A 57671-nucleotide genomic window follows, 5' to 3' on the forward strand; every position below is an offset into this window, starting at 1 on the left:
CCAGAGACTGGCCGAAAAGTTCTGGCCAGGCCCGCTAACGCTCGTCCTGCCAGCCGCCCCAACCGTTCCCCGGGAAGTTACCGCAGGCCTTAACACCGTAGCCGTCCGCATGCCCAACCATCCCATCGCCCTAGAACTGATCAAAACAGCAGGCCTGCCAGTAGCGGCCCCTTCCGCCAATCGTTCCGGAAAACCAAGCCCTACCCGAGCGCATCACGTCAGCAAAGACCTAGAAAACAAAATCGCAGCCATCATCGACGGCGGCCCTTGTAGCGTCGGCATCGAATCAACGGTCGTCGATGCCACAGGCCCAGAACCCATCATCCTACGCCCTGGCGGCATTACCTTCGAAATGCTCGAAGCCACCACCTCGGAAAGGCTCACAACAATAGCCCCAGGCCTTCACGGCACTAGAGCCAACCTAGAAACCGATGAAACACCTCGCTCCCCCGGCATGAAATATACCCACTACGCACCCCAGGCACCGCTCTACCTGCTCACAGGCACATGGGAAGAACAAGTGAAAAAGCTGGAAAAAATCCAAGAAAGAATCGAAAAAAGCAAAGAAAAAATTGGCCTCTTCATTTCCGAAGAAAGCTTTCGCATCATATCAAAAAAAAGCAACCATAGGATAGAAAAGGGAGCAATCCCTGTGATTCAACGGGCTGGTTCAAGGGAAAACTTAAAAGACATCGCAGCCGGCCTCTTCGATGCCTTACGCGCCTTTGACGAAACCGAAGCCAACCTGATCATCGCCGAAACCTACCCCACCCATGGCATCGGCCTAGCTCTCATGAATCGACTTACCAAAGCGGCAGGAGACCGCATTTGGAACGAAGACAACTAGCAGGGTGGCGTGCCATAGTTTTTTGAAAAAGGCGTACTATGTAAAGCAAAAGAGTGGCTCAATAAATTGAACCAAAGTCGTAACAAACCAGGAGGTTGCTCATGGACATAGGGACCCTCATGATCCTGGCAATCGGTCTCGGCGCCGATGCCTTCTCCGTCGCCATCGGCATAGGCATAGAAGGGATTCGGCGCCGTGACATCTACGTCCTAGGAGCTATCATTGGCCTCTTTCACATCATCATGCCTTGGATAGGACTGCTCGCCGGAGGTGCTTTAGGCGCCGTTCTAGGGCAACTGGCCGTCATCATTGGAGCCATTATTCTCTTTTTTCTAGGAGGAAAAATTCTTTACGAAGCCTGGTTCAAAGATCAAGGTCCCACCTATGGCATCGGAGGAAACCGACGAGTCACAGTGGGGGGCATACAACCAGAACCCATCACAACCCACTTTAGCGCCAACCTCTACACACTCGTCGTCCTCGCCGCAGGCGTCAGCATGGACGCCCTCACCGTCGGTTTCACCCTTGGAACCGTAGGAGCCGACCTCATCCAAACCATCGTAACCTTCGGCATCGTCGCCGCCGCCATGACCGTACTAGGCTGCTTCATCGGACGACGAGTCGGATCGACCCTCGGCGTCCATGCACAAGTCGTTGGAGGCTTGATTTTAATCGGTATAGGTATTAAGCTTTTATTATGGTAGAGTTATGGTTTGTCAAAAGTTACTGGAAAGCGACCACAGAACCGTATTACTAGGAGGGGATTTGCGTGGACCAAACAAAACGTCAACTCACCCTTTTATTCGTCTGCACCGGCAATACCTGCCGAAGTCCTATGGCGCAGACCATCGCCCGAACCCTATTAGAAGAACAGGGGAGAAAAGGCATACAAGTCCTCTCTGCGGGAACCTTTGCCTGGAAGGAAAGCCCCGCCTCTTTGCAAGCCCGTCAGGTCATGCTAGCCCAAGGACTGAACCTAGAAGACCACAGAGCAACGACCATCACAGAAGCACAACTCCAACAAGCAGACATTATCCTCACCATGACCCAGAACCAAAAAGAACTGCTCCTCGAAATGGCTACCGACGATACAACAAGAGCCAAAATCTTCACACTCCGAGAATTTACCGGAGACAGTGGCGACATTGCCGACCCCTTCGGTCAAGATGAAACTGTCTACTACCAGTGCTATAAAGAACTTCAAGCATCCATTGCCAACGCAATCAATCGAATCCAAATGTAAAAAAATTAAAAACATCGCTTTCGCGCAAGTGAAAGCGATGTTTTTTTCATATTTGTTAATGTGAAAAATAGAAAAGGGAAACGCTAAACTCTGTAGAATAAAATCATATTTAGGCATTCTTTGGACAGCACAAGCATTTATGGAGCGTGAAAAACAGTGAAAATTGCCATCGGAAGTGACCATGGTGGCTTCCAGCTCAAAAAAGAAATCCTCGCCTTCTTCGCAGCCGAACAAAAAGCCGGCACCGAACTCGGAAAAGCGCAGCTCACCGACCTAGGAACCTATAGCGAAGAATCGGTAGACTACCCTGACTTTGGCGAAGCCGTCGCCCGTAGCGTCGCCCAGGGACAATACCAATATGGCATCCTCGTCTGCGGCACCGGCATCGGCATCTCCATCGCAGCCAACAAAGTCCACGGCATCCGCGCCGCCCTCTGTACCGAACCCTTCTCTGCTCGCATGGCCCGTGAACACAACGACGCCAACATCCTAGCCCTTGGCGAAAGAGTCACCGGACCGGGCCTTGCCCGCGAAATCGTCGCCGCCTTTTTCCAAACCCCCTTTGCCGGCGACCGCCACGCCCGAAGAATCGAGAAAATCAGAGCCATAGAGAAAAACGGCTGCAGTTGCAAATAACCCCACCCAGACATAGACTACTCTACTAACAGCAAAGAAAAGGATGCGAAACCTTGTGGAACAGACCATAGCATCACAAGTAAGATGGGCCGCCGAAGAACTCCTTCACCTCTCCAACCTAAGACCAGGTCAAATCCTTGTCGTAGGTTGTAGCACCTCCGAAGTAGCCGGCGCCACCATCGGCACAGCAGGCTCCCAAGAAATCGCAAAAAACATCCTCCAACCCCTCCAAGAAACAGCCTTTAACAACCAGATCTACCTTGCCATCCAATGCTGTGAACACCTCAACCGGGCCCTCGTCGTAGAACGAGCCCTTCTCCACAGCTACCCTCAATTTGAAGAAGTAACCGTAAAGCCCATCGCCCACGCCGGAGGTGCCCTCGCCGCCCGAGCCATAGAACAATACAGCGACCCCACCGTCATCGAAACCATCCAAGCCCACGCCGCCCTCGACATCGGCGAAACCCTCATCGGCATGCACCTCAAAGCCGTCGCCGTCCCCGTCCGCCTCTCCATCCGCCACATCGGCAACGCCCGAGTCACAGCCGCCCGCACCCGCCCCAAACTCATCGGCGGCCCCCGCGCCTGCTATGACTAAAGCCTAAAATCAAAGGAACGCATTGAGCACGAAAGAACGAAAGGAACGGTGCAACCCCATGAACCAATGGCAACACCTACATCAAATCGACCCTCAACTGGCAGAAGCCATCGAACGAGAAGAAACTAGACAGAAAAAGAACATCGAACTCATCGCCTCAGAAAACTTCGTCAGCCCAGCCGTCATGGAAGCAACAGGCACCGTACTCACCAACAAATACGCCGAAGGCTACCCAGGCAAACGCTACTACGGCGGCTGTGAACACGTCGACGTCATCGAATCCATAGCCATCGAAAGAGCCAAAACCCTCTTTGGTGCCGACCATGCCAACGTCCAACCCCACTCCGGCGCCAACGCCAACCTAGGCGTCTACTTTGCCTGTCTTAACCCCGGCGACACTGTCCTCGGCATGAACCTCGCCCACGGCGGTCACCTCACCCATGGCTCCCCTGTTAACCTATCAGGAAAATATTACAACTTCGTCTCCTACGGCGTAGAAGAACATAACGGCATGATCAACTACGAAGAAGTAGCCCGCCTTGCCCGCGAAAGCCGCCCCAAACTCATCGTCGCCGGCGCCAGCGCCTACCCAAGAACCCTTGACTTTGAACGCTTCAAAGCCATCGCCGACGAAGTAGACGCCCTCTTCATGGTTGACATGGCCCACATCGCCGGCCTTGTCGCCACAGGACAGCACCCCAGTCCCATCCCCTACGCAGACTTCGTCACCACCACCACCCACAAAACCCTTCGCGGACCCAGAGGTGGCCTCATTCTCTGCAAAGAAGAATGGAAAGCCAAAATCGACAAAGCCATCTTCCCAGGCCTTCAAGGCGGTCCCCTCATGCACATCATCGCCGCCAAAGCCGTCGCCTTCCTCGAAGCCATGGATCCATCCTTCCGAGAATACCAACAACAAATCATCAAAAACGCCAGCACACTCGCCAACAGCCTTACCGAAAGAGGCTTCAACCTCGTCTCCGGCGGCACCGACAACCACCTCATGCTCCTTGACCTACGTAACAAAGACCTCACCGGCAAAGAAGCCGAACACCGCCTCGACAGCGTCGGCATCACCGTCAACAAAAACGCCATCCCCTTCGACCCCCAAAGCCCCTTTGTCACCAGCGGCATCCGCATCGGAACCCCCGCCGCCACCAGCCGCGGCATGAACGAAGAAGCCATGGTCAAAATCGCCGAAGCCATTGACCATTGCCTCAGCGACAGCAACGAAGCCTCCCAACAAAAAGCCCAAGACATCGTCAACGAACTATGCCAAAAATTCCCCCTCTACGAAACAATCTAAAGCATCCATAAAGCCCAAAGCAACGCCAAGAGGCCCCCGAAAAAACCCAAAAGGGCAGGTGCAAAAAAAGATGGCGAAGCTACAAATCCTAGACCACCCCCTAATCCAACACAAACTAAGTCTCATCCGACAAAAAGACAAAGGCGCCAAAGAATTTCGAGAACTCGTAGAAGAAATCGCCATGCTCATGGCTTATGAAGTAACGCGCCACCTCCCCCTCAAAGAAGTAGAAATCGAAACACCTGTCACCACAGCCACCACCAAAATGCTAGAAGGCAAAAAGCTAGCCGTCGTTGCCATCTTGCGCGCCGGCCTAGGCATGGTCAACGGCTTCGTAAAGCTTATCCCTGCCGCCAGAGTCGGCCACATCGGCCTATACAGAGACCCCGATACCTTAGAACCTGTTGAATACTTCAGCAAACTACCCCAAGACGTCCCAGAGCGAGAAATCATTCTCATCGACCCCATGCTAGCCACCGGTGGTTCCGCCTCCGCCGCCATCAGCCTGCTCAAAAACAAAGGCGCCCGCCTCATCAAGCTCGTCGTCCTCGTAGCCGCCCCCGAAGGCGTAGAACGCATTCAAAAAGACCACCCCGACATAGAAATCTACACCGCCGCCTTAGACCAGGGACTGAACGACCACGCCTACATCGTCCCAGGTCTCGGCGACGCCGGGGACCGCTTTTTCGGAACAAAATAAAGTACTGAATCGACAACAGCAATCCATATAGTAGGGAAAAGAGATATGGTGCCAGAAAAAAACAAAAAATCCCCCTTACCCAATCAAAAGGCAAAGCAAGATAGTCATCAAATCACACAAGAAGATCGCCCCAGTTGGGATCAATACTTCATGGAAATAGCCCACCTCGTAGCCCAGCGCTCTACCTGCGTCCGTCGCAAAGTAGGCGCCATCATCACCAAAGATCAACGCATCCTCGCCACCGGCTACAACGGCGCACCGAGAAAACTCCCTCACTGCCAGGACATCGGCTGCCTGCGCAACCAACAGAACATCCCCTCTGGAGAACGCCACGAACTCTGTCGAGCTGTCCACGCCGAACAGAACGCCCTTCTTCAAGCAGCAGCCTACGGTGTCCCCATCCAGGGCGGCACCCTCTACAGCACCACCCAACCCTGCGTCCTCTGCGCCCGCATGATCATCAACGCCCAGCTTACTCGCATCATCTACCAAGGTAGTTACCCCGACACCTTGGCCCTTACCATGTTAGAAGAAGCAGGCATAGAACTCATTCGCTGGGAAGAGAAGCAAGAGGAAAGCAAGACCAACCCCCAAGAGCCATAAAGAAGAACAAAGAAAAACCAACACCAGTCATAGAAAAAGAACAATGTATCTGGGCCTGGCAGGTCCCAGCATAAGGGAGGTTCCAAAAAGTGCCCCAAAAGATCAAAGTACTTTCGATCTTCGGCACCCGCCCCGAAGCCATCAAAATGGCCCCTGTCGTCAAAGAACTGGAAAAGTACCCAGAAAATTTTATCTCCAAAGTTGCCGTCACGGCCCAACACCGAGAAATGCTTGACCAAGTCCTCCAGCTTTTTCAGATTACACCAGATCATGACCTCAACATCATGGCCCCGGAACAAACCCTCTATGACATCACCGCCAAAGCCCTCCTCGGCCTCAAGCCCATTTTTGAACAAGAGCGGCCCGACCTCGTCTTAGTCCACGGTGACACCACAACCACCTTTATCGCCTCCTTAGGCGCCTACTATCAACAAATTCCCGTGGGCCACGTCGAAGCAGGATTGCGCACCCACAACAAATACTCACCCTACCCCGAAGAAATGAACCGCAAGCTTACGGGTTCCATCGCCGACATCCATTTCTCACCCACCGCCACATCAAGAGAAAACCTTATAGACGAAGGCATCGATCCAGAAAGCATTTACGTCACCGGCAACACCGTCATCGACGCCCTTTTAACAACAGTGCGCCATGACTACAGCTTCCATAATGACAGCCTCAACAAAGTCAATTTTGCAGAAAAAGAGATTCTCCTCGTAACAACCCATCGTCGGGAAAACCTCGGAGAGCCCATGCGTCAAGTTTACAAAGCCCTGCGCCAAGTCTTAGAACAAAGAAGCCAAGCCTCCATCATCTTTCCCGTCCACAAAAACCCCGCCGTCCGCCGCGTCGTCGAAGAAGAACTGGGCCAACACCCACGAGTTCAGCTGATCGAACCAATGGATTACGAGCCCTTCGTCAACCTCATGAACAAAGCCAATATCATCCTCACAGACTCCGGCGGCATGCAAGAAGAAGCCCCCTCTCTTGGTAAGCCCGTCCTCGTCTTGCGAGACACCACCGAAAGACCAGAAGCTGTACGAGCAGGCACCGTTAAGCTTGTCGGCACCTCAGCAGAAACCATTGCCAGAGAAACACTAGAACTGCTCACAAACCCGGAAGCGTACAAAAACATGGCCAACGCCGTAAACCCCTACGGAGACGGCAAAGCCTCCCAACGAATCGCCCAGGCCATCCTATACCACTTCCGTAAAAGCGACCAACTACCAGAAGAATACGCGTAAAAAAGCCCGAAAAAAAGAAATTTTCTTTATAAAAAGTCACAACAATGCCATAACGATCATTGACTTTTTGGCAAATAACGATTTTTTTGCAAATTCTAAAAGGATTTTTAAAGGTAACCTCGAATAGCTTATGTTGGCATTCTGAGTTCAAGAAAACAGCAAAAGCAAGATTTTTGACACATTTCTACCATAGCTGCATAGAAATTACACATAACTCTTGCATATTTTTCTTTGCGTACAAGGCGAAATAATGGTAGAATTGTTCAATGACGGGAATGTCCCTCATCAATATAGGGAATACTTCCAAAAAAGCCAACTACGCAGGCCATCCATTTTAGGGGGAATGGCTCTTGTGGGACAACGAAAGTCCCAAGCACAGACCGCGTCAGGTCCTAAAAGCCATAGGCATTGGCTCCAGCATTGGAGTAGAACTAGCCGTGGCCGTCTATCTAGGTTTTGCTGCAGGCCGTTACGGTGACAGCAGATTGGGTACGGACCCGTGGCTTATGCTCATAGGAGTACTCCTAGGCATAGTCATCGGGTTTTTCGGTGTCTATTACCTGATTAAGAACTTCTACAGAGAAGGAATAACAGATGAGGAAGACGCTGGAAAGGGATAGAAAATGGAACTTCGTCAAATGCTGGCACGGCTCGTTTACCTGAACCTCCTGGGGGTGGGGGTTTGCCTGGTATTCGTGCCCTTCATAGATAATCCTGCCATTCCAGCAGGATTTGCCTTAGGATGGTTTCTCAGTAGCATAGCCACCTGGTTCACCTATGTACGAGAACGAAGAGCCGATGGACAAGCGGCCGAAAAGACCGTCCAGAACATCCTGTCCGGCTTTATCGTGCGCTTTGTACTAGCCATTGTGGCCCTTCTGATTGCTGCCAGAGCCCCCGAAAAGTTCCACGTTTTGGCTACGGGTCTTGGCCTGCTCATGCCCACTGTAACAACCGTCATTGTGGGAGTCATACAGGCAAAAGATTCGACCATCGACAATAACGAAGCGAAAGGGGGGACAATGGAACAACAATGACATACGAAAGAGAAGTATGGCATTTCATGGGCTTGGAGTTCTGGGCCGATACTCTCGTTGCAACCTGGATCACCATGGCCATCCTCCTCGTCGTCGGCATTATGGTCGGCCGAGGAGCTACAGCAGGCGTACCTGGACGTCTAACCGTAGCCTTCGAGATGGTTCTCGAATTTATCAAGAACCTTATCGCAGAAAATGCCGACTACAAGAAGATGGGAGCGCTCCTAACCTACATCCTTACCTTGCTTCTGTTTATCTTGTTCAGCAACACGATAGGTCTGTTCCCCAACTTTACATTCGGCCTAGGTGGCATCATCACGAAGGAGAACATGGTATCACCAACTGGTGACCTGAACGCGACCTTAGCTCTGGCCTTGTTGACGATTATCCTCGTCCAGATCTGGGGCATACGGTACAACGGCATGCACTACTTCAGCCACTTCCTTACGCCACACTGGCTCTTCCTGCCCTTGCACCTCATCGAATTAATCACCAAGCCGGTGACACTTGCTTTCCGTCTATACGGGAACATTTACGCGAAATCGGTGCTCATGGGCGTACTCCTCAAGTTCATCCCATTTGGGTTGATCTTCATCTTGGGTGGATTTATCCCCCACGTAATCTGGCTAGGCTTCTCACTCTTTATTGGAGCCATCCAGGCCTTCGTATTTACCATCTTAACCATCGTGTATGTTTCCCAAGCCGTCAATGCTTCTGAACACTAAAACATCAGAAGTCTTGAACCATAAAAATCTAAAAAACTTACAGGGGAAAAGTGAAAGGAGAATCTATCAGTGGACGTTCAAGCTTATGCTCTTTTAGGTGCTGGCCTCGCCACAGGATTTGCTGCTCTAGGTGCGGCGCTCGGGGTTGGAATGGTCACATCCAAAACGGTTGAAGGAATTGCTCGCCAGCCACAAGCTCGCGGTCCTCTACAAACAACCATGTTCATCAGCGTTGGTCTGGTTGAAGCCCTTCCCATTATTGCCGTCGTTATCGCCTTCTTGCTCTATGGCGTAGGCTCTGCCTAATCGACAGCTCCAAGTACCGTCTAAGATTTATTTTATTTCACTAAAATCATGAGCGTAGCGAAGCAGGAGCGAACCCATAACGGCTCCATAAAGGAGGTTACGCGTTGCTAGAGGCATTAGGCATTAAATTAGGTTCCATCTTAGCCATGGTCATCAGCTTCTTGCTGCTCGTTGGCCTGCTTCACAAATTTGCTTTTGGTCCCCTGATCAAAGCTATCGACGACAGACGAGCTAAGATCCAGTCTGATTTTGACAAAGCCGAAAGAGAACTTGTTGAAGCAAGTAAACTGCGTGAAGACTACGTAAAAGAGCAGACCCGTGTTCGCAAAGAAGCCCATGACATCATGACCAATGCAACCAAAGTGGCTGAAGAAAAAGCCCAAGAAATCGTCGCCGCCGCCCGGCAAGAAGCGGACAACCTGCGTGACCGGGCTCGTGCCGAGATCGAACGGGAAAAGCAAAAGGCCCTTGACGAATTACGCACATACACCGTCAATATCTCCATCTTAGCAGCCCAGAAAGCGATTCAGCAAAACATCGATCCCGCCACCCAGAAAAAGCTGGTTGACGATGCGATCAAAGAGGTGGGGAGACTGCCATGTTAGTCGGAGCAGTGGCCCGTCGCTATGCCCAGGCTTTGTTGGAGATAGGAGAGCAGACGAACTCCCTCGATCAACTGGAAAAAGAACTCGGTACCTTTGTTGTCCTTCTCGATAACAATCGTGAATTACAGCAGCACCTCTACCACCCTTCCATCGTGGTAGAAGCCAAAAAAGAACTCGCAGACGCTATCTTAGAAAAAGGCGGCTATTCAGAAGCAGCCCGTGCTTTTATCTTGCTCGTCATCGAGCGGCGTCGCGAAAATTACTTCATTAGTATTTACAGAGAATTTGTGCGCCTGGCTAACCAGGCCCGCAACCTCTTAGAAGCTCACGTCACCAGTGCTATCAAACTGACAAAAGAGCAAGCCGACAAGATGACGCAAGAGATCGCCCGCCTAACGGGCAAGACAATCATCTTGAGACAAAAAGTCGACCCTGCTCTTATCGGTGGCGTCGTCATCACCATTGGCGATCGCGTCATTGACGCCTCTGTCGTGGGCAAACTACAAGGACTCCGAGAATCTCTGCTCAAGGCACCTTTGACTGTATAGAATAAGTAGCGGAGAGTAAAGCACAACGAATCAGAACCATCTCAAGATATTTCAATAAAAAACTAAACTCGTTTCGAGGATAGGGGTGAATCAACCGTCCATGAGTCTACGTCCAGAAGAGATCAGTGCCATTATCAAGCAGCAGATCGAGCGTTATGAAAAACCCCTGGAGGCTGCCGACACCGGTACGGTGATCCAGGTCGGTGACGGTATCGCCCGCATCTATGGCTTGGAAAAAGCCATGGCTGGTGAGCTTCTCGAGTTTCCCGGTCAGGTCTATGGTATGGTCCTGAACCTCGAAGAAGACAACATCGGATGCGTTATTCTCGGTCCCTACACCGAGATTAAAGAAGGCCAAACCGTAAAAAGAACAGGCCGCATCGTGGAAGTGCCTGTCGGTGATGAACTGATCGGCCGCGTCGTTAACCCACTAGGACACCCTCTCGATGGCAAAGGTCCGATCAATGCCAAGCAATTCCGCCCCATTGAATCACCTGCGCCGGGTGTTATCGCTAGGAAGTCCGTTCATGAACCACTGCAGACAGGCTTAAAAGCCATTGACTCCATGGTTCCCATTGGACGGGGCCAGCGGGAATTGATTATCGGTGACCGTCAGACTGGTAAAACAGCTGTAGCCATCGACACCATCTTGAACCAAAAAGGTCAAGACGTTATTTGTATCTACGTTGCCATTGGTCAGAAAGCATCTACCGTGGCCGGTGTCGTTAAGACATTAGAAGAAAACGGCGCCATGGACTATACCATCGTCGTTAGTGCAACGGCTTCTGAGCCAGCACCACTTCTCTATATTGCGCCTTACTCTGGATGCTCCATGGGTGAATACTTCCTCTACAACGGACGTCACGCCTTGGTCATCTATGACGACCTGTCTAAGCAGGCCGTTGCATACCGTGAATTGTCCCTCTTGCTTCGTCGTCCTCCTGGTCGTGAAGCCTATCCTGGTGACGTCTTCTACTTGCACTCCCGTCTCTTAGAGCGTGCTGCGAAGTTGAACGACGAACTAGGTGCTGGTTCCTTAACAGCCCTACCCATTATTGAGACCCAGGCAGGTGACGTCTCGGCCTATATTCCGACGAACGTTATCTCGATTACAGACGGACAGATCTTCTTGGAGTCAGATCTTTTCTACTCCGGTATTCGTCCTGCTGTTAACGTCGGTCTCTCCGTATCTCGGGTTGGTGGTTCCGCCCAGATTAAAGCAATGAAGCAAGTTGCAGGACAGTTGCGTCTTGACTTGGCCCAGTATCGCGAACTTGCGGCCTTTGCCCAGTTCGGATCCGATTTGGACAAGGCAACACAAGCTCGACTTAACCGTGGTCAGCGCATGGTCGAGATTCTCAAGCAAGCACAGTACCAGCCTTTCGTTGTTGAAGAACAAGTCGTTGTTATCTATGCTGCCGTTAATGGCTTCTTAGATGATATCGAAGTTGGCGATGTGCTCAAGTTTGAAGAAGGCTTCATCAACTTTATGAAAACAGCCAAAGCCTCCATTCTCGAAGAAATTCGCACGAAAAAGGCCTTGAACGACGAACTCATCGGCAAGATCAAACAAGCCATTGAAGAGTTTAAGAAAACTTTCGTAGCATAAGCCTACGCTTCATGGCCCCTGAACGGTCGAGGACCCGCCAAAGGCCCTTTTCTGAGAATTGCGAGAGCGAGGTGAAAGTATATGTCCGGTATGCGCGATATTAAGCGCCGCATTCGGTCTATCAAAAATACGCAACAAATTACCAAGGCCATGAAAATGGTTGCGGCCGCCAAGCTCCGTCGTGCCCAGGACAAGGTGAGCCAGGCGCGACCCTATGCGAACCGCATTCAGGGCGTGCTTTCTCGCCTCGTCGAAGCGGCACAAGACGTGAACCATCCGCTCCTGGAGACTCGTGAAGTCAAACATATTGGCTATGTTGTCATCACAGCAGACAGAGGACTCTGTGGCGGTTATAACGCCAACGTGATCAGGAAAGTGAACGGTCAAGTCAAAGGTCGCGACGATATCTCACTGGTCTGCATTGGACGGAAAGGTCGAGACTTTTTCCGTCGTACAGGTCAGAAGATTGAACAAGAATACATTGGTCTTGGTGAAGATATTCATTATGGGATAGCCAAAGAGATTGCTGGCGAAGTCATGAAGCTTTATGAAGAAGGCGTTTATGACGAAGTACACCTCGTCTTTAACGAATTCATCTCCGCTTTAACCCAGCGTCCTACGCAGATGCAACTTCTGCCCATTCCAGCAGAGAAAAACGAAGAAAGTGCTGCGAAAGTAGAACAGGATAAAGCTGAACCAGCACCGCTTTATGAGTTTGAGCCAGGAATGGAAGCTGTCCTGAACGAACTTCTTCCCAAATACGTAGAGAACCAGATCTACCGAGCCCTCTTAGAAGCGAAAGCTTCCGAACAAGGTGCACGGATGACAGCCATGGGCTCTGCGACTGACAATGCCAAAGAAATGATCGACAAGCTTACCTTGTCTTACAACCGCGCTCGTCAGGCAGCCATCACCAAGGAGATCTCCGAAGTTGTTGGCGGTGCCGCCGCACTCGGTTAAACACAATTATTAAATAGCTGCTCTAGCAAAAGCAAAAATTTTCGACTCCCTAGTTGGAGGAGGTATGTACCCTCGATGAACTTCGGTAAAGTGGTTCAGGTCATTGGACCGGTTGTGGACGTGCAGTTCCTCCCTGGTCAATTGCCTGAAATCTATAACGCCATCAAAATCTCCTCTGCCGATCAGGACAACTGGGAAGGCATTGAGATCAATTTGACTTTAGAAGCCGCACAACACTTAGGGAACAACACCGTTCGTTGTGTCGCCATGTCCTCCACTGACGGTCTAGTCAGAGGCATGAAAGCATTAGATACTGGCGCTGCCATCTCCGTTCCCGTTGGTCGCCCAACCTTGGGTCGTATGTTTAACGTATTGGGTAACCCCATTGACGAAAAGCCAGCGCCCAAGGCTGAAGAAAACTGGCCCATTCACCGTCCTGCTCCAAGCTTCGAAGACCTCGAGCCATCTACCACGGTTTTGGAAACAGGTATTAAAGTCGTTGACTTGCTCGCGCCTTACGCCAAAGGTGGTAAGATCGGTCTCTTCGGTGGTGCCGGTGTTGGTAAGACCGTTTTGATCATGGAATTGATCAACAACGTCGCCAAAGCCCACTCCGGATTCTCCGTCTTCGCCGGTGTTGGTGAGCGTACACGGGAAGGTAATGACCTCTATCATGAAATGAAAGACTCCGGCGTATTAGACAACGTCGCCATGGTCTTCGGTCAGATGAACGAACCACCCGGTGCTCGTCAGCGGGTTGCTCTAACGGGCCTTGTCATGGCTGAATACTTCCGTGATCGCGAAGGCCAAGACGTTCTTCTCTTCGTCGATAACATCTTCCGTTTCACCCAGGCCGGTTCTGAGGTTTCGGCTCTCTTAGGTCGTATGCCCTCTGCCGTTGGTTACCAGCCTACACTTGCTACAGAGATGGGTCAGCTCCAGGAACGGATTACAACCACGAAGAACGGATCGATTACCTCCGTTCAGGCTGTATACGTACCTGCCGATGACTTGACAGACCCCGCTCCAGCGAACACCTTTGCTCACTTGGATGCGACCACCGTTCTGTCTCGTTCCATCGCCGAGCTTGGTATCTACCCAGCGGTGGATCCACTCGACTCCACATCTCGTCTTCTAGACCCCAACATCATTGGGGAAGAGCACTATAACGTTGCTCGTGGCGTACAGAAGCTCTTGCAGCGCTACAAAGAACTGCAAGACATCATCGCCATCCTCGGTATGGACGAGCTCTCCGACGAAGATAAACTCGTTGTTGCTAGAGCCCGGAAAGTACAGCGCTTCTTATCTCAGCCATTCCACGTTGCAGAAGTATTTACCGGATCACCTGGTAAATTTGTACCTCTTAAAGACTCCATCAAAGGCTTCAAAGAAATCATCGAAGGTAAGCATGATGATTTACCAGAAGGTGCTTTCTACATGGTTGGTACCATTGAAGAAGCCTTCGAAAAAGCCAAGAAGATGGAAGCCTAAGAGGGGAGTGACAAGTTATGGCCAATAAGACCTACCAACTCGAGGTTGTCACACCCGAGCGGGTTGTTGTCACCGAGGAAGTGGAATTCACCTCTGCTCCCGGCATCGAGGGCAGCCTCGGCATACTGGCCGACCATGCCCCTATGCTTACGGCACTTACCATAGGCTTACTCGAATACGAAGCAGGCTCCAAAAAAGAAAAGCTCACCCTCACCGGTGGCTTCATGGAAGTATCCGGTGACAAAGTGACCATTCTAGCCAACGCCGCTGAAAGGTCCGTCGAGATCGACATCACACGTGCCGAAGCCGCTCGCCGCCGCGCCGAGCAACGCATGGAAAGCGCACCGATGAGCAACGAAGACCTCGACCTAGCCCGCGCCGAACTGGCCCTAAAAAGAGCCATCCTTCGACTCGAAGTAGCCAAAGACAAAAACTACGACGCCTAAAGCAAAACACAAAGCAAAAGCCCAAAAGGCCCGCTTCAAAAAGCGCCTTGCAATCCATACAATGGAAGCAAGGCGCTTTTTTCTATAAACCCAAGGGAGCATCCATAAACCACACAAAAGGAGACTCTAGACAAATCCCGAGAATCTTACATAACTGTGGTACTTTTCGCCATATTGTGCGATAATAAAAAAGAACAAAAAAGAACTTTACAAGTAACCTTACAATAAATGCAAGCAAATCAAGCAACACCAACGGAAGATGTAACTTCACAAGTCCCAACAAGAAGTACCAAAAAAACATTTCAAGGGTATGGTGCATAAACAGTGAAAAGCTACAAAATCCTCCTTATCGGTCTCTACAACAACAAAGCCCTCGGCGTTCGCTACCTCTCCTCGGTCCTTCAGCAAAAAGGCTACGAAGTCGACATCATCTACTTCAAAGACTTCAACAGTCTCAACGCCTCTAGCCCCACCGAACGAGAGTATCACCTGCTCCTCGAACAAATCAAAAAATCATCGCCAGACATGATTGGACTTAGCGTCATGTCTTCCTTTTATATAGAAGTAGCCAAAGAAATGTCCAAGCGCATGCGCCAGGCTTTCCCCGACACACCTTTTGTCTGGGGCGGCGTCTACGCCACCTTAATCCCGGACGAAAGCCTCAACCACTGCGATTATCTCATGCGCGGTGAATGCGAAGAAGCCATCATTGAACTCGTCGAAGCTTTTCAAGGGAAACGTCCCCTTACCAGCGTTGCCAACCTTACCTATCGAGACAAAAGTCAAAAAGACGAACCCATCATCATTAACGAACTACAACCTTTGCACGTCCATCTCGACACCATTCCTTTTCCCGACATGGGCGGCAACAACATGGCACACATCACCGGCGACAAAGTTCACTGCGGAGATCCCCTAATCAACAGCATCTCCTACGAACTCAGCGCCTCGCGAGGCTGCCCCTACGTCTGCTCCTACTGTAGCAGCCTGAACATGAAGCGCCTCTACAAAGGCAAAGGCCCCTTCGTTCGACAGCGTTCCGTAGAAAACACCATGGCAGAACTGCGCATGGCTCGCAGCAAAATGAAAAACCTGCGCATGGTCTGGTTCTGGGACGAAATCTTTGCCGACGACGAAGAATGGGTTCAAGAATTCGTCACAGCCTACAAAAAAGAAATTAATTTGCCCTTTAACATATGGGGTCACCCCTTAAAAATCAAGAAAAAAATCATGGACATGCTCGTAGATGCCGGACTACACCAGATCGTCGTCGGTTTACAGCATGGTTCGCCACGCATCCGCAAAGAAATCTACTTCCGACCCGAAACAGACGAACAAATCATCGAGATGAGTCGCGTCCTCTCAGAAGCCAAAGTGCCAGAAGTCATCTTCGACCTCATCCTCGACAGCCCTTTTGAATCCGTAGAAGACCTCGAAATGACCTACCACCTCTGCATGAAGCTACACAAACCTTTCAAACTACAAATGCACGGCCTCCACTTCCTACCCGGCACCGATATCGAAAAAGTAGCCGTAAAAAAAGGCGTCCTCACCTGGGAAGAACTCAAAGATCAACAAAACAGACCCATCGAAGAACAATACCGATCCTTCCTCTGGTGGACCCACACAGGCTCCCACGAAGACCGCGAAAGAGCCTACTGGAAAATCATGATCTACCTCACCCAATTTGGCTGGACATCTCGCATGATGCCCCTTTTCCAAAAAGACCTATTCAAAAGAAAGCCAGAACTCATGAACATCCTTCGCACCTCCGCCAACGGTTGGAATCTTATGCGCCGCGCCAGTCGCAAAGCACTGATGAAACTTGGCTTAACCTAAAAGAGGAGGAATTGAACCTTGCCCGTGATCGCAGAAGTCACCATCGTTCCCCTAGGCACAAAAAGCCCAAGCCTAAGCCCCTACGTAGCTGCCTGCCATCGTATACTGCAAGAAGCAACGGACATACGCTATCAACTCACACCCATGTCCACCATTATAGAAGGCGAACTTCCTCGAATCCTAGAAATCGTCCAGAAAATGCACCAAGTTCCCTTTGACGAAGGTGCCCAACGAGTCTCCACAACCATACGCATCGACGACCGCAGAGACAAATCCAACACCATGGAAGGAAAAGTAAACTCTGTAATCCTTGCCATCGGTACCAAATAGTGTATATCCCTCACCCTTAATGGCAATAATTGTGTAGAAGAGTGCCAAAGAGGGTGTTTTTATGCTTCGAATTATAACCATCATGACCCTGCAGACACTATTTCTACTGCTACTCGTCTTTTTTCTCCTTTTTAGAAATGATGGCGAAAGCGTACGCTGGTTACTGCACCAGGTCCCACAAGCCAAACAAACTATCGGTCTCTACGTAGACCACATGAAGGAAATTCCTGGAAACCTAACCGGAAAAATATACAGTCGCCATCTCGATCCTTTTGAAATCGTAGAAGGCGACGCACAACCCAGCCTCCTACAAGATCCCAGCGGTGCTCTCGACCAAGGCAGCGACTTTTTTTACAATGCCTTCGATATACCCAACCCCACCGCTGCAACCACAGAAAAGAGTCGCATCGACCCCATGATTGTCGAGAAAATGCATACTGCTATGGAAAAATCAGCCATCCTAGCCACCGAAGGCCAGCTCAGTCTCTGGCTGCCTCTTAACGGAGGACCCTTTGATCGACAACTTAACAGCGCCAGTGAACGCTCTATGGCCGCAGAAGCCTACCTGTATCAACTCTACCACGAGCTCACAGGCCGACTCAGTGCGCAAGCACCAGAAGTCAAAATCCAAGAAGAACATCTATATGGACAGATACGAGATCAGCAATTGGACGGATCCTACGTCGAACTAACCTTGCAAATGCAAGGCAACCAGGGCCACCTTTCCCTGTACATTCGACAGCCCATGCCAGAATTCGCCAACAACAACTGGTTTCAACAACTGAACAAACTGGTCGAACGGAGCGACCGCATCGAATACACCATTACCTTACAAGGTCAGCGGACAGGAAAACTCACAGCAGAAGAACAAGAAAAAACAATCCTACAACTTTTCGACCATCTTCACGCAACAAAAGTCGAAACGCCAGGCCAGAGAAATCTCCTCAGTGCCCAATCACCCATACTCCCCCCAGGCCTATTCATTGGTGGGCAAGAAATCAACCTCCAAGCCCTCGCTCGTTACCACGGCATCGACAATAAAACCCACTTCTTTCTATCCTACCCCTTAGTCATGCAAGAGACCTAAAGTTGTGGGGGGCGCCTCTACCCCCCACGTGCAGGTCTCGCAGAAAGCAATAGAAGAAAGCATTTGCCACTCTACAAAGCAAGGTAAAAAATCTCCACTAGCACTATTATTTCGCAAGACAAACCTTGACTAGCAGCATTACCACAAGGAAAAAGTAAGTACAAGCAGGAACAAAAAAAAGCAACGTCGAAACAATACCAGCATAAGAAAGATAAGTTATTTATAGGCGAAAAGAACCACATGCTACGTAGGGTTCGCATCCACATACAATACATACCTATCATGATAGGCATCACTTAACAAAGAAAAAAGGGGGGTCAGGCCGGCTTCTCCTGTTGATACCAACGAGATGAGAGCGGCAAAAGAGATATATATGGAAGAAAAAATTATCGTCACCGGAGGAAAGCCTCTACAAGGCCGGATCAAAGTCAGTAACGCCAAAAACGCGGTCCTTCCCATCCTCATCGCCTCTCTTCTCGGTGAAGGTGAATCAAAAATCCTAGAAGTCCCACACCTAACCGATGTTGACACCACCTGTGCAGTTTTACAACATCTAGGACAAGAAGTAGCCCGTGAAAACGGCAATATTATCATACGCAGCGCCAAACCAACCAGTTTTGAAGCACCTTACCAGTATGTCAGGCGCATGAGAGCCTCCTTCTTGCTCATCGGACCTTTGCTCACCCGTTATGGACAAGCCAAAATCCCCCTGCCTGGCGGCTGTGCCATCGGCTCAAGACCGATTAACCTACATCTCAAAGGACTCGAAGCCATGGGAGCGAAAGTCAATCTCGAACATGGCCACGTAGAAGCCCACTGTCAAAGACTGCAGGGCGCCCGCATCTACCTAGACTTTCCCTCCGTCGGCGCCACCGAAAACCTGATCATGGCCGCTGCCTTAGCCAAAGGCCAAACCATCATCGAAAATGCCGCCGAAGAACCGGAAATCGTTGACCTTGCCAACTACCTCAACGCCATGGGTGCCAAAGTCAAAGGCGCCGGCACAACAGTTATCAAAATCGAAGGCGTCAAAGAACTACAAGGCACGACCCACACCCCCATCCCTGACCGCATCGAAGCGGGCTCTTACATGGTAGCCGCTGCCGCCACACGCAGCGACCTGACCATCGACAACGTCATCGCCGAACACCTCAAGCCCGTCATCGCCAAGCTCAAAGAAATGGGCATCCCCATAGAAGAAGGAGAAAGCTCCATCCGCATCCGTCCCTACCAAGAAGAGATCAAAGCCGTCGATATTAAAACCCTCCCATACCCCGGTTTTCCCACAGACATGCAAGCCCAGATGATGGCCCTCAACTGCATCTGCAAAGGCACCGGCGTCATTACCGAAACAGTCTTTGAAAACCGCTTCATGCACGTCGACGAACTCAAGCGGATGGGAGCCAAAATCAAAGTCGAAAGCCGCAGCGCCATCATAGAAGGCGTCAAAAACCTCTCCGGCGCCCCCGTCAAAGCCACAGACCTCCGCGCCGGCGCCGCCCTCATCATCGCCGCCCTCAGCACCGAAGCCTCCACCGAAATCGGCGCCCTCGAACACATCGACCGCGGCTACGACAACATCGTCGGCAAACTCCAACAAGCCGGCGCCAGAATCGAGAGAACGAATGGGAACGGGGGATAACTAGGGTATAACCGCAGAGAACCAAAAAAAGCCAAGGATCAACAAAAAAGATCCTCGGCTTTTTTCATTTTAACCCCCCATGCCCAGTCGGGCGCAACCAACGATGAAAATCAATATTTCCTGATTACATTGGGGTTACTTCATAGAGCGGCCAGGTCATCACGCTTTCCTCCGCTCTGGACTGGTCCCACGCTGTTACCGCCAGCAAGCTGGCGACAGCTGAGGTCCCAAGTCCCGCTGCGGAAAGCGTGATGCCCAGGCCCAGAGAATTTTTGCTGATTGTTACTTTCCGTTGACATTGCTTTGCGCAATTTTCTGCGATGTATATGCAACTGCTTAGTAGCTATTTTCTTTCGTGTTAACTAAAGTAGAGACTTTTTCAGTGCTTTCAAACTGTACAAGAAAAATGATTTTTCCTAACAAATTCCGAATCACAGAAGAAGGAATAAATAGAGATATGTCGAAAGAATTGAAATTAAGGAAAACAATGGTCGCAGGAGGAATTTTTGGTGGAAAACAAAAAAAGGATCTATTACATTGCTGGTGCAATTGTAATCGCCCTTGTGGTCGGCATGCTTTTGCAAGGAAGTCGTTTTTATTCTAATGAAAGAGTCATTAACTTGCCCAATGAAGCCCATGCACAAAATCAAAGTGATAGAAGCAAAGATAATGCTTATGATGAGGTAGAAGAAGAAGGGCCTTCTATCTTTATTCAGTCTGATCACCTCTATTCCATTGGTGAACATGGTGCGGATCACGATGGAAAGGATCCAGTTATGTACGATGGCGAAGATACCTGGCAAGAGGTGGCTGCCTACGGTTCTTCAGACTCTCCCAGTGATATCGAATTTACACCGGAATACCCCAACATCTATCCAGATCATGGTGAAAGAATCGGTGGCTCTGAAGCCATCGAGATGATTCCTGTAGAAAAAGACAAAGATGGCACCTTCTATCAAGACATGGATGGTTTCGATGATGAAATCGGGCCAAGACCTCTATAAAAAAAGGCACCCTTTCTAGGGGCCTTTTTTTCGAGTTAAACCGCCCCCATGCTTGGTTGGCACAACCCTTTGATGAAAATAGCTACCAAAAGGAATGTCCCTGTGCCATCCCTGCTATGTCCGATTACGTTGGGGTTACTTCATAGAGGGGCCAGGTCATCACGCTTTCCTCCGCTCTGGACTGGTCCCACGCTGTTACCGCCAGCAAGCTGGCGACAGCTGAGGTCCCAAGTCCCGCTCCGGAAAGCGTGATGCCCAAGCCCAGAAGGTTTTTGCTGATTGTTACTCCCATTGGCATTGCTTTGCGTAACTTCCTAATGTTTCTGCTGCAAAGAGGGTTTTGCAGCGGAATCCCTATTGAATTTGCAATAGGCCAAAACCCAGTCACAACCAGCAAAATGTACCTGGGTCAGGCGTTATGACTTCCTGGAGAGAGGACTTCAGACCTCAGCCATCGGCAGCTTGCTGCCGCTCATGGCGTGGGATGAGTCCGTTCGGAAGGAATTCATAACGCCTGACCCCACCACAAAGTAACAATTGACTATTTTCGTACTATCTTGAGCCGAAAAGCAAAGACACAGTATAATCAGGAAATACAACAAATTTTGCATAAGTGAGCTGACAGTATTGAACACAAACAACTGGGTCCTACCATTGCTACATTGGTATGAACATACAAAGCGCGATTTGCCTTGGCGACAAACCAAAGATCCCTATCGAATTTGGGTCTCTGAAATCATGCTGCAACAAACTCGTGTTGAGACAGTCATCCCTTATTATGAACGCTTTTTGCATACTTTTCCCACCGTTCATGATCTGGCGCAGAGTCCCCTCGATCAGGTCTTAAAAGCGTGGGAAGGACTTGGTTATTACAGCAGAGCTAAAAATTTACACAAAGCAGCGCAGCAAATTGTTCAGGATTATAAAGGCGACTTTCCGCAGAGTTATGAGGCATTGCGTAGGCTCCCTGGTGTAGGAGATTATACCGTAGGCGCTCTGCTTAGCATTGCTTTTAACCAGCCCTATCCAGCCATTGACGGCAATGTACTACGAGTACTTTCTAGAGTTTATTGTATTAACGAAGAAATTAGCAGCCTAGCTGTAAAAAAGAAAATGTATCAGATCTTAAAAAGTCTTTATCCCGCCGGAGAATCATCTAATTTTACCCAAGCCTTGATGGAGCTTGGTGCTCTTGTCTGTATAGCAACATCGCCACGCTGTCATAGCTGCCCGATTACGCCATTTTGTATAGCTCAGAAAAAAAAGATGCAAAGTGATTTGCCCATAAAGAAAAAAGGAGCGAAGAAAAAAGCAATCGCTCGTTCTCTTGCTTTGATTCAAGAAGAGAATAAGGTATTGCTTCATCAGCGTCCTTTAGAAGGTTTACTCGGTGGTCTTTGGGAATTTCCTGGCATCGATGGCGATTCAGACAGCGATCGTTTCTTTCAGGAACATGGCTTTAAGATTCTCTGGGGGGCTCCCTCTATGACGGTGCGTCACGAGTTTACCCATCTTATCTGGGATATGACCCTTTATAAAGCGCAAAAGGTAGAACCACTATCTCCTCTGACCGAAAGATGGCACTGGTTCACGGTGGAAGAACTTTCTGAGATCACAATTCCTTCTGCTTTTCGAAAAATTGTGCAGTCACTTAAAAACGAAAACGGTTTGTAATCTCATTTAACTTCTCGGCGATTAGGGCTTGTTCTGTTGCAGCTTCACTGATCTGTATACTTGACTGCGTTGTGAAGTCAGTCCCTTTGGCGATTTCCGTCGTACCATAAGAAACTTGCTCAATCATGGTCGCTACAGAAGCCATCGATTTTGACACTTCTTCGACAGAGCGTAGTACCTCCGTACTCATCAGGCTCGTCTTTTCTGTTAGATCTTGCATCGCTTCTGCATCAGCGCGATACTGCTTGCCTACGGATACAAAATCTTCATAGTCTCTTGCAACTTCTCCATTTAAAAACGACATTAGTTCAGTAGAACGTTGTAACAATCGCTCAATTGCTGCTTCTACTTCTTTGGTCACAGCTTGAATATTACGAGCCATTTCTGCTGAATGAGCAGAAAGATTGCGAACTTCATCGGCAACAATCGCAAAGCCGCGGCCTTGTTCTCCGGCGCGCGACGCCTCAATGGCTGCATTAAGCGCTAATAAGTTACTCTGACTCGCGATTTTGGAAATTTCATCAGCCAGGGTGACAATCTGATGGACTACTTTGGCGCCCTTCATAGCCTCTTGCATTTCTTGATCTATGTTATGATACATCTGCTGCGTACAGTCAACCGATTGAATCGCTTTTTCTTCCAGACGTACCGCCCTTTCTTCAATCTCTCTGGCTCTATCTTTTCCTGAAAAAGCTTCATCATGTAATTGTCTCAGATAACGAGTCATCTCATCACTGGCTTTATCAATGGCTATAGCCGTTGCCGATAGGGAATCCATACTTGCAGAGATTTCTTCTGTTGATGCAGAAGTCTCTTCCATATTCGAAGAAATGTTTTGCGTATTTGCTGCCATTTCTTCTGTTGAAGCAGCCATAGTCGTCGCCATGGACGATATTTCCCCAAAAACTTGCCTCATTTTTTGATTCATACTATGAAGAGAACGAGACATTGCAGCCACTTCATCTTTTCCTTGCCTATAGCGCTCATCTACATCCATGGAAAAATCGTGATTGGCCATCTGATCAAGATGTTTGGCTGTCGCAACAATCGGCTTGGCAATATACGCTGCAAAGGCATAGGCCAACAGGGCTGCGATCGCTAGGATTCCTACTAGAAAAAGAAGCAAAGCTTGGCTAAAGTTGCTCACCATTTTGTCAATGGCTTCTTGATTCACCCCAACATAAAACATCCCAATTGCTTGATTGTTCGCATCAAAAATGGGTTGGTAGGCTGTCTGATAATTTACACCCACTACATTGGCCTTATTCAAATAAATTTGTTCTTGCACCAGCACTGTATCAATAACTTCCTGAGAAGCCCTTGTGCCTACAGCGCGAGCGCCATCACGGACCACATTGGTCGTAACTCGTTGATCTCCTAGAAAAATCGTAACAGTACCGCCGCTTAACTCGGCAATGGCATCTACCATTTCTTCATTGCCATTAACGAGTATATCTCCTTTATATAAGTTTTCTTCTCTAACGGTCCAAGGCCCCGGCCACCTCTCATCTAAAAAAGCATAACCTAAAGAAAGGTCTGACTTTGCTTTTTCTAAAAAGGCAACTTCTCCTTCACTTTTCATAAACCAAATGGAAGTGGCTCCAACTAGAGATAGGCTTGTAATTAGTAGTAGTAATGTAAATAGAATCATTTTCTGCTTTATCTTCATTCTCTTTGCCATACCTTTCAGTTTTCTTAGTATTTATAAGAATAGTATAAAAATTATAGCATAGGTAGGCGCATTAGAGTAAAAAAAGCGTGATTTTTATCACGCTAAAAACTGGGGGACGTTTTTTTGTTTTGAGTGGGGGTGTTGCGGTGTATATTTTATTTTGCTTTTACTTAAAGAAAACGGCAGGTGAAATTACTTACTCCCTTGCTCCAGCTTGTAATAGTACTGTGGCCAGATCCATACGACCATACCAACTGGCGTTCATCAACGCTGTCCAGCCATCGGTCCGCTGAGAGGGATCTGCGCCCCTACTGAGAAGAAGCTGCGTCATCTCAAGATTGTTTTGACTCACGGCCCAGTTCAGAGGTGTCCATCCATCTTCTTTTCTTTTGCCTGCTTCATAGTATCGTACGTTGGGATTCGCACCTGCTTCTAAGAGTATCTTAGTGATATCTAAATTGCCTGCCCAAACAGCAGAGAACAAAGCTGTCCATTCACCCATTTTTTCATTCTTTTGGTTTACATCAGCCTGAGCGGTTAACAGAGCTTTTACCATCTCGCTTTGGTTTAGTTGAGCCGCCAACATCAGCGCTGTCATCGCTTCACTGTTTTTCTGTGCTGGATCAGCACCGGATGCAAGCAATGCTTTTGCTTTTCGCAGATCTTTTTGAAGAACTGCTTTAATTAAAGCACTATTGCCTTGGCTGTCTCGGGCATTCACATTGGCCCCTTTTTCGAGTAGAGTTACAAATTCCTCGTAAGATCCTCTTTCTAAGGCCCTTAAGAAATCACTATCTCGTACAGGCGTATGAACGGTCACTTGTGCTGTCGCTTGTAAGGCTTTATCAGCCGTAGTTGCGGTAATCGTTGCTACACCGATAGAATGGCCTGTTATCGTACCTTCTTGATCGACCGTAGCAATTTTTTCATTGCTAGAAGACCAGGATACATTTTGAGGAGCTTCTTGCGGCAAAATGATAGCTCTTATTTTTTGTGCTACTCCACCGACGGCAAGATTGATTTGCTCTCTATCCAGTTGAATTGATTCTGCAGGAAGGACTTTACTTTCTACAGAAATACGTGAGGAACTTTGGTGCTTGCCATCTTCTGTTGTAGCTGTGATAATGGCTTCACCAACAGCATGAGCTTGCACCATTCCATCCTTATTGATAGTAACGATATCAGGTCGACTGGAAGACCAGTTCAACTTACTTATGGCATTTTCTGGTGTGATTTTTACTGCTATTGTAATAGGATCGCTTTTTCCTTGATCATCGAGCAGTATCCTTACTTCCTTGGGTTCTATGGTAAGGCTACTTACAGTAACGGGTCGCTTCTGATTTTCTTCTAGAGGAAGCAAGAGTATTTGAAAGGGCCCATAACTGTTTGGTGGCAACATAACTCGTAAACGATGATTTCTTGTCCCAACATCATCTAATACATAAGCTACTTTGACCTTGCCTAAAGGTTGCAAGCGTTCAAAGTTTGAATAATAGAGATGATAATTGGGATCTTTAAAATGTAACGTTCGAATCTGCGACGGATCATCGTCAAGCATGACTGTTAGAAATTGATTATACATATCTACAAAAGGCTTACTCCCATCAGCATGCAAGGGCTTGGCTTCTTGTAAAGCAATGACAGTCGGTCCCGTTATTTGAAAAGTAAAGTCATAGTCAGTTCCATAGGAACCATTGTTCATGGCTTTTACAGCAACAGCTTGGCCATTTTGTACATAACCGTAAGAGTCCACACCATTTCTCAAAATATCATTTGCAAAAATTGTAGGTACGTAATGTTCTCGAGCTGGCTCAAGATGCTGCATACGATAATGAGCTCCAACAGTAATGCTTTGTGGACCATCATCATAACTATCGTAGGTAAAGGTTTTTCGACGACTCACACCTTCTACGTGGACACCATTGGCGCTGATAGAGTCGGCAAAAAGGCCACGCATATGTAAATGTTCTCCTGCACCTAACGTAAGGACCGATGCTGGGTTATTTTTATCTCGGAAAAAATCCCTCAAATCAAAAGAGTGACGAGCAATAAAGGAACGTACTCCTACAGCTTCACCAGGACGCAAGCTCTGTAATGTAATAACTTCTTTGGTGTGACTGTCTCGAAAAACAAAATCACCCATGCCAATGGCCCAACCAAGAGGGCCAACTTGATCAGAAAGCCAAGCAATCTGGCCTGGTGCGACAGTAGCAAACAACCGTTCTTGCTGTCTATAAGAAGCAAAGAAGTCCGCGACTACCTTGTTCCCCAGTTCGGTGCCGTAATATAAAGCTGTATCAATACCAGGCCTTTGGGGAGCCCGATCTTCTATATAAAGCATTTTTCCATCCACGGTTTTGCTAACGCCTTTACCTAGACGTTTGTAGTAAATATCAAGAGAGCGAGATGTATCATTGACGAAATACACTCCGATCTGAGCAGGCACATTGACTGGCTTCGACGTGCTGTAATCAATTAACATGTTAAAATGAGAGTATAAGATCCGAACTTCTCCACTTTTTGAAATCACATTATCAGCTCTAGCCAAAATACCTGGCATCGTTGGCATCTCAGGCGCGTTACTGAAAAAGAGATTCTTGCCACCCTCTATCTCGAGCACTTGCCCAGCGCTTAAAGATTGCGCCGATGCGAAAACTCTTTCCGGCAAAAGGTCGCCTTCTTTCCACCTTGCTTCTGCTACAGGCAAAAGAGAAAATAGCAATAGAGAAACCGATGTTACCAAAGCTGTCAAGCGTCTCATCTGATCACCTCTATAATGATTTAAAGAACAGCAACATTGTAACGCTAAGGAGTTCTCACTTCATGCTCCTTCATAGACGAAAAGGTAACAAAACAAGAGAGCTTTGAAAGAGAAAGCCTAACACAAGAACAATTTTGTGTTAGGCTTTCTCTGGGATATGCTTACTTCCACTCTACAATAAAACCATGACTTTCAGGATTTCCAATCCAAGCACCATAACTATCTACCCATCTACCAATTTCTCTACCGTAATTGATCACTTTCAAGTAATCTTGGCCACCATAATTGTTGGGATGGTTTTGTGCCCAATTGCTATATGTCCAAGGCTCTCCGGTGATCCATCGCCATTCTCCTTCTACCACTTCATCGGTGCCACCAAGCCAGTAGAAGGTTCTGTTGCCAGTTGCTAAAAGGAATTTTAAGATATTCTGCTCACGAAAACTGGTAATTGTAGCTAAATGACCACCCTGACTTTCAGCAAAACGCTTTGCATCGCTCCAGATGGAGCCTCTATCGTAGAGAGCATAGTAATGACCTGTTGTTCTATCATAAATTGTCGGTACAGGCAAGCAAGGATTATAAGAAAAATCCCATTCCACAAGTACACCAAAAGTGATAGGACTAATCTGAAGTTCATTTCTTCTACCAAAAAGATCGTTCCAGAGACCATTTGTTCTTACGACAGCCATATAGTTTTCGCCGCCATAATTATTCGGTTCACCGGGTGCCCAGTTGGTATATACAAAGGGCTCACCAGTTACCCATCGCCACTGGCCTTCCACTAGTTCATCAGAAGCACCAATCCAGTAATAATCTCTTTTACCGAAAGAAAGCAGGTAGTTAATCTGATCTTGTTCTTGCTTGGAAGTAACCGTTACCAGTTGTCCTCCTAGCGATTCTGCAAACGCTTTGGCTTCATACCAATTCTTATTCAGCTCAAAAAGACCATAGGTTTTTCCTCGATGGGGATCAACAACAATTTTCCCTGTAGCCCAACCAAAAAAGTTCATATCCATAGGGCTGCAGGAACGTGCAAGTGCACTAGAAGGTACCAATAGAGAAAGAAAAAATAAGAAGACGAGAAAAAGGGCTCCCGCTTTTTTACCTCTGTTTATAACACCCATTCATACACCACCCTTGTCCTTTTTGAAAATACTGTAAATCTGCTCTCCCTGCAAATGGAGAAACACCTCCTTTTTTCTCACTCTGTCGATTCTATAGGGCAAGGGAGGCTTTTTACCTTACAGAATCATAATTAGAAATGTCTGCACTATTTTGGTTTTCTTTGGAATACACACTTTACTTTATATTACCACTTGAAGGAATTCAGCACAATATTCTTTTGTTATAACAAAATATTATAGCAAATAAGCCCTGTTGCTTTATATTTTTACATAAGAAAAAAGACTGCCTTAATAATGACAGTCTTTTTTCTCTCTATCCCCTATGTCCGGCCGGGCACAACCAATGATGAAAATCAGCTTTTCCTGATTACGTTGGGGTTACTTCGTGCAAGGGCCTGGTCATCACGCTTTCCTCCGCTCTGGACTGGTCCCACGCTGTTACCGCCAGCAAGCTGGCGACAGCTGAGGTCCCAAGTCCCGCTGCGGAAAGCGTGATGCCCAGGCCCAGAAGGCTTTTTACTGATTGTTACTTCCGTTGGAATAGCTTGCTTGGCGAATCTTTCTTCTATCCGCAACTACCTATTGTATTTGCAATGCAATAGACCAAAACTCAGTCACAACCAGCAAAATGTACCTGGGTCAGGCGTTATGAATTCCTGGAGAGAGGACTTCAGACCTCAGCCATCGGCAGCTATGCTGCCGCTCATGGCGTGGGATGAGTCCGTTCGGAAGGAATTCATAACGCCTGACCCCACCACAAGGTAGCTATTTTCGTACTAGCTTCAACCTACTTCCGCTCCCGCAACAAAGTCGCCTTACGCAGCTCACCGCAACCACAGTCACGCTCTTCTGGAAGGGCCTCCAAAGCCATTAACAGTCTTTTTCCAGCTAGTGTTGACTCTTCGTAAAAGATATCTTTCAGTTCCTCATGGCTCCAGTCGGTAACAATACCTTCTGCATAATTTACTACCAATTCTAAGCGTGCATAACAAGCACCAATTTCTCGAGCCAGGTAGACTTCAGGTGCTACGCTTTGTCCGATCACGTCACCACCGGCCATGCGATAATGCTGTACTTCAGCAGGACTTTCAAAGTGTCGGCCATCGGTAACAACATAATTGGAGCGATCAAAGACTCGTCCTTTGCCTGGCAATTCTTCTGAAGCCTTCACAAGCAAAGTACGTAAGATAGGGCAAAAAGGTTGCCGCATAATACATAAGTACCCTGAACCTATATGAACATCTTTACGCAGTGAAAAGTCAAGATAATCATTAGGAATGACCAAGTCACGAGGCCGCAAAAGATGACTGATCGCACCTACGCCACCTTCTGAAAGAATGGACTGTACACCCGCTTGCTGAAAAACCCAGAAGATCTGTCGCGAAGCATCAGCTCTCGTGACACCGGGACGCCAACCATGCATCACACAAGTCAAAGTCCTTTTTCCATTCAATTCAAAAAGGACAAAAGAAGGGCTGTCACCAAAAGGTGTCGGAAAACTTTTGTAAAACTCTAAGACCTTCACACCAGGAAAAGTGATCTCTTCTGGAAAGTTTAACGAATTGGTACTCGATCCTCCGATAATCGCATAGGACGCTGCCGGAACAACCGTCTTAGACAAAATAAACCGCCTCTTTCACAAACAATTTATCATGCAGTAGCAAGAACTACGTCAAATTCTAATTGTTCCAACAAGCCGATATATACTAGGTGTTTGATACTAACCCCCCATGCCCGGTCGGGCACAACCACTGATGAAAATAACTTTTCCTGATTACGTTGGGGTTAATTCATAGAGGGGCCTGGTCATCACGCTTTCCTCCGCTCTGGACTGGTCCCACGCTGTTACCGCCAGCAAGCTACTGATACGCTGAGGTCCCAAGTCCCGCTACGGAAAGCGTGATGACCAGACCCAGAGGACTTTTTGCTGATTGTTACTTTCCGTTGACATTGCTTTGCGCAACTTTCTACGATGTATACGCAACTGCTTATTGTTTTTGTATTTGCAATAGGCCAAAACTCAGTCACAACCAGCAAGATGTATCTGGGTCAGGCGTTATGACTTCCTGGAGAGAGGACTTCAGACCTCAGCCATCGGCAGCTTGCTGCCGCTCATGGCGTGGGATGAGTCCGTTCGGAAGGAATTCATAACGCCTGACCCCACCACAGAGTAGCTATTTTCGAAACGAAGAAACCATTGCTTCTAATCGCCAAAAGAAATCCCCACAGACTTGGCAGCTTGTACCATCTGACCTTCTGGATCAACGTTGTTTAAGGTGCCAATTGCTTCAGTCAACGGCACTGGCTCAATTCTAGGCGTCCTTAAAGCGACCATATGGCCGTAATAACCAGCCATCACTGCATCAACAGCCGACGAGCCATAGCGTGTGCTTAAGATCCGATCAAAAGAAGTCGGCGAACCACCGCGCTGTACATGACCGAGCACCGTAACGCGCGTCTCCATCTGTGTGCACATCTCAAGCTTGCGCGCCACATCCTGACCAATGCCACCTAAACGAATGGGATCGTGACTTTGTTCCACTCGTTGCTGCACCACCATTTGACCACCTTTTTCCTTGGCCCCTTCCGCAACAACAACAATGGAAAACTTACGACCTCGCTCATTGCGAGCTCGAATATGGTTACATACTTTTTCTATCTCGTAAGGAATCTCTGGAACTAAAATCACATCAGCGCCACCGGCTACACCAGAATAGAGCGCAATCCAGCCCGCGTAACGACCCATAACTTCTAAGATCATAATGCGATGGTGCGATTCTGCTGTTGTATGAAGTTTATCAATCGCTTCTGTGGCCGTCGTCACAGCCGAATCAAAACCAAAGGTGTAATCTGTTGCCGATAGATCATTGTCAATCGTCTTAGGAACACCAACAACAGGAATCCCTTTTTCATGAAACTGATGAGCAATGTTAAGACTGCCATCACCGCCGATAACGACTAGAGCATCTATTGCATGCTTACGTAAATTCTCAATACATTGCTCGGATCGATCTTCAAAAGTCAACTGACCATTTTGTTCTACAGCATAACGAAAAGGATTGTCACGATTGGTCGTTCCTAGAATCGTTCCACCACGATGAACGATACCGGCCACTGCTTCTTCGTTCAGCGGTATCATCACATCGTTGACGAGACCATGAAAGCCATTCAAGATTCCTACGACTTCCACGTTATAACGACGAATGGACGTCTTCACAACAGCTCGAATCACCGCATTAAGTCCAGGACAATCGCCACCGCCAGTAAGAACAGCTATACGTTTCACAGGTTTCATCCAGCAACGAACCCCTTTCTGAATATCTGCTTCTATACTTATCAGTTACTTTACATACTCTTCGAGAAAGATTTCAGACCTTAGCTTTCCCACCAGATCTCGCAACAGTAAAGGCTGAGCCTGTTGTTATTAAGAATCAGACCATCCCCGGATACTCATGGTGCCGCAACGCTTCATATAAAACCACTGAAACAGCATTCGACAAATTCAGTGACCGAGCATTCGCAACAAGAGGGATCCGAACAACCTGTTCAGGCTGTTCCTGCAACATCCAATCAGGCAACCCTTGCGTTTCTTTACCAAAAACAAAAAAGTCCCCTGGCTCATAGGCCACTTGGTGATAGCTCTTTTTCCCTTTGGTGCTCAAAAAAAACATCCGGGCCCCTCTGTTGGCTTCTCGAAAGGCCTCCCAATTCCGATGAGTTCGCACATCGAGAAGGTGCCAATAATCTAAGCCTGCTCTCTTTAACTGTTTATCATCAATCGAAAAGCCTAAAGGCTCGATCAGATGCAAGACCGACTGGGTGCCTGCACAAAGACGAGCTACATTGCCCGTATTCGGTGGTATCTCTGGTTCAACCAATACAATATGAAACAAAACTGCATCTACTCCTGTAGCTAAATTCCTTTAACAATAGACATATAAATGTTCGCCTTTTTCCAGCAAAATCCTGCCTAACTCTTTTTTCAGTATACATTAAAAATATAGAACCATTCAAATTGACGGTACTTCAAATTTCTGCTACATTGTACAGGTGATTACACTGAGGAGGGACAACCATGGGCAAAAATATCGTGCAAAAGATTTTAGGCGCTCATCTATTAGATGGGGAATTAGTTCCCGGTCAAGAGATTGCCATTCGTATTGATCAGACCTTGACGCAGGACGCGACCGGTACCATGTCTTATCTTCAATTCGAAGCCATGGGCGTGCCGCGAGTCAAGACTGAAATATCGGTATCTTATGTAGATCACAACACATTACAGAGCGGCTTTGAAAACGCTGACGATCATCGTTTCTTACAGACTGTAGCTTCCAAACACGGCATTCACTTCTCTCGTCCTGGTAACGGTATCTGTCACCAGGTACACCTTGAGCGATTCGGTATTCCTGGCAAAACCATGCTTGGTTCAGACTCACACACACCAACAGGTGGTGGCATCGGCATGATTGCCATCGGGGCAGGCGGCCTCGACGTAGCAGTAGCCATGGGTGGTGGTCCTTTCTATTTAACTTGTCCTAAAGTCGTCGGTATTACACTGACAGGACAACTATCTCCTATGGTTTCAGCCAAAGACGTTATTCTCGAAGTACTTCGTCGTCTCAGTGTTAAAGGCGGCGTAGGTAAGATCATTGAATATAAAGGACCTGGCGTAGCCACTTTATCTGTTCCTGAGCGAGCTACCATCACCAACATGGGTGCTGAACTCGGTGCAACGACCTCTATTTTCCCTTCTGATGAAGTAACCAAAGCTTTCTTGAAAGCACAAAAACGCGAAGATGTGTGGGTAGAGTTGCAAGCAGACGACGATGCGACCTACGAAGAAGAGCTTACCATTGATCTTTCTGCCTTGGAACCAATGGTAGCTTGTCCTCACTCTCCTGACGCTGTCAAAACGGTGAAAGAAGTAGGTCCAATCAAAGTTGATCAAGTCTTAATTGGCTCCTGCACCAACTCCTCTTATTCTGACTTAATGAAAGTGGCGGGCCTCTTAAAAGGCAAAACAGTTCATCCTACCGTAAGCCTTGGTATTGCACCGGGCAGTCGTCAAGTTTTCGAAATGTTGGCTCGCAATGGCGCTTTGGCAGACTTGATCGCTTCTGGTGCTCGCATACTAGAATCAGCTTGTGGTCCCTGTATCGGCATGGGTCAATCGCCGAATTCTGGCGCCGTCTCTGTGCGTACTTTCAATCGCAACTTCGAAGGTCGCAGTGGTACAGCCGATGCTAAGATCTATCTTTCCAGCCCAGAGGTAGCTGCAGCCGCCGCTATCACAGGTCTGCTTACCGATCCTAGAGAGTTAGGCAATGCCATTGACGTAGCCATGCCGGAGCAGTTCCTTATTGACGATAGCATGGTCTTAGCACCGGCTGCAGAAGGCAATGATGTTGACGTTTTACGAGGCCCTAACATTAAGCCTTTGCCCATTAACGAAGCATTGGCGAATACGTTACAAGCACCTGTTCTCCTTAAAGTTGGCGATAACATTACTACAGACCACATCATGCCAGCAGGCTCTAAAATCCTGCCCCTTCGCTCTAACATTCCGGCTATATCCCAATACGTCTTTTCTGGCGTCGATGCTTCTTTTGCTGATCGAGCCAAAGAAGCCGGTCGCGGTATTATTGTAGGCGGCCAAAACTATGGACAAGGTTCTTCCCGAGAACATGCTGCTTTGGCCCCCATGTATTTAGGCGTTAAAGCAGTGATTACGCAATCTTTTGCTCGCATTCATCGTGCCAACTTAATCAACTTTGGTATCTTACCTCTTACCTTTGCCAATGAAGCTGAACTGGCCAAAGTGAATCAAGGCGACGAGCTAGAAATCGTCAACTTATCAGAAAAGCTGGGTCAAGAAGAAACTTTAGAAGTTCGCAACTTGACCACAGGTGATAGCTTTACTGTCCGTCCCGACTTAACAGCCCGCCAAGTAGCTATCATCAAAGCAGGCGGCTTACTCAACTATACCAGACTGAACGCATAAAAAGTCTATAGTAGTTCTGTCGTCACTTCGATCACTTCTACTTCACCTGAATACTCCATCTGCCGCACCGCCTCATCGAGAACTTGACGAATATGCTTTCGATTGTTGCTTACGACAGCCAAGCCAATCACGCTGCTTGCCATAGATCATGCTTATCCACTTCTGACACAGAAACATTAAAGCGACTTCGCAAACGATCAACAATGCTCTTTACAACGCGACGCTTGCCTTTTAATGAGTCAACACCATGGATATGTAAGGATACTTCTGCGTAACCAACTGTCATGTCGTCCCCTCCATATTTATACTACTACTATTTTATAAGGTTCTCTTCTCAAAAAGAAAAGATAATTGCAAAATTTTTGGTAAAATTAAAAGCCATTGGATACTTCTTTCGAAGTCCAATGGCTTTTTTTATTCCTTGACATGAATGATCATTTCTAAGTACTTCCCTGCTTTTTTTACTCTGTTTAATAACGTTTCTGTAATAACATCACCAGGCTCTGCCAAGATTTCTCCGATGGGGCTTTCAATTCGTTTGGTCAAAGTTTTGCCAATATAATATTTATGTTGAAGCTCACCAAAAAGAGCACCTGGCGGCTTGGCAGAGGGCTGACTTCTCTGCTGAGATATTTTTTCACTTTCCTGCATAGAATTATCCCGTTCTTCGGAAAGATTCTCTTCTTTTAAGACTTGCAAAAGTGGTAAAAACTCACGCTGATCTTGATCATTTCTGTTCTTGTAGGCTTGCGCCACTTTCATATTCATAGGCTTAGCAGGTTCTTTCTTCGGCAAAGCCTTTTCTGCTATAGCCAATAAGGCAGAGACATCAGGAGCCATCTCTTCCTTATCTATCGCTCGGGTAGAAGTATTTCTTGAGTGGATCTGGGCAAGCGGTTTCTCAGGGTTTTCTACCTCTACCTCTATCTCATCTTTTCTTTGTAATTCTGTATGTTCTAAGAAATCTGATTTCTGCAGACCTACCGTCTGATGATCATACAAAGGCAGATCTTCCAATCGTAAATTTCTTTCTACGAGTAAAATCTGAGTTCCAATAGATAGAATCTTATCCATTTCAATCAGCCGTTCTCCCACATCTATCTGCTGTGGTACGAGCAAGGCACCCATAATAGCGCCTTCTATCTCATCAATAAAGAACTCACGTACTTGACCGAGTAGAACACCATTGCCCGTTAGAACTTTCGATTCTTTCAGCTCACACTTTTTATCAAGCAGAGCGGCCACATCAGGCCGCTCTGTCAAAGACTGCAAGGATTTGAAGCCTTCGATAATAACCGCATACTCCCCAATGCCTTGAATCTGATCAAAAGCAAGGGTCTTGGCCCCGTTATACCAATCTTCTGGCTCGATCAACAAGCATTGAACCTTACAAGTCTCTGGATTGATAACCAGATCGCGAACATAACCGATTTCTTTACCATCATGGATACTGATAACGGAAAGGCCCAATATACCCTGGCTATGGATCATCCCATTCCCTCTTTTCAAGAATCATCCCATCTTTTATAACCGACCGACTCGTTGTAAAGCTCGACGATAGAAAGCCATATAATCTCCAGCAGAACGAGCCCAAGAAAAATCTAAGGTCATCAAATGGCGCACCAGCTTATTCCAGTCATTCTTCTGCTCATAGAGACGTAAAGACCGCTCAATCGCATCTAACAAAGCACTTGACTCATAGTCTTTAAAAACAAATCCATTGCCCTTTTCTCGATTTTGATCATAGTCAAAAACGGTATCAGCAAGCCCCCCAGTTGCTCTCACGATGGGGACAGAGCCATAACGAAAAGCAATCATCTGTCCCAAGCCACAGGGCTCATAGCGAGAAGGCATTAAGAAAAGATCGCTACCACCATAAACGCGCTGGGCTAGAGGCTTGTTAAAGCCAATATAAGCGCGGACTTGCTCCGGGAAGCTTTCTTCTAGATGACGGAACAAATTCTCATAGTAAGGATCGCCTTCTCCAACTACAACAATCTGCAGACCTTTTTGCAACAGCGCATGGGCGATCTGACCGATTAGATCAAATCCTTTTTGATCAACAAGACGCGAAACTACGCCTAGTAAAGGAACGTCACTGACAGGAAGGCCTAGCTCTTGCTGCAAACTTTTCTTAACCTGCTTTTTTCCCTCTATATAATCGGGGGAAAAGTGATGAGGTAGATAAGGATCGGTCCCAGCATTGTACTGATCAATGTTAATCCCATTCAGAATTCCAAAAAGCTGGCCTTCTCGACTTTTCAATAGACCTTCTAATTGCTCGCCGTACTGGGCTGTTTTAATCTCTTCTGCGTAGGTGGGGCTGACAGTATTAATCAAATCGGCATAAACAATTCCCGCTTTAAGAAAATTAACTTGCCCATAGAACTCTGCTTTATCGACGTGGAAAATCTCTCCCGGAAGGCCGAGAAAGTCAAGCATAGCAGGACCAAAAAGACCTTGGTATTTCAAATTATGAATGGTCAAAACCGACGCAATGGCATCATAACCTTTGCGATGACCATACTGTTCCTTTAACATCACAGCAGCTGGTCCTAGCTGCCAATCATTAAAGTGAATAATATCAGGTATAAAATCGATAGGTTCAAGCATCTCTAATACAGCACGACTAAAGAATCCCCAGCGGTCACCATCATCAGCATAACCGTAAATATTGTCCCGATAAAAATAATGATAATTGTCAATGAAAAAAACTGGCACTTCCAACGAATCGTCAGGGTTTGAAGTTGCCTTGATGCTGCTTTGCCGCACAATTGCTGTCTCGATTCTATCTTTCATCGGAACAGGAAAATCAGTGACGTAGGTACCTTCCTCAATAAACTTATAGCGAGGCATGGCAATGGCAATCTCCACCCCAGCAGCGGCCAAAGCGCGTGGTAAAGAGCCTGCTACATCGGCCAGACCACCGGTTTTTGCAAAAGGCTCCACTTCTGTGGACAGGTACAATACTTTTAATGGCTGAGCAGTCAAGATGGCTATCCACCCTTTCTTTAACAATTACATACTCTTGTTCTTATAAAAACTTATTCGAGAAAAGGAAGCCAATTCCTCCCACCTATCTTTTTCTGATCATTCTATATCTTACCCAAAGTTCTCCGTTTCGAAGAGGTGCATTTTCGTCTTCCGTCCAAAAACAATAATTAAGTCGCCTCTACAAAGGACCGTATCAGCTCTCGGTTGGATAGGCTCATCTTTATGATAAATCATTAAAAAAGATACGCCAAAACGATTCGTTGTATTGATATCACGAATCGTCTTCCCGGCATAGCCTTTACCCACTTCCATTTGCTCAACTACAAAGCCTTGAGGCATCTCTAAAATATCAATTTGTGACTCTGTCGATATCATCTGCGCCAAGCGCATGCCAATATCCCGTTCTGGATAGACCACATTGTCAGCGCCCATTTTCTCTAAGACATTGCCTCTGCGTTCATTCGAAGCTTTTACAGAGACGCGAACGCCTGCTTCTTTAAGTATATGGGTAGATACAAGAGCACCTTCAAAGTCCGATCCTAAAGCCACCACAGCTTCATCAAAATTTTTCTCCCCTACAATGCGAATCAGTTCTTCATCATCTTCTCCTACATCTAAGATAGCCCCCGATACGATCATATCCCGAACATGATCGAGGGCTTCTTCATCTTGATCAATGGCAAAAATATCTTGCCCTCGCTCATAAAGCCCCTGAATAACACCACGACCAAAGCGACCGACGCCGATAACAAGGACTGACTTTTTTTTCACTGATACGCCTCCTAGCCTATAAGAATGGACTCTTTCATATAGCGAACTCTACGAATCTCTTTACCCGCCAAAATGGTAATCAGTGAAAGGACGCCTATACGTCCTACTAACATCAACAACCCAATCACAACTTGACCAAAAGGAGATAGATCAGCTGTAATTCCCATAGACAAACCGACCGTAGCCAGTGCTGAGACAACTTCAAAAAGTACAGGCTTAAAAGGCAACCCTTCTATGAGCATCAACAAAAGGGTACTTATAAAAACGAGTAAAGCTGCTGTAACTGCAACTGTAAAGGCTTTCATTACACTATCTGCAGCAATTTCTCGTTCAAAAATCACAACTTCTTTTCGTCCTCGAACAAATGCCCACACAGCAAGAATAATCGTTCCGAAGGTCGTTGTCTTAATACCACCACCAACGGACCCAGGGCTAGCGCCAATAAACATCATCAGAATCATTAAAAGAATATAGGGATCGGCCCAAAAAGTTACAGGTTCCGTTGTAAAACCGGCCGTTCGAGTAATCGATTGAAAAAGGCTATAGATCATTTGGTGTGTCCAAGAAAACTCTTCCAGTCCCCTTGAATAGGCTGTTATTAAGTACAGAAAAGCTCCCACCAGTGCAATTGCCGCAGTAACCCAGAGCACTAGGCGGCTGTGCAGACTAAGGCGCCTCCAGTTGCGCATCACAAATAATTCTTGTAAAACAACAAAGCCAAGACTTCCAATAAGAATCAAGGCTGTAAAGACAAAAACGACAGCGCTATAGTCTTTATAAGGCGCTAAGCTCTCTCCTGTCAGGTCAAAACCAGCGCCATTAAAAGCGCTCACAGTGTGAAATAGAGTAAAGAAGAAGCCCTCAAACCAACCATTGTCCCAGAGGCCCGGTAATAACAAAGCCAGGGCGATGACGCCAATAAGTTCAATGAGCAAAGTAAGGATTAGTACACTTTGCACCAATTTAACGACGCCCGTAAGGCTAAAGTGATTCCGCTCTTGGGCAATCAAGGCACGGTGGCCTAGTTGAATTTTCATGCCGAGGGCTGTCAATAGAAGCGTAGCTATCACCATCAGGCCAAGCCCACCAATTTGCATTAGGAAAAGAATCACTGTATGGCCCCAGATACTCCAATAGGTATCTGTAGGTACCACAATTAAACCTGTCACAGTCAGTGCCGACGTGGCTGTAAACCAGGCTTCCAGCAAAGTAGCTCTTCCTGGCTGTGCCGAAGACCAGGGCAGCAAGAGCAACAGTGTACCAACCATATTGACAAGAAGATAGCTCATTAAAATTAATGGACCTGGTTTCGTCCTGAAAAACCGCATCGAACAAAGATTCTCCTATTCTTAACTAGCCTAAATCTGTTCATCACCAAAAAAAAAGATTCAACATAGTCTTATAGTAGCCCAAGTGGTGTCTAAGATTACAGGAAAGCAAAGGAGGGGCTAACTATGACCATTAAAGAAATCCTCCGCTCTTTCGCTGATCATATGCAAAAAGAATATAATTACTATTTAAGAAGTCCTCAAAGCTTCCCTGGGGAGTGGCATGGATTAAAATTTACCTTTCTAGGCCATGGCGACTACATGGTTGTTTTTCGCTACCAAGATCTAGCTATTAAAATTCCTAAAAGAAGCGACTATCCTTTAGAAAAAGATAAAGAAAGACTGCTTACCCTAAAACCCTGGTCGTCCTACGAAAAGTATGTAGCCCATGATTCAAACTGGATTGCGACGCGCTTTATTCAGGGAGAGCGCCTTGACAAACTTTGGGAAAGTGATTCCCTTGTGTTAACGGACGAAGCCATTCTTCATCTAGAATTCGATCTACGGCATTCTATGATTGCGACGTCCTACTTGCCCTGGGATGTAGAACTTTTTAACCTGATTAAAACCCCCCAGGGGCATCTTAAACTGATCGATACAGGTGAGTTCTTAAATCGCCAGGAACTGCCAGTCTACGAGCAGAAAGAAGCTTTTCAAGCTTCTCTAGAGCGCATTAACAAAGCCATCTTACTTTTATCAGAGCATGTTACTCGCTCTCTTCCTCATCAGCAACACAAGTGACATGATAAAGCATGGCAATCTCATCACAATTGGGGAACTTTGGGCATTCAATGCATTCTTTCCACACTTTTTGCGGCAATTCGTCTTTCGTAACCTTATAAAAACCGCAGCGAGCAAAAAAGCCTTCTTGATAAGTAAGAGCAAAAACACGAGGAATTTTTAAGCTTTTGGCCTCATCCAACAAAGCTTCTACAAGGGCGCGACCGACGCCTTTTTTTTGTGCATCTTTGACAATGGCCAAAGCTCGAATCTCCGCTAAGTCTTCCCAAAGAATATGCAAAGAAGCGGTACCAATAATTTTTCCTTCTTCCTCTACGACCATAATATCCCGTAAGCCTTCATAGAGACGAGAGCGAGGACGGGCTAACATTAATCCTTCTCCAGCATAGTAGCTAATTAGGCTGTGAATCGCCTCAACATCGGTCATTTTTGCTTTTCGTAATAACATAACCTTACCACCTCGTATTTAAATTTTTGCTTCTGCTGTTACTTCTTTCATCCAGGCGATTTCTCGTCTATAGTCATCTATTTCTCCAGGTGTTTCTAAGTTAATCGGCAGATTCCGTAAAGCCGGTGCTTGCAATACTTTCGCCAGTGCTTCAGCACCTATCAGACCTTGGCCGATCATGGCGTGGCGATCTTTACGAGATCCCAACGGTTGTAAACTATCGTTAAAATGCATCGCTTTCAGGCGCTCTACGCCCACAACATCATCAAATTCCTGTAAGACGCCTTGAAAATTTTCTTGTACATCATAGCCGGCACCGAAAAGATGGCAGGTATCAAGGCAAACACCTACGACTTCTGGCACATCCAACCGCTCAATAATGGCAGCAAGCTCTTCAAAGCGCCCTCCGACTTCCGAACCAGCCCCTGCCATTCCTTCTAGCAGAATCATCACTTCCTGATCTGGCTTTAAGATATCATTAAGCGCTTTCGCAATCTTTTCAATACCTACTTCTAGTCCTTGACCGACATGACTGCCAGGATGAACGACAATATAAGGAATTTTAGCTTGTCTCATCCGCTCAATATCGGCTGCTAAGGTTTGACGAGCAAAATTCCAAGTCTCCTCTTTAGGAGCGGCCATGTTAATTGTATAAGGCGCATGGGCCACAATGGGTCCAAATTGATGAGCTTCTCGCAATTCTATAGCCTGATCAAGATCTTCCTGCTTCAAGGCCTTCGCCTGGCCACCACGAGGGTTTCTCGTAAAAAACTGAAAGGTCCTCGCCTCTATAGATATAGCTTCACGAACAGCACTGGCAAAGCCTTTCGAAATGGATAGATGAGCACCAAAGTACAATGTTTTTAGCTCCTCTCTACAACTGTAACGAAATTTCTTCTCTACTTAATATAAAAGACTTTTCAAAGTACGGGCCGCTTCCTGTGGATTCTCTTGCTTAAAAATTGCCGCTATCATCGCTGCTCCACGGGCGCCTGTTCCTCGGAGCCCCTCTAGATTGGATTCATCCAAACCACCGATGGCAATGACAGGAATATTCACGATTGCGCAAAGTTCTCGTAACCCCTCATAGCCCAAAGTTTTCACATCAAGTTCTTTTGAAAAAGGTGTAAAAACAGGACCTGCTCCTACATAATCGGCCCCATCTATTTCAGCCTGACGAGCGGTAGTAGCATTGCGTACCGTAACGCCTATGAGTCCCTGGGGCCACAATGCTCGGGCTTTTACAAGGGGGAGATCTTCTTGCCCTAGATGAACGCCGTCTGCTTCAACAGCCATAGCAATATCAAGGCGATCATTAATAAAAAGCAATTTTCCAGCTTCAGCCGTTATGGTACGAAGCAGTGAAGCTCTACGATAATAATCGGATGTTGAAATATTTTTCTCCCGCAATTGAATGATATCACAGCCTCCGGCGAAGGCTGCCTTTGCCTTATCTACCAGCTCTTCATCTGATGAAGCTTGCCCTTGGCCTAAAATGCCATATAAAATAGGTGAATCGTCAGTGATTCTTTTTTTCATGAGCGTAACTCCCTTTAATAATACAACCTGTACGTGCCAAGACGGCATGACTGGTTAACTAGAAAAAGCCTTGCGAAGCTGTTGAACGGTCCTAGCTGGCTCTGGAGAAGCCATCACCGCACTCATCACAGCCACTGAGGCAGCGCCCTGTCGCAGCGCCATGGTTCCATTCTCAGCAGATATACCACCAATGGCAACAACAGGCCAAGGAGAAAGAGTCGTAAAGTCTCGTAACAATTCCAGCCCCAGACCTTTCTTACCAGCCTTGCAATCAGTCTCAAAAAGATTGCCTAGCATTAGATAATCTAGAGCTGCTTGATCTTGCTTCGACAAAGCAGCTACTTCATTCCAAGAATGAACAGAAAGACCCAGCCACTGCTGAGGTCTTAAAAGACGTCGTGCTACCGAAGGCGCTAGAGCTCCCATTCCCAGGTGAACTCCATCAGCCTCCACAGCCAGAGCCACTTCCACAGAGCCATTCACAAAAAAAGCCGTCCCTGTCTTTGCTGTCAACGCTTTCACCTGAGAAGCCAACTCAAAGAGATGGCGCGGCGATAAGTCCTTTTCACGCAAAACCAACACATCGGGCTTACCTTGCAAAGCCGACTCTAGCACCTGCAAAAAAGAAGCCTCACCAGCCAAGTGACGATTTGTTACAACCCACAAGGGGCCCGGAAAGGTTCTCCCCTTCAAAAACGCCTCAACCTTTCATAGACAATCAAAAAGCAATCATAAAGAAGATCGGAGCAATGACAATCATAGACGCCCTGCTCCGCTTTAATCCTATCCTATCAAATTTTCCTGAACGGTGCTACTGATTTTAGCGTTATTCAAGAACCCGATTCGTAAGACAGAACCTTCTGAATAAGCACCTTAAAGCGTAGCAAGCTCCTCTAGCAATTGCTCAAAAAGCGCAAGGGATTCTTCAACAGGTCCTGGCGTACTCATATCTACACCAGCCTTTTTCAGTAACTCTAGGGGATAGTCAGAGCTACCTCCAGCGAGAAACTCCAGATAGGGTCCTACAGCCTTTTCTCCATCTTCTATGATCCTCTTGGTCAAGGCTGTCGCGGCCGCAAAGCCCGTTGCATACTTGTAAACATAGAAATTGTTATAAAAGTGAGGAATTCTAGCCCATTCCACATCAATCTCTTCATCAACAACCATGGCGGGCCCATAGTAATCATGATTTAACTGTCTGTAGCTGCTTTTCAAAACTTCAGGCGTTAGTGCCTCGCCCTTTTCCACTTTATGATGAATCAACTTTTCAAACTCTGCAAACATGGTTTGACGAAAAACAGTGCCGCGGAATTGCTCTAGATAGTGATTGAGCAAATAACGCCTTTTGGTCTTATCTTTTTCGATTTTCAACAAGTGGTGGATAAGCAAAGACTCATTGACTGTTGAGGCCACTTCGGCCACAAAAATCGAATAATGAGCATACACATAAGGCTGTTTTTGATAAGAGTAATGGGAATGAAGAGCATGGCCCATTTCATGAGACAAAGTAAAGACATCAGAAAGCTTCTCCTGGTAGTTCATAAGAACATAAGGATGGACCCCATAGGGACCCCAAGCGTAAGCGCCACTCGTTTTGCCACGATTCTCATAAACATCAATCCAGCGATTCTGAAAAGCTTTTTGCAAAATGGTACAGTACTCTTCACCGAGAGGTTTTAAGCTTTCTTGCACCATTGAGATCGCTTCTTCATAAGGAATTTGCCAATCTACACCTTCCACAATGGGCGTATAAAGATCATACATATGAAGCTCTTCGACTTTAAGTTCTTTTTTGCGCAGTTCTACATAACGATAGAAGGTTGGCAAATGCTGACGAACAGCCTTAATTAAGTTGTCATAGACCTCAACAGAAATATTATCACTAAAAAGGGCTCTTTCTAAGGCTGAAGAATGGTTGCGAATGCGAGCCATTACAACATCGCGCTTGACTGCTGTGCCTAAAGTAGCGGCAATGGTATTTTCTAAGCCTTGATAAGTATGGTAAAGAGCTTGAAAAGTCTGTCGACGTAGTTCACGATCGCGGCTTTCCATAAGCTGCCCATAACGACCATGGGTAATCTGAATCTCCTGGCCCTGGCTATCCTTCACCGTTGGAAAAGTTATATCGGCATTGTTTAACATGGTAAAAATTTTACTCGCTGCCTGCGTTACTTCACTTGTCTGAGCGAGTAAAGCTTCTTCTTTTTCTGATAACACATGGGGTTTTTGTCGCCGCAGATCGTCCAAAGCAAAGCGATAGAGGGCAAGGCCTTGCTCTTTCTGTAGAAATTGTTGCAACGTTCCATCAGGGATAGCTAAGATTTCTGGCAATAAAAAAGCCGTTTGACTGCTTACATCACTGCTTAAAGCGGTAATTCGATCTGTTAAAGCTTGGTACACTGTATTGCTATTGTTCTCATCGCGACGCATTCTAGCGTACGTAAAAAGTTTCTCCATCTTCTGACCCAGTTCATCTTGCCATTGAAGTGCTTGCAGTAAGGTAGCGCTATTTTGAGCCAGTTGACCTTGTAAGCTTTTCAGTTTTTCTACTTGTTCAGACACAGATAGATACTCTTTTTCCCAAGCTTCATCGGTTGAATAAATATCTTCTAAGCGCCAACGATATTTTTCTTCGATAGCCTCACGTTGTGGCAGATCCTTTTTCTGTTCAGACATGGGCAACTTTCCTTTCCCTTATACTCGATTTCTCTATTCAATTAGTATGTTTTGAAAGACAAGAAGATATTTGCCTTTTCCAATCGGTAAAAGAAAGATAGCACTTTGCCCTCAAATCAAGGTAAAAGTGCTATCTTTCTGATTTCATACCTTATAGAGAGCCTTTTAAGCACCTAAGACAGAAGATAAAGGTGGAATCACTTGTTTCTTTCTAGAAAGAACACCAGGTAGATAGGCTTCTTGTGCTTCTACTGTTACTTTGAAAGCTTTTTCAATCGTTTCTAGATCTTGTCCGGCGACTAAAAGGAGCGTGCCTTCATTGATAATATCCGTAAGCATCAATAAGACCATATCTAGCTTTTTATCAACGCGAATGCTTTCCATGGCATCTAAGAGGCTACCTTTTCGTTTCTGAGCACCTTCCATATCCATCGTCTCAACTTGGCAAATGCCTAGTTGCTTCTCGCCCAAGTGAAACTCTTTAAAGTCTTGGAAGATAATCTCTTCTGGACTGCGCCCTTCTAAAGAAGAGCCAGCTGCAAACATAGCTCGTCCAAATTCCATCAAATCAACACCGGCGATTTTGGCAAGCTTTTCAGCAATGACCTTATCTCGTTTGGTGCAAGTTGGGCTCTTAAAGAGAACCGTATCTGACAAGATAGCCGCTAGCATAATGCCGGCCATATCTTTTGGAATTTCTACATCTTGCTCATCATACATGGAAGCAATAATCGTAGAAGTACAACCTACCGGCTCCCCGCGGAAGAAGATGGGTTCTCCCGTTTGCACATCTCCCATGCGATGATGATCGATGACTTCTAAGATTTGTGCTTGTTCTAACCCTAGAACAGCCTGGCTTTTCTCGTTATGGTCTACCAAAATAACTTGCTTTCGCTGTAAGGTAAGCAGATGATAACGAGAAACGACGCCAACAAGACGCTTGTCCTTATCGACAACTGGATAAGAACGGTAACGAGTATCGAGCATGACTTTGCGCACATCATCTACATAATCGTCTTCTTGAAAAGTAATGATGTTATCTTGGTGCATAATGGTTCGAACAGGTGCACACATGCCCAAGAGGCGAGCCGCACTATAGGTATCGTGGGGTACCGAAAGTACAGGAACAGATGCCTCGAGAGCCGCTTCTTTTACTTTCTCCGTAACAGAAAAACCACCTGTAATAATCAAGCAACCTGCGCCTGATTTAATAGCAGCAAGCTGGGCTTCTTCGCGATCTCCAATAATAACAAAATCGCCCGGTTCTATATGCTTCACCATGCTATTGGGATTCATTCCACCAATAACAGCTTTTCCTTTGAGAGGTCTTTCTTCATCGGTAGGAGATAAGAAGCAACCACCCATTGTATGAACAAGGGCCCCTAAAGTGATGCCCATTTTATCAAAATCTTTAAATTCTTCTAAGTTAAGATAGCGCTCTGCAATATCGCCAAGTGTAATCATGCCAACAAGATGATTCTCTGTATCGACGACAGGCAAAGACTTGGTATTCTCTTTCGCTGCTAAAATACCTACATCGCGAATGGGAGCGCTGGCTAACACAGCAAAAGGGCTTTCCTGACCGAGCATATCGGTCACTCGAGCTTTTACATCTTCAAAGTACCTAGGCTCATCTACTTGAAAATAATCCAGTACATATTTGGTTTCTGCTTTCACCTTACCACAGCGACCGGCTATGTATGCTTCATTCGTAGCCTGGCGCTTTAAGTAAGCATAGGCAATGGCCGAACATATAGAATCTGTATCAGGATTGCGATGACCAATTACGATGACGGACATAAGTTCTGACGCCTCCTCTGGTTCCATTTCATAGGACTATTCTTTCTTTTCTGTTGTATTCTACCCTATTTTTATAAACAGTACCAGTCTAGAAAATAAAGCGTCACAAAACCCTTATATTATCACCATTTCATTTTTTTGCCATATTATTTTATAAAGAGAAATAGAAAGTTGAAGCAGAAAGGAGTGAGCTTTCCGTGAGCTATGCAGGTCATGGTTTCTTCGGCGGCCTACGCAATGTGGCCGGGTTAGTAATTGCTCTAATCGTAATCGGAGCTTTCTTCCCCGATCTTTTCGGTTACAGAAAATGTTAATTCAGCATTGATAAGGAAAGGGTGAGATTCTATGAGTGCTTGTGGTGGTTTTTACAGCAACGACATCGTTGCATTGGCCATCTTAATCATCATCATTGCTATTCTCGGCTCAGCGACGTGCTACGTTCGTTATTAATGTAGAGAGCCCTAGCAAGGGAGCAGGTTATGGCTCCCTTTTTCTATTTTTATACCTACGATAAAATGGGGCAAATACGTGCAAGGCCTGGTCATCTCGCTTTCTTCCACTCCAGAAAAGCGAGATGACCAGGCCAAAGCATTTTACTTAATTGTTAAGGAATACAAAGCTTCTGCCCAATAAGCAAGGCAAAGGGATCAATCGTAGGATTGGCCTCCATAATCGCATCAACAGTCGTATTAAACTGCCTAGCAATGCGGTAAAAACTATCGCCTGGGCGTACGGTATAACTACGAGTACCAGGAGGACAAACAACAGGGGGCGTAGCCAAAGGAATACAAATCACTTGGCCGGGACGTAAATTCTGTGGATCAATGGCTGGATTGGCTTCTAGTAAATCATCTAATGAGATGCCAAAAAAGTCAGCAAGGCGATAAAGCCTATCACCGGGCCGAATCGTATAATAATTTTGTTCGGGACAAGGAGGAAAGACAGGCTGCCTGGGAATACAAAGTGGTTGACCTACCGGCAAATTGTTGGGATCATAGGTTGGATTGGCTGAAACGAGAGCAGCAATAGTGGTATTAAATTGCTTAGCCAACTTATAATAGGTATCTCCTGAGCGAATTCGGTAAGGCACTGTTCCAGGTGGACAGCGAAAAGGCATAATAGACACCTCCTGTAAGATTCCTTACAGGATATGCAAGTGACCAATTTTTGCCATGCTTTCTAGGAAAATAAAGCGTGCAAACCTGTCACTCCCAGAAAAGCAAGGCCCCCAAAATACAGGATTGTCAGTAAGACCATAGCGTAACCAGCCAATAAGAAACCACCATCTCGTTCTAAACTACCAGCCGCTAGAAAAAGTATGGCATAAGCAGGAAAGGTATTGGATAAGGGCAGCGGTAGAGGCGCCATTAACATTATGGCACTAAAAACAACCAGAAAGCGATTAATGAAAACCATAGTAGGTCCATGTGATAGAAAGTATAGACGGGGTCTCACGAGCTTCTCAATTTTCTCAAAGATTCTCGCGCCTTGTAGCAGCACTTTTCGTAACCAATCAGCAGCGATGGGCTTATCCACATAACGACGAGGCAACAATAGCGGCCGGTTTGCCAAAAGAGCGATACCAATTAATGCAATAAGAAAGCCAAAGGGCGTACTGCTTCCTGGGATTGACATAGGTAACAAAAAAGGGAGAGTGAGAACCATGCAAATTGATAGCATGCCTCGCTCTCCTAGTTGGTAGATTAGTTGCCTTAATGTCAGTCCTTGCGAAGGTATCTTTTGAGCAACTGTTTTTAAGCGGGAAGAAAAAGTCTGGCCTTTAGAAGAATAGTTTTTTGCCATCAACGTCATCTATCTCCAACAGGCTTAGCTTGTACCTATTAATATACTCCATTGGAATCGTTCCCGGCAAATCATTTCAGTCTTCCCATTTCTCATCGTTACTGAACTCTTTGTCATCATCACTGTAATCATCAAAACACATCTTTAAGCTTCTTATCTTCAGCGCATCATCGCCGTCTCTCTCATAAAGAATATTATGGGCTTTTTCGCTGAACTCATAAGCTCCAATAATTGACTTGTATATGCTATCGGAGAGTATGGGGCCAAATTCTTTGCGAATGGCTTTTTCTAAGAGCTGCTCAAATGTTTCTGGCTCCTTGCTTCTATCAATTCTTTTCTCCTGCATCTTATCAAGTTGCTTTCTTTTATAGGAATCCAATGAGACGACTTTTTCTTTATCCATGCTTCTCGCCCCCACTTCCCCATCCAAAAAGAAAAAAACAACATAGTAATGACCTCATTGAAAGTCATCATTTCCTATAAGCTCGCACTTGCGTTCATCTTCACTTTATCATAATTTTACCGGAATTCCAATTCTTTTTTCTAAAATTTTTCCTTACAGGAAAGAAAAAAAGCCCTTTACGACATAGCGTAAAAGGCTTCTTCATTGACCTTTGTCTTCTTAGTTTCGTTTCTGACGTAAGCGATGAATTTCCTGATTGGCTCGGTTTAACTTTTCTTCCAAGTGATCTTTTTCTTGTCGCTCAACGACAAGTTGATCCCGCAAATGGTTGATAGCGACCCTTTTGCCACTCAGTTCGCTCTCTAGCTTTTGAATCTTTCGAAACAACACTTTAGAACCTGTCCGAGGTTGCTCCGGTATTAACATGGTTACAGCTTGTAAGCGCATTGCTTCAAATTCCTCGACCAAAGGAAGGTGCAGCAAAATATAATTTGTTCTTTTTTCGCCATAGTCTTTTTGATACTGTTTTGCGTTGCTCCAATGTTTGCACAAGTCGTGTTGCAACGTATTTACCAAGAATTTATTGGCAGCAACAAAAAAGTCGTGATGCTCGTCATGGGGAAGTTCTTTGACATACTGTACCATCGACGATTTCGAAAGTCCTTCTAACTCTTCAAAATCAAAGCCAACCGCAGCGAGACCTATGGCAATTTCATGGTTGACCATCTCCTCCAGAATGCCATTCCACTGTTTTTTGCAAAAATGGAAAAAGCCATCCCAAAATAGAGTCGATTGTCTCTTCCAGTACGCATCTTGCTCCTGCATTAACTTCGGAAAATCTTGTTTTTGACTTTGTTCAGAAGATTTAAGTCTGCCCATGGATTGATCAATAATCTTAAAGCCTTTATCAGAAATCTTGATTAAAAATACAATCTGCTTCCCCACAAAAAATTCGTAATGGGTAGCGAAGGCTTCTTGACCACAGCAAATAATAGAGGGTACATAAAGATCTTGTTCTTTGGCTTGCTTTATGATCTCTTCCATGGTGTCGCCAAGGAAATGAGCAAGATTGACTTTGGCGTTCTTTTTACATTCTGAACAAAGCCTTGTTGCAATCAAACGAGCCCCCGTCAATTTTATCCCTGCCTTATCGATGAATTGAAAACTATTGTATCAGAGATGTCTTCGTCATCAACCACCGATTCCCTTCTCTACACTGAAAGAAATTTCACGAACTTTGCAGAAAAAAGAGGTTCAATCAATTTGTTACTAAAAATCAAGATAAAGCCGCTTCTACTTTCGCTGTAATCATGTCAAGATCTTCTTGATTCGGAATATATTGCACTTTGCCTTGCTCCATCATTTCAAAACCACAACTTTTGAGCCATTCTTCTACCTGCCCAATGCTTTGACCGCCCCAACCATAAGAGCCAAAGGCCAATCCTTTTCTTCCCTTCGGTGCTAGGCCTTTCAAGTAAGTTAGAAAAGCAGCCACAGAAGGTAGCAAGTTATTATTCAAGGTCGGAGAACCCACACAAACGTATTCAGCATCAATCAGTTCCGTCATAACATCAGAAATATGATTGGCTTTGAGCGGCAACATTTTGGAGTGAATGCCTTTGTTTGCAAAGGCTTTTTGAATAGCATAAGCAATTTTTTCTGTAGAATCCCACATGGTATCATAGACAATAATTGCTTTGGGCGCGGTCTGGTTTGTTGACCATTTCTTATAAGCCTCTACGATTTCAGCAATATGAGAACGCCAGATAATGCCATGGCTTGTTGCAATGACGTCAATTTCCAAAGGTGCTACCGCTTCTAAAGCTTTTTGTACTTGACCGCCATAAGGCAAGACAATATTGGCATAATATTTTTTGGCTTCTTCCATTACCAGGTGTAGGGGTGCTTCATCATCAAAGCGCTCCGTCGTCGCTAGATGTTGACCAAAAGCATCATTGGAGAATAGAACCTTGTCTTCTACAAGATAGCTCACCATGTTATCGGGCCAATGCACCATTTGGGTCAGTACGAAAGCAAGATTTCGTTTTCCTATATTTAGGGTATCGCCTGATTTGACGATTTTGAATTCCCAGTCTTTCTTATAATGGCTTTTTAGGCCTTTTTCACCGTTTGGAGAAGTTACGATTGTAGCATTCGGCGCTACCTCCATTAATTTGGGGATACCGCCAGAGTGATCCATCTCCACGTGGTTGCAAATAATGTAGTCAATCTTGGCAGGATCGATAATCTGAGAAATTCTTTCTATCATCTCATCATAAAGATAGTGTTTTACTGTATCAACGAGCGTAATTTTTTCATCAATGATTAAGTAGGCGTTATAGGTAGATCCTCGTTGTGTAAGATAGCCATGGAAGTCTCTCAAATCCCAATCTATTGCTCCAACCCAATAAATACCTTCTTTAACTTGTACCGGTTTCATTGTTTTGCCTCCTTGTTCGCGTAGCGAAGATTGCTTGTAGTCTTATCGCTACTTGTAGATTTCATTTTGCCTTAAAGAAAAGAGTTTGTCAATCAGTAATGGTTACTGATTTTGCAGGCTGTTTTTGTAAAGCTTTCATGGTGCTTTTTACAAGTTCACGATCTTGATAAGGGCCTCTTTCTTGGTCTAGAGAGAATATGTACCTTTCTATCTCTTGTCGATGCTGTTTTGCTTCTTTGGCCCAGTTTTCGATAATTGCTCTTTCAATGACAGAGTCTTCCTTGTATAGCTGAATCCAGAAGCTTTCGATAGTTTGAGCAAAGTCACGTCGAATCTGACAAAAATCATCATTACTTTGAGCATCAAGGTGAGGTAGCAAAAAAGAAGTTACTTTGGCAGGAAAGGCTTTCGAAGCAGCCAGGGCATATGCTTTTGATTCTTCCTCATCTCTTTCCAAATAACCTTCAAGCGATTGCTCAAAGCTTTCTAGCAATAGCTTGAATAGGTATACGTCACGACTGCTTTCATATAGCAAGATTTCTTGCTGATTGTTAACTTGATGCCGCCATTGATAGCCAAAGAAAATCGATAGACCTAAGAAAAGCACAAGACCGGCTATCATAAATTTTTGAAGTTCCTGTTGCAATTTCTATCACCTCCCTCAATTCCTTAAAGAAATGAAGATAGCAAAGGCAAGTAGAAAAGCACCGGTCTGGTCACAACCGGTGCTTTTATCCTCACAAACAGGCTTATTCTTCTAAAGTTGTTAAGTCACCAGGATCGGCTCCCATTTCCACTGCTTTTAGTAGCCGACGAATGATTTTGCCAGATCGAGTCTTAGGCAACTTCGGTACAAAGTCTAATTCGGAAATAACAACGATAGGACCGAGGACGTTACGCACATGCTTGACCAAATCTTGGCGTAGCTCTTCCGAACCTTCATAGCCAATCTTTAGAATTACGAAGGTTTTCAGGACTTCACCTTTTACAGGATCAGGCTTACCGATAGCAGCCGCTTCTGCAACAGCTTCATGAGATACGAGCGCACTTTCTACTTCCATGGTACCAATGCGATGACCGGCAATGTTGAGAACATCATCGGCTCTACCTAGCACAGCAATATAACCGTCCTCATCCATGACAGCCATATCTCCTGTTAAGTAGCTGCCGGGCACTTGTGACCAAATCTGTTCATAACGCTCAGGGTTTCCGTAAATTGTTCTCATCATATGAGGCAAGGGTGAGCGCAATACCAAAAGGCCGCCTTTGTTAGGCTCTACAGGATTGCCATCGGAGTCTACAATGGCTGCTTCTACACCCATCATTGCTTTGCCAACTTTACCAGGCTTGGTCGCCATATTCGGCAAGGTACCTAGCGTGGGTGCTGATAACTCTGTTTGCCACCAGTTATCAATTACATAACCGCCATGGGCTGCTACGAGATTGTCGTTAGCCCAGCGCCAAGCTTCTGGATTCAGAGGTTCACCGGCGCAAGTAATCAAGCGAAGGCTTGTCAGATCATATTTTTTCGGCCACTCTTCACCATATTTCATTAGCAAGCGAAGGGCTGTTGGCGCTGTAAATAGCACAGTTACTCCGTATTGCTCTATAATTTCCCAAGGCGTACCCGCTGAAGGATAATCCAGAGCCCCTTCGCGGAATACGGTCGTAACGCCTGCTACAAGAGGGCCGTAGACAATGTAAGAATGACCTACAATCCAGCCAATGTCAGATGTGCACCAGTAGACATCATCTTCGTTGAGATCATAAAAAGATTTGGCATGAAAATATGTTCCCACCATATAGCCGCCATGGACATGAAGAACGCCCTTCGGCTTGGCGGTGGTACCTGATGTATAGAGAATAAAGAGTGGATCTTCTGATTCCATCACTTCAGCAGGGCAATCACTACCGCCGACTGTCATAAAGTCATCGAAGTCAACTTCCAAAGGACCTAGTTCGTTTTTCTCTTGCCGTTGCCATACAACGACATGTTGTACACTTTCAGCACCGACGACGGCTTGATCTACGATTGTTTTCAGGGATACTACTTTACCACGGCGATAGGTCACATCAGAAGTAAAGACAACTTTCGCCTGACAATCTTCGATCCGCTCTCGCAAAGCGCCTGCTCCCAGACCAGCATATACAACACTGTGAATGGCACCAACGCGAGCGCAAGCGAGCATCGTTACAATGCCTTCAATCGTCAATGGTAGATAAATAATAACTCGATCGCCTTTGGATACACCCAAAGACTTTAAGCCATTGGCAGCCCGGCAAACAAGCTTATAAAGCTGTCCATAGGTAACTTGGCGCTCTGAGCCATCTTCACCAAGGAAAATGTAAGCGACTTTGTTTTTACGTCCTTCTTTTACGTGACGATCCAAGGCGTTGTAGGTAATGTTAACTTGACCACCTACAAACCATTGATGATTGGGACATTGCCAGTCTCGAACTTTCTCCCAAGGTTTGAACCAAGATAGTTCTTGTGCCACTTCCCCCCAAAAGCCTTCTGGATCTTCAATGGAGCGCTTATAAACTTCGTCAAAATTCTGCAAAAAGGCTCTTTTAGCAACTTCCTCTGGTGCCTGGTACAGTTCGTTCATCTGCAAAAGGTTGTCCAGTGATTGCGTCAAAAAAATACCTCCTTGTCCAAATAAAGTGAATATTTCAATTTGGCAAAATTATTTTACGTCGAAAAAACACTTTTGGCAAGCAGATCCAGCTTATTCTTTTTTTAATTTGTAATTTTATAGCTTTTTTCTGCGATATTTAGTACAAAAATAGATAATTTGTGGTGGGGGTTCCTTATCCTTCGTTTCGAACTATTAATTACCATTAATAGTTTATCTATTTTAGGACCTGAGACCGATGTCTCCTTTTTCACCCTGTGTTACAGTGGTTGTACAAATTCACAAGTGGTGTCTTTCACAAAAGAATAGTACATCCAGAAAGGAGAAAGATGATGAAGAAAAAAATTACCCTGATCACAATCTTGTTTTTTCTTGTTTCATTGTTGATACCCATGATGGCCACTGCTGATATCCAGTATGGAAGTCGTACTTTAAATCAAACTTCCAGTGGCAGTGATGTGGCCCAATTGCAACAGTATCTTTTCGATCTGAGCTATCTATCCCACACACCCACATCTTTCTACAGTGCCAGTACTCGCAATGCCGTAAGAGATTTTCAGCGAGATCACGACTTACGACCTAACAATGGCTTTGCTAACATCCAAACACAAGTTGCGGTGCAACAACAATGGCTCCTTCACAGTGGAAGTGCCCCCTCCATTCCAGTGCCAGAAGAACCTCAGCCAGTTCCTCAACCAGAGCCGGAACCACAACCTGAACCCACACCAGAACCGGCACCAACGCCTCAACCGACACCCTCTTCAGAGAGAAAGATTCTAGGCTATTACACCGTTGATTATCCAGGTGACAAAGTCTCCTATAATTCTCTAGCCAATTACGGTGATCATTTTAATGCCATGTCAACCTTCTCTTATCGTGTTGATGGAAATGGCAACTTACATGGAACAGCCCCAACAGATGGTCTAACCCTAGCCAAGTCAAAAGGCATTGAGACCTATGCTTTGATTCATAACTATGTCTACCCAACCGGTTTTGATATAGACATTGCTTCGAATTTGCTTAGCCGCCCTAGTGCTCGCCAGAACTTGATCAATCAATTAAAGCAAATTCTACCAGCGCATGGATACGCCGGTGTTAATGTTGACTTAGAGTACATAAGAGCAACAGAGCGACCGAATTACACACAATTTATCAAAGAATTAAAAGAAGAGTTAGGCCCTCTTGGTTATACTGTAATCGTTTCTGTTACAGGTAAAACTTTTGACGACCGTACCTCGCCCTGGGGTGGTGTCTTTGACTTTCCTGCTCTTGGAGAACATGCTGACTATGTACAGATTATGACCTATGACGAACACTGGTTCGGAGGAACACCAGGTCCTGTTGCCTCAATTGGCTATGTAGAAAGGGCTCTCAATTATGCCCTATCAACGATTCCAAAAGAAAAGATTTTACTTGGCATTGCCGCTTACGGCTATGACTGGTATGGAAGCAATACCAAAGTGGTTAACTATCATAGTGTTCCAAAACTTTTAGACCAATACAACATTACACCTTCTTGGGATGACAAAGCCAAATCTCCTTATTTCTTCTACACCGATGAAAGAGGCCTTCGTCATGAAGTATGGTATGAAAACCCACGTTCGATGGCTTATAAATTAGAGCTTGTCAACAAACATGATCTCGGTGGCATTGGTATCTGGCGTTTGGGCTTTGAAGACCAAAGCTTCTGGGATGAAGTTGACAAATTTATGAAATAACCAAGCAACCCCTTTATCCTCTTTTTCCTTTTAGCCAGAGCACTTTCGCTCTGGCTTTTTTGTACCCTTTTTCCGGCTATCTTTATTCCATACCCGGTCTTTCAGAGGGTATAAACTGATCGGGAACTTGAGAGAAGTATTTGATTAGCCCTTTTACAATGGCTTCGCAAAATTCCTCCTGAAAGGATTCTTGTTGAAATATTTTACGATCTTCGGCATTGGTCACAAAGCCCATCTCCACAATAACAGCAGGCATTTTTGTATGTTTTAGTACAAAGTAATTGCCTTTAATCGGCTCATGTTTATAAATCTCACCTTTATGTGCATAGGCACTGTAAAAATAATTCAACTCTCGTTGTAAGTGTCGCGCTAGACGTTCTGCATCGGAGTTCTCTTTTACATGTTTATAGTAAAGCAACAAAGCACCTCGAACACGACTGCTTTGAGAAGAATTCATATGAAGACTTAAAAAAATATCACCACCCACCTGATTGGCCCAGCGAATTCGATTGGTCAGATCGAGGGTGTTTCTTCTTCGGTCATTGGGATTGACACCGCTTAGATCTCTATCACTATCTCTTGAAAGAAAGGTAATTGCGCCGTGCTGTTGAAGTGTTTTCTGTAATTGCAGTGCCATCTGAAGATTCATGTCTTTTTCTAGAAAAGAGTCACCTTTGCTCGCCCCTCCATCAACGCCACCATGGCCAACATCAACCAGTATGGTTTTTCCTTGTAATGGTGATATGGCAGAAGGAGGCGCTTCTCTTTTCCCTGAAGATAAAGGCAACCCAAGAAACCAATAGGTCATAAAGCCTAACAGTATCAAAACGAAGAAGCTGAATAAGAGTAGCATCTTTCGTCGTACAAAAAACCAATACACTCCATTCCTCCTTTCGAAGGTTCATCCCAAAGAATTTGATTCGCTAATGTATACGCAATCATGGACAAAAGAAAAACCCACACCTTTGAAAAAAAGAGTGTGAGCGAACAGATACTCCTAGCGATTTCGATTGTAAAGCTATAATTTATCGGACCCATAGGTTGCAATTTCGCCTAAAGCCCATTGCGTCTTTTCAAATTCCTTGAGTAACTTTTCTAGAGATTCCTCAAGCCCTTCTGATACCCTTTTTCTTCCTAGATTTTCCATATAAGCGCATTGTTCAGAAAGTGCCAGGGCACCTAGGCTAGCACTGCTTGATTTCATACTATGGGCTACTTTTTCCAGCACATAACAATCTTTTTGCGTTACAGCCTGACGCAACGCCTCAATTCGTGGTTGTGTGTCTTCGAGATACATTCCAATCACTTGTTGTAAAAATTCAGGCTCACTATCCATAGCAAGCTCATGAATATCTCTCAGTGAACGAAGGTCTAGGATCTCTTCTATCTTCCAATTTTTCTCTATTTCGTCTTTGTTCAGCTCCAGATTATTCACAAGTTCGTCCTCCTTCGTCACTGTAATCGCACTTTTTTCTTGGTTACCTTCCTTTTCTACCATCGCTTTTTCTGATATTCCTTTCTTTTTCTTTAGCCATTGCGTTAACACTTTACGCAGCTCTTCGAGCTTCACAGGCTTGCACAGATAATCATCCATGCCAGAGCGAATGCATTGCTCCCGATCACCAACAAGGGCTCTTGCCGTCACAGCAATAATGGGCGTATAGCGCCCCATGATCGCTTCCATTTCTCGAATAATCCCGGTGGCCTCATACCCATCCATCATAGGCATCTGACAGTCCATCAGAATAGCAGCATATTGATTCTTTGACAGGGCCTCTACCGCTTCTCTCCCATTGTTTACAATGTGAGTAACAACACCTAACTTTTTCAACTGCATCAAAGCCAATTTTTGATTTACTTTGTTGTCTTCGGCTAACAATATAGATCTACCTGCTAAAAGATCCTGCAAACTTTCTTCCTCACAAAAAGGCATCTCTTTTCGGTCTGAATCTAGGGTTGTTTTCAAAAGAACTTCTTCTTGTTCATGCAGAAGAGGAAGAGAAACCCAGAAGGTAGCACCTTCACCTTGTATACTCTGAGTGCCAATCTGTCCACCCATTATTTCCACAAGACGCTTCGTAATAGCAAGACCGAGACCGGTACCACCATACTTTCGAGTTGTTGAACTGTCCGCTTGCGTAAAAGGGTTAAAAAGACGTTGTTGCATCTCCTCAGAAATGCCAATTCCCGAATCGCTCACTTCAAAGCGAATGGTGCTATACAGTTTATCCTGTTCTTGTAGCTTTGTTTCTAATTGCACATACCCTCGTGCAGTAAACTTAATAGCATTGCTTAATAAATTCATTAAGATCTGATGGAGACGTCTCGCATCACCT

At 46.0% G+C, this 57671-nt stretch carries 53 protein-coding genes and 1 pseudogene (2 of these 54 running past the window's edge); 28 read left to right on the forward strand and 26 right to left on the reverse strand.

The genetic code is table 11. The annotated features are described in order from the left end of the window. From FTV88_RS04250 to mutY, 25 genes are all read left to right on the forward strand, one after another. A protein-coding gene (locus FTV88_RS04250) for an L-threonylcarbamoyladenylate synthase (RefSeq protein ID WP_153724541.1) crosses the window boundary here: on the forward strand, positions 1-847 show its 3' portion. It extends 239 nt beyond the left edge of the window; 847 of the gene's 1086 nt are visible here — the last part of the coding sequence; its start codon lies off the left edge, out of view; the stop codon is at positions 845-847. A gap of 101 nt (positions 848-948) precedes the next feature. After that, positions 949-1551 carry a manganese efflux pump MntP gene (locus tag FTV88_RS04255; RefSeq protein WP_153724542.1) on the forward strand — a complete coding sequence of 201 codons (603 nt, stop codon included), beginning with the start codon at positions 949-951 and terminating at the stop codon, positions 1549-1551. A 65-nt stretch (positions 1552-1616) separates the two neighbouring features. Further along, entirely contained in the window at positions 1617-2090 is a 474-nt protein-coding gene (locus FTV88_RS04260; protein WP_243137301.1) for a low molecular weight protein arginine phosphatase, read from the forward strand. A 156-nt stretch (positions 2091-2246) separates the two neighbouring features. Further along, entirely contained in the window at positions 2247-2726 is a 480-nt protein-coding gene (rpiB, locus tag FTV88_RS04265) for a ribose 5-phosphate isomerase B (protein ID WP_153724543.1), read from the forward strand. Positions 2727-2781: 55 nt separating this feature from the next. Further along, positions 2782-3324, forward strand: coding sequence for a TIGR01440 family protein (locus tag FTV88_RS04270; protein WP_368277498.1), 543 nt, complete (start codon positions 2782-2784; stop codon positions 3322-3324). A 58-nt stretch (positions 3325-3382) separates the two neighbouring features. Further along, a complete protein-coding gene (gene glyA, locus FTV88_RS04275) occupies positions 3383-4630 on the forward strand; it encodes a serine hydroxymethyltransferase (protein WP_153724545.1) in 1248 nt (415 codons plus the stop codon). 70 nt (positions 4631-4700) lie between these two features. Beyond that, positions 4701-5330, forward strand: coding sequence for a uracil phosphoribosyltransferase (upp, locus tag FTV88_RS04280; RefSeq protein ID WP_153724546.1), 630 nt, complete (start codon positions 4701-4703; stop codon positions 5328-5330). 45 nt (positions 5331-5375) lie between these two features. Further along, the gene (locus FTV88_RS04285; RefSeq protein WP_153724547.1) at positions 5376-5933 is read left to right on the forward strand and encodes a deoxycytidylate deaminase; all 558 of its coding nucleotides are present in this window, start codon (positions 5376-5378) and stop codon (positions 5931-5933) included. A gap of 89 nt (positions 5934-6022) precedes the next feature. Continuing rightward, positions 6023-7177, forward strand: coding sequence for a non-hydrolyzing UDP-N-acetylglucosamine 2-epimerase (gene wecB / locus FTV88_RS04290; protein ID WP_153724548.1), 1155 nt, complete (start codon positions 6023-6025; stop codon positions 7175-7177). Between the two features lie 350 nt (positions 7178-7527). Beyond that, positions 7528-7797 carry an AtpZ/AtpI family protein gene (locus FTV88_RS04295; protein ID WP_153724549.1) on the forward strand — a complete coding sequence of 90 codons (270 nt, stop codon included), beginning with the start codon at positions 7528-7530 and terminating at the stop codon, positions 7795-7797. Between the two features lie 18 nt (positions 7798-7815). Then, a complete protein-coding gene (locus FTV88_RS04300) occupies positions 7816-8214 on the forward strand; it encodes an ATP synthase subunit I (protein WP_162007894.1) in 399 nt (132 codons plus the stop codon). Next, entirely contained in the window at positions 8211-8939 is a 729-nt protein-coding gene (gene atpB / locus FTV88_RS04305; protein WP_243137305.1) for a F0F1 ATP synthase subunit A, read from the forward strand. The genes FTV88_RS04300 and atpB overlap by 4 nt, the downstream gene beginning before the upstream one ends. A 69-nt stretch (positions 8940-9008) precedes the next feature. Beyond that, positions 9009-9245: a F0F1 ATP synthase subunit C gene (gene atpE / locus FTV88_RS04310; protein ID WP_153724551.1), complete on the forward strand. Its 237-nt coding sequence runs from the start codon at positions 9009-9011 to the stop codon at positions 9243-9245. A gap of 104 nt (positions 9246-9349) precedes the next feature. Then, positions 9350-9850: a F0F1 ATP synthase subunit B gene (atpF, locus tag FTV88_RS04315; protein WP_153724552.1), complete on the forward strand. Its 501-nt coding sequence runs from the start codon at positions 9350-9352 to the stop codon at positions 9848-9850. Next, the gene (locus tag FTV88_RS04320) at positions 9844-10398 is read left to right on the forward strand and encodes a F0F1 ATP synthase subunit delta (RefSeq protein ID WP_153724553.1); all 555 of its coding nucleotides are present in this window, start codon (positions 9844-9846) and stop codon (positions 10396-10398) included. Before atpF ends, FTV88_RS04320 begins: the two co-directional genes overlap by 7 nt. Positions 10399-10498: 100 nt before the next feature. Continuing rightward, entirely contained in the window at positions 10499-12007 is a 1509-nt protein-coding gene (atpA, locus tag FTV88_RS04325) for a F0F1 ATP synthase subunit alpha (protein ID WP_153724554.1), read from the forward strand. Between the two features lie 81 nt (positions 12008-12088). Continuing rightward, on the forward strand, positions 12089-12967 hold the full coding sequence (gene atpG / locus FTV88_RS04330; protein ID WP_153724555.1) for an ATP synthase F1 subunit gamma: 879 nt from the start codon (positions 12089-12091) through the stop codon (positions 12965-12967). 75 nt (positions 12968-13042) lie between these two features. Then, positions 13043-14458, forward strand: coding sequence for a F0F1 ATP synthase subunit beta (gene atpD, locus FTV88_RS04335; RefSeq protein ID WP_153724556.1), 1416 nt, complete (start codon positions 13043-13045; stop codon positions 14456-14458). A gap of 17 nt (positions 14459-14475) precedes the next feature. Then, entirely contained in the window at positions 14476-14904 is a 429-nt protein-coding gene (locus FTV88_RS04340; RefSeq protein WP_153724557.1) for a F0F1 ATP synthase subunit epsilon, read from the forward strand. A gap of 324 nt (positions 14905-15228) precedes the next feature. After that, positions 15229-16743 carry a B12-binding domain-containing radical SAM protein gene (locus tag FTV88_RS04345; RefSeq protein WP_153724558.1) on the forward strand — a complete coding sequence of 505 codons (1515 nt, stop codon included), beginning with the start codon at positions 15229-15231 and terminating at the stop codon, positions 16741-16743. 18 nt (positions 16744-16761) lie between these two features. Next, positions 16762-17073 carry an MTH1187 family thiamine-binding protein gene (locus FTV88_RS04350; protein ID WP_153724559.1) on the forward strand — a complete coding sequence of 104 codons (312 nt, stop codon included), beginning with the start codon at positions 16762-16764 and terminating at the stop codon, positions 17071-17073. A gap of 61 nt (positions 17074-17134) precedes the next feature. After that, positions 17135-18160, forward strand: a complete 1026-nt coding sequence (locus tag FTV88_RS04355) for a YwmB family TATA-box binding protein (RefSeq protein WP_153724560.1) — start codon at positions 17135-17137, stop codon at positions 18158-18160. Positions 18161-18533: 373 nt separating this feature from the next. Next, complete coding sequence (gene murA, locus FTV88_RS04360) at positions 18534-19802, forward strand: UDP-N-acetylglucosamine 1-carboxyvinyltransferase (protein ID WP_153724561.1); 1269 nt, start codon at positions 18534-18536, stop codon at positions 19800-19802. A 509-nt stretch (positions 19803-20311) separates the two neighbouring features. Further along, positions 20312-20806: a hypothetical protein gene (locus FTV88_RS04365; protein WP_153724562.1), complete on the forward strand. Its 495-nt coding sequence runs from the start codon at positions 20312-20314 to the stop codon at positions 20804-20806. A gap of 627 nt (positions 20807-21433) precedes the next feature. Next, complete coding sequence (mutY, locus tag FTV88_RS04370; RefSeq protein ID WP_162007895.1) at positions 21434-22480, forward strand: A/G-specific adenine glycosylase; 1047 nt, start codon at positions 21434-21436, stop codon at positions 22478-22480. Here mutY and FTV88_RS04375 read toward each other — a convergent pair. From FTV88_RS04375 to trmL, 6 genes are all read right to left on the reverse strand, one after another. Continuing rightward, complete coding sequence (locus FTV88_RS04375) at positions 22458-24149, reverse strand: methyl-accepting chemotaxis protein (protein ID WP_162007896.1); 1692 nt, start codon at positions 24147-24149, stop codon at positions 22458-22460. The two genes, mutY and FTV88_RS04375, sit on opposite strands and share 23 nt — an antisense overlap. A 199-nt stretch (positions 24150-24348) precedes the next feature. After that, entirely contained in the window at positions 24349-26913 is a 2565-nt protein-coding gene (locus FTV88_RS15990) for an ankyrin repeat domain-containing protein (RefSeq protein WP_153724565.1), read from the reverse strand. A gap of 161 nt (positions 26914-27074) precedes the next feature. Further along, the gene (locus FTV88_RS04385) at positions 27075-28037 is read right to left on the reverse strand and encodes a lectin-like protein (protein ID WP_153724566.1); all 963 of its coding nucleotides are present in this window, start codon (positions 28035-28037) and stop codon (positions 27075-27077) included. A 787-nt stretch (positions 28038-28824) separates the two neighbouring features. After that, positions 28825-29658, reverse strand: coding sequence for an MTAP family purine nucleoside phosphorylase (locus FTV88_RS04390; protein WP_153724567.1), 834 nt, complete (start codon positions 29656-29658; stop codon positions 28825-28827). Positions 29659-30240: 582 nt separating this feature from the next. Next, on the reverse strand, positions 30241-31332 hold the full coding sequence (locus FTV88_RS04395; RefSeq protein WP_153724568.1) for a 6-phosphofructokinase: 1092 nt from the start codon (positions 31330-31332) through the stop codon (positions 30241-30243). A gap of 136 nt (positions 31333-31468) precedes the next feature. Next, positions 31469-31930 (reverse strand): tRNA (uridine(34)/cytosine(34)/5-carboxymethylaminomethyluridine(34)-2'-O)-methyltransferase TrmL, encoded by a 462-nt coding sequence (gene trmL, locus FTV88_RS04400; protein ID WP_153724569.1) that lies wholly within the window; start codon positions 31928-31930, stop codon positions 31469-31471. A gap of 182 nt (positions 31931-32112) precedes the next feature. Between trmL and FTV88_RS04405 the strand changes: the two genes are divergently transcribed. Continuing rightward, complete coding sequence (locus FTV88_RS04405) at positions 32113-34038, forward strand: aconitate hydratase (protein ID WP_153724570.1); 1926 nt, start codon at positions 32113-32115, stop codon at positions 34036-34038. Positions 34039-34043: 5 nt separating this feature from the next. On the opposite strand, the pseudogene FTV88_RS16110 reads toward FTV88_RS04405, so the two are convergent. The 5 genes and pseudogenes from FTV88_RS16110 to FTV88_RS04430 form a co-directional block, all read right to left on the reverse strand. Beyond that, positions 34044-34324, reverse strand: a pseudogene (locus tag FTV88_RS16110) (DUF503 domain-containing protein). Positions 34325-34452: 128 nt separating this feature from the next. After that, on the reverse strand, positions 34453-35529 hold the full coding sequence (locus FTV88_RS04415) for a PRC-barrel domain-containing protein (RefSeq protein ID WP_153724571.1): 1077 nt from the start codon (positions 35527-35529) through the stop codon (positions 34453-34455). Positions 35530-35562: 33 nt separating this feature from the next. Then, positions 35563-37029, reverse strand: coding sequence for a glycogen synthase (locus tag FTV88_RS04420; RefSeq protein WP_153724572.1), 1467 nt, complete (start codon positions 37027-37029; stop codon positions 35563-35565). Between the two features lie 111 nt (positions 37030-37140). After that, the gene (locus FTV88_RS04425) at positions 37141-37803 is read right to left on the reverse strand and encodes a potassium channel family protein (protein ID WP_153724573.1); all 663 of its coding nucleotides are present in this window, start codon (positions 37801-37803) and stop codon (positions 37141-37143) included. A gap of 11 nt (positions 37804-37814) precedes the next feature. After that, positions 37815-39131, reverse strand: a complete 1317-nt coding sequence (locus FTV88_RS04430; RefSeq protein ID WP_153724574.1) for a TrkH family potassium uptake protein — start codon at positions 39129-39131, stop codon at positions 37815-37817. Between the two features lie 126 nt (positions 39132-39257). Here FTV88_RS04430 and FTV88_RS04435 point away from each other — a divergent pair, with 126 nt between their 5' ends. Then, the gene (locus tag FTV88_RS04435) at positions 39258-39872 is read left to right on the forward strand and encodes a hypothetical protein (RefSeq protein ID WP_153724575.1); all 615 of its coding nucleotides are present in this window, start codon (positions 39258-39260) and stop codon (positions 39870-39872) included. Here FTV88_RS04435 and FTV88_RS04440 read toward each other — a convergent pair. The 13 genes from FTV88_RS04440 to acs form a co-directional block, all read right to left on the reverse strand. After that, a complete protein-coding gene (locus FTV88_RS04440) occupies positions 39838-40320 on the reverse strand; it encodes an N-acetyltransferase (RefSeq protein WP_153724576.1) in 483 nt (160 codons plus the stop codon). The two genes, FTV88_RS04435 and FTV88_RS04440, sit on opposite strands and share 35 nt — an antisense overlap. Before the next feature lie 18 nt (positions 40321-40338). Beyond that, the gene (locus tag FTV88_RS04445; RefSeq protein WP_153724577.1) at positions 40339-41178 is read right to left on the reverse strand and encodes a deoxyribonuclease IV; all 840 of its coding nucleotides are present in this window, start codon (positions 41176-41178) and stop codon (positions 40339-40341) included. A gap of 45 nt (positions 41179-41223) precedes the next feature. Further along, complete coding sequence (thiE, locus tag FTV88_RS04450) at positions 41224-41859, reverse strand: thiamine phosphate synthase (RefSeq protein ID WP_162007897.1); 636 nt, start codon at positions 41857-41859, stop codon at positions 41224-41226. Between the two features lie 54 nt (positions 41860-41913). Then, complete coding sequence (gene thiE / locus FTV88_RS04455) at positions 41914-42552, reverse strand: thiamine phosphate synthase (RefSeq protein ID WP_153724579.1); 639 nt, start codon at positions 42550-42552, stop codon at positions 41914-41916. 180 nt (positions 42553-42732) lie between these two features. After that, entirely contained in the window at positions 42733-44535 is a 1803-nt protein-coding gene (gene pepF / locus FTV88_RS04460) for an oligoendopeptidase F (protein ID WP_153724580.1), read from the reverse strand. Positions 44536-44700: 165 nt separating this feature from the next. Then, positions 44701-46335, reverse strand: a complete 1635-nt coding sequence (locus FTV88_RS04465; protein WP_153724581.1) for a putative manganese-dependent inorganic diphosphatase — start codon at positions 46333-46335, stop codon at positions 44701-44703. Between the two features lie 604 nt (positions 46336-46939). Further along, on the reverse strand, positions 46940-47452 hold the full coding sequence (locus tag FTV88_RS04470) for a muramidase family protein (RefSeq protein ID WP_153724582.1): 513 nt from the start codon (positions 47450-47452) through the stop codon (positions 46940-46942). Between the two features lie 62 nt (positions 47453-47514). After that, on the reverse strand, positions 47515-48138 hold the full coding sequence (locus FTV88_RS04475; protein ID WP_243137463.1) for an exopolysaccharide biosynthesis protein: 624 nt from the start codon (positions 48136-48138) through the stop codon (positions 47515-47517). A 76-nt stretch (positions 48139-48214) separates the two neighbouring features. Then, on the reverse strand, positions 48215-48541 hold the full coding sequence (locus FTV88_RS04480) for a hypothetical protein (RefSeq protein WP_153724584.1): 327 nt from the start codon (positions 48539-48541) through the stop codon (positions 48215-48217). A gap of 219 nt (positions 48542-48760) precedes the next feature. Continuing rightward, on the reverse strand, positions 48761-49675 hold the full coding sequence (locus FTV88_RS04485; RefSeq protein WP_153724585.1) for a hypothetical protein: 915 nt from the start codon (positions 49673-49675) through the stop codon (positions 48761-48763). A gap of 142 nt (positions 49676-49817) precedes the next feature. Beyond that, on the reverse strand, positions 49818-50981 hold the full coding sequence (locus FTV88_RS04490; RefSeq protein ID WP_153724586.1) for an FprA family A-type flavoprotein: 1164 nt from the start codon (positions 50979-50981) through the stop codon (positions 49818-49820). 88 nt (positions 50982-51069) lie between these two features. Continuing rightward, entirely contained in the window at positions 51070-51627 is a 558-nt protein-coding gene (locus FTV88_RS04495) for a hypothetical protein (RefSeq protein WP_153724587.1), read from the reverse strand. 103 nt (positions 51628-51730) lie between these two features. Continuing rightward, positions 51731-53620 carry an acetate--CoA ligase gene (gene acs / locus FTV88_RS04500; protein WP_243137319.1) on the reverse strand — a complete coding sequence of 630 codons (1890 nt, stop codon included), beginning with the start codon at positions 53618-53620 and terminating at the stop codon, positions 51731-51733. 326 nt (positions 53621-53946) lie between these two features. Between acs and FTV88_RS04505 the strand changes: the two genes are divergently transcribed. After that, positions 53947-55335: a glycosyl hydrolase family 18 protein gene (locus FTV88_RS04505; protein ID WP_153724588.1), complete on the forward strand. Its 1389-nt coding sequence runs from the start codon at positions 53947-53949 to the stop codon at positions 55333-55335. A gap of 82 nt (positions 55336-55417) precedes the next feature. Here the strand turns inward: FTV88_RS04505 and FTV88_RS04510 are convergent, their stop codons facing one another. Continuing rightward, the gene (locus FTV88_RS04510; protein WP_153724589.1) at positions 55418-56215 is read right to left on the reverse strand and encodes an N-acetylmuramoyl-L-alanine amidase family protein; all 798 of its coding nucleotides are present in this window, start codon (positions 56213-56215) and stop codon (positions 55418-55420) included. Between the two features lie 138 nt (positions 56216-56353). Next, positions 56354-57671 carry the 3' portion of a hybrid sensor histidine kinase/response regulator gene (locus FTV88_RS04515; protein ID WP_153724590.1) on the reverse strand. 1238 nt of this gene lie beyond the right edge of the window, so the window shows 1318 of its 2556 coding nt (coding positions 1239-2556); its start codon lies off the right edge, out of view; its stop codon occupies positions 56354-56356.

The organism is Heliorestis convoluta, from assembly GCF_009649955.1.
Classification (GTDB): Bacteria; Bacillota; Desulfitobacteriia; order Heliobacteriales; family Heliobacteriaceae; genus Heliorestis; species Heliorestis convoluta.

Bases quoted from the DNA above. Each gene is read 5' to 3' on its own strand.
- FTV88_RS04255 (WP_153724542.1), top strand. From the start codon at position 949: ATGGACATAGGGACCCTCATGATCCTGGCAATCGGTCTCGGCGCCGAT.
- glyA (WP_153724545.1), top strand. From the start codon at position 3,383: ATGAACCAATGGCAACACCTACATCAAATCGACCCTCAACTGGCAGAA.
- upp (WP_153724546.1), top strand. From the start codon at position 4,701: ATGGCGAAGCTACAAATCCTAGACCACCCCCTAATCCAACACAAACTA.
- FTV88_RS04285 (WP_153724547.1), top strand. From the start codon at position 5,376: ATGGTGCCAGAAAAAAACAAAAAATCCCCCTTACCCAATCAAAAGGCA.
- FTV88_RS04300 (WP_162007894.1), top strand. From the start codon at position 7,816: ATGCTGGCACGGCTCGTTTACCTGAACCTCCTGGGGGTGGGGGTTTGC.
- atpB (WP_243137305.1), top strand. From the start codon at position 8,211: ATGACATACGAAAGAGAAGTATGGCATTTCATGGGCTTGGAGTTCTGG.
- FTV88_RS04320 (WP_153724553.1), top strand. From the start codon at position 9,844: ATGTTAGTCGGAGCAGTGGCCCGTCGCTATGCCCAGGCTTTGTTGGAG.
- atpA (WP_153724554.1), top strand. From the start codon at position 10,499: ATGAGTCTACGTCCAGAAGAGATCAGTGCCATTATCAAGCAGCAGATC.
- atpG (WP_153724555.1), top strand. From the start codon at position 12,089: ATGTCCGGTATGCGCGATATTAAGCGCCGCATTCGGTCTATCAAAAAT.
- atpD (WP_153724556.1), top strand. From the start codon at position 13,043: ATGAACTTCGGTAAAGTGGTTCAGGTCATTGGACCGGTTGTGGACGTG.
- FTV88_RS04340 (WP_153724557.1), top strand. From the start codon at position 14,476: ATGGCCAATAAGACCTACCAACTCGAGGTTGTCACACCCGAGCGGGTT.
- FTV88_RS04355 (WP_153724560.1), top strand. From the start codon at position 17,135: ATGCTTCGAATTATAACCATCATGACCCTGCAGACACTATTTCTACTG.
- murA (WP_153724561.1), top strand. From the start codon at position 18,534: ATGGAAGAAAAAATTATCGTCACCGGAGGAAAGCCTCTACAAGGCCGG.
- FTV88_RS04375 (WP_162007896.1), bottom strand. From the start codon at position 24,149: ATGAAGATAAAGCAGAAAATGATTCTATTTACATTACTACTACTAATT.
- FTV88_RS15990 (WP_153724565.1), bottom strand. From the start codon at position 26,913: ATGAGACGCTTGACAGCTTTGGTAACATCGGTTTCTCTATTGCTATTT.
- FTV88_RS04385 (WP_153724566.1), bottom strand. From the start codon at position 28,037: ATGGGTGTTATAAACAGAGGTAAAAAAGCGGGAGCCCTTTTTCTCGTC.
- FTV88_RS04395 (WP_153724568.1), bottom strand. From the start codon at position 31,332: ATGAAACCTGTGAAACGTATAGCTGTTCTTACTGGCGGTGGCGATTGT.
- FTV88_RS04405 (WP_153724570.1), top strand. From the start codon at position 32,113: ATGGGCAAAAATATCGTGCAAAAGATTTTAGGCGCTCATCTATTAGAT.
- FTV88_RS04415 (WP_153724571.1), bottom strand. From the start codon at position 35,529: ATGATCCATAGCCAGGGTATATTGGGCCTTTCCGTTATCAGTATCCAT.
- FTV88_RS04430 (WP_153724574.1), bottom strand. From the start codon at position 39,131: ATGCGGTTTTTCAGGACGAAACCAGGTCCATTAATTTTAATGAGCTAT.
- FTV88_RS04435 (WP_153724575.1), top strand. From the start codon at position 39,258: ATGACCATTAAAGAAATCCTCCGCTCTTTCGCTGATCATATGCAAAAA.
- FTV88_RS04440 (WP_153724576.1), bottom strand. From the start codon at position 40,320: ATGTTATTACGAAAAGCAAAAATGACCGATGTTGAGGCGATTCACAGC.
- thiE (WP_162007897.1), bottom strand. From the start codon at position 41,859: ATGAAAAAAAGAATCACTGACGATTCACCTATTTTATATGGCATTTTA.
- pepF (WP_153724580.1), bottom strand. From the start codon at position 44,535: ATGTCTGAACAGAAAAAGGATCTGCCACAACGTGAGGCTATCGAAGAA.
- FTV88_RS04465 (WP_153724581.1), bottom strand. From the start codon at position 46,335: ATGTCCGTCATCGTAATTGGTCATCGCAATCCTGATACAGATTCTATA.
- FTV88_RS04470 (WP_153724582.1), bottom strand. From the start codon at position 47,452: ATGCCTTTTCGCTGTCCACCTGGAACAGTGCCTTACCGAATTCGCTCA.
- FTV88_RS04475 (WP_243137463.1), bottom strand. From the start codon at position 48,138: ATGGCAAAAAACTATTCTTCTAAAGGCCAGACTTTTTCTTCCCGCTTA.
- FTV88_RS04480 (WP_153724584.1), bottom strand. From the start codon at position 48,541: ATGGATAAAGAAAAAGTCGTCTCATTGGATTCCTATAAAAGAAAGCAA.
- FTV88_RS04490 (WP_153724586.1), bottom strand. From the start codon at position 50,981: ATGAAACCGGTACAAGTTAAAGAAGGTATTTATTGGGTTGGAGCAATA.
- FTV88_RS04505 (WP_153724588.1), top strand. From the start codon at position 53,947: ATGATGAAGAAAAAAATTACCCTGATCACAATCTTGTTTTTTCTTGTT.